The sequence below is a fragment of the Paenibacillus farraposensis genome (genome assembly GCF_020736845.1).
Lineage (GTDB): Bacteria > Bacillota > Bacilli > Paenibacillales > Paenibacillaceae > Paenibacillus > Paenibacillus farraposensis.
In genome coordinates this window covers 237,184-294,854 of the sequence record NZ_JAFFQR010000105.1, presented here as the reverse complement: position 1 = coordinate 294,854, position 57,671 = coordinate 237,184, and the positions used below count along the sequence as shown (strand labels likewise).

The following is a 57,671-nucleotide window of genomic DNA, read 5'->3' as shown; positions in this document are numbered from 1 at the left end:
TAGGACGTTCCTGGTCGAACTCATCCTGAATTTCACCCACGATTTCTTCCATAATGTCTTCCAGCGTTACCATCCCTGATGTCCCGCCATATTCATCAATCAGGATCGCAATTTGCGTCTTGCTACGCTGCATGCGCTTGAGCAGATCACTAATTTGAGTTGATTCAGGAACAGCCAGAATTGGGCGAATCATCGTACGGGTATCCAGTGTGTTCGCCCGCAGAAGGTCCTTAATATGAATAAAGCCAATGATATGGTCCTTATCTTCGGCGCAGATCGGATAACGGGTTCTCATGCTTTCCGTTGCAATTGCGAGATTTTCTTCTCTGGACTCATTGCTGTACAAACAGATCATCTCGGTTCGCGGAATCATAATTTCCCTGGCGGTCGTGTCGGCAAAATCAAATATATTATCAACAAGCGCCAATTCCGTATTATCAATTAGTCCGCTCTTATTACTTTCTTTCATCAGAATGCGTATTTCATCTCCCGTATGCGCGGAATCATCATGTTCGGATACCGGCTCCATACGGAACAAACGCAACAGGCTGTTCGCCATACCATTAAGTACCCAGATGAACGGGTACATTAGCTTGTAAAACCAAGTCATCAGCATGGCCGAATACAGCGTTATGGTTTCAGATTTACGAATAGCTATCGTTTTAGGGGCCAATTCACCCAGCACAATATGCAAAATCGTAATGACAATAAATGCAATAACCACGGCAGCTCCATGCACATATACTGCTCCCAGGCCGACGGCGGTAAATACGGGTTCGATCAAGTGCGCGATGGCCGGCTCACCGATCCATCCCAGTCCCAGCGATGCCAGCGTAATGCCCAACTGGCAGGCTGACAGGTATGCGTCCAAATTGTGTAACATTTTCGCGGCGTATACGGCCTTTTTGTTGCCCGCCTCCACCAGTGTTTCAATACGGCTGCCTCTAATCTTGACCATGGCAAATTCCGCAGATACAAAAAAACCATTTAATAATACTAATGCAAAAACAATAATTAAGTTAAATATACTCGGTAAAGGGTCACTCAATATGCTCCCCATCAGCCGTCATTACGGCAGACAGGCGCACCTCCTTCGGATATTTTCATCATAGACAGAACGATAACACATCATAACCAGCGTCAACTTCCCAACATATTCACCTCTTCCGGCTTCCATTAGCCTTATTCCGCATGATTGATTAAATCATTCATCAGCTTATATTTAATTATATAACTATACTCTATACAGTCAAACCGCAAGCCATGTCAGAAAAAACAGCTCACCCTATCATGTAAGTCAAAAAACTTCATTTTTCGCCTCTTACCACAAGGAAAGCAACTATATTTGAGAAAGACAATAAATAAAATACATCCCCCGCCGCGGCAGAGGATGTATTCTCATATATATGAAGGCATCAGCGAACCGGGGAGGTACCCGGACTCCCCATGACGCCGGGATATTGATATACCAAAGGCTCATTAAAAGTAGCATAATCCAGGTTTACCATAAGTAAGATGATTCGCTTGCCTGTAGCTGGCTCACTAATAATAATATGGTCACGACCAGCCGCTTCCAGAACGCCCTTAAATATTTTGGCGTTCCATTCCCGGTTATTTTCGTAGGTCATATAAAAAGTTCCTGTTTTACCCAGGTTCAAGCGTAAAATATTTTCAATGTATGATTGCTCATATACCGGAGCCTGAACCTGTACCACCGTTCCCGTAGGTGTCATGGCGCTGCCGCTGGTGACTTGTGGCGGAAAGCCAGTCATAGGCTGCATGGATTGCATGGGTTGCATCGGGTACATGGGTTGCATGGCTCCCGTCGGTGACATCCCCCTTGGCCATTCGGGATACCCGTTACCGGAACAATAAGATGCAGGACGATAGGTTTGCTGTGTAATCATGTAAATTCCTCCTAAAATAGTTTTAGATCATTAAGCAATTGGAAGACGCTTAAAAAACATTAGGACAATCCTGTACGGAAGGCATAAAAAAGCAGTGCGCTTTGTAGCGCCCGGAATTGACCTGGTTATACCAGGTATCCGGACACTCTCCGGAAGGTCTGAAAAACCATAATGCATTCGATGCGGGACGTATTTTCTCACCATTAATTACACGTCTGGCAAGTCGAACATCCCGATCACGAGCTCTCTGATAAAAATACCCCTTCTGAACGGCTTCAAATCCGCCGGGGCTTTGAAACACCATATCATTCATAAGACGTACCCCCCGGAAGTCCAGACAATTGCCTAGAATCCGGTTCACACCAACATTGCCGACCATGAGCATTCCCAGCTCTCCTTCTCCTTCGGCTTCCGCCCGCATTAGTCTGGCGAGCGTCCTTACATCCCCTGAGTTGACATTGATTACTGCCACCGCGTCCCCTCCTCGCTCTTCATCACATACCGTATCGTATGGTACAAATGCCCAATAGGTGACAGCTTTGAAAAAAAAATAGCCCCTCATTCGGGGCTCTTAGCGCTCCACTTCGGTGCCTCCCATAAATTTACTGGCAGATAAAACAAGCATTAATCGCTGCTCATTCTGATTTTCATTTACTCCAGCTGCTCAACAAAATCCTGTTTAATGGAATGAGGATGGATATCCAGCAAAAAGGAGCCAAATTGATGAAGATAATGGAGTAAAAACTCCATTTCCGCTGGTTCTATCCAATCGGAGATGAAGATTTGTCCATCACTTTCGTGCAATGGCATATTGGGATAATGGCATCTTTCGTAGACAGCTTTGCCTCCGCTGGAAATTTCAGCTTTGTAGTCGATCTGCGGATAAACAAGAAATTGAACGAATCTACCATTCTCTTATTCAGGATCCCGGGACGGTACCAAAATGTGCTGTTCAAGAAACATCCGCAGCCCCCTGCCTTGTTGCATCGCAGAAGGCTGCAAATCATCATAAGGGGAAGAGACTCTGATCACAGTTTAACTTGTTCCAAGCTATAGCGATTAAGCCGTTCAAACCCGATATACCGTGTACCCTGAAAGGTAAGCCGTCCTTCATCCCCCTCCGCACATTGACCGTATTCTTCCCCGGTTACCTTAAACTCCATCCGGTCGCCACTCTCCACCTCGAAGGTTACATAATAGAAAGTGTAGGGACGAGTCCCTTGCTCCTCCTGCCGCCTTTGCTGGAGATGTGTCCTTCTGGCCGTAATCCGGGAACTGACCGTCAATACAGGCTGCTTTTTATTTCGGCTCCACTCCATGACTTCCTTGCCCGCAGACAACACGACAATGCCCAGCACAACCGCGAAAAATACGGGCAGTACCGTACCCAGCCAATCGAACATCCATAATGACTCAAATCCCATGCTCGCGCACTCCTCTCCGCCAGGCATTCCACAGGGAAATCGCCGGGCATCTCACCTGACCCAAGCTTTCTGTAACAGTATATGTAGCTGCCTGCCCAAATTTGATCATTACCCTTAAGAACGCCAAGAGCCTCCACGGAATGATCCGGGAGGCTCAAGATATGGCGATATCAGAATGGTACATTGATTTAAGCATGTACAAGCTGGAGATAACGTTGCGTCTCATCGAGAACGTCACAATCCTCAGTTTCTGCGTAGCGCTCTGCGCACAGCTTGCAGTCCTCTTCAGTCGTGCAGCCGTAGGCATCCTGGCAAGTGTAACAAAATTGAAGGTAGTATTGGGTTAACATATGATCTTGATTCGCTCTCATGATTATCACTCCTATTGTTGTTTATAGGTTCAGTATATCAGCGCGTCATTCACTAGATTGTGATTATTTTCACATAATGTCGTAAAAAATTTAAATTTTTTAAAATAGAACGCCCCGCGCTAATTTTCTCATGTCTGCATGCCTCTTTATAAGCTGCAAGATGAGGAAAAAAGCCCGGGGCCATTACCTTTCAAAAGCTATAAAATTCTCCAGTTTACACCGCCGTCTGTCGTTTTCAATAATAGCGATTTCTTATCATCCAAACGTTCGAGAAGCAGCCAGCCTACAGAAGATGAAGCAAAACGAAGCTTGACCGCCCGAGGGTAATCTTTTAGCTTCGAAGCCAGCACTCTGTTGCCCGAGAGGCTTGTCCACGTCTTTCCCCCATCCAGTGTGCGGCTCATTCCATTTTGGTTTATAATCCAGCCTTCCTTTTCATTAAGAAAAGTACGCCCAGGGAGAATTGACTTACTGCTGCTGCTCAGACCCAAAGACATACTATTCCATCGTGTGCCTGCATCAGCAGTAAACAGCCCGTTATACTGTGTGCCGTGATCCCCATAACAGAGAACCGGAACCCAATACGAGGAACTGTTGCCCTTAAGGGACTGCTGGGCTTCTGCTTTGGCCTGCGGGCAGCCCTGCATTCGATTGGCTACCGGGGTCCAGATTTTCCCTTGATTCGAACTCCTATACAGCTTTACACTGCTATCGAGATTGATCGCTACAAAGCCTTGATTACTGTAGGAAAAACCCATTCCTGCCAGACTGCCCTGATCGGGCAACCCCGAGCCTGATTCTTGAGATACCATGCTCGAACTCTGTGCAACCTTTTTCCAGGTGGCTCCCCCATTAGTGGTGTGATATAACAGTTTTTGTTGATCCTGCTCATTCAGGTCTACATAGGCCATGATCCAGCCCGTCATCGGATTCACATATTGAATCGAACTCACGTGTTCCCCATTTGGAAGCGCTGACACATCCCAGCTCTGCCCTCCATCAGCCGTTCGAAGTATAACCGTCGCCGTTTTCTCCAAGTTTTGCCGAACAACCCAACCATGATGGGAATCAGAAAAGCTGATATCCTTTCCATATTCGAGCTTGTCTTGAAATTGGACGTTTTCGGAAGGAGAGATATTATTCCAGGTCTCTCCGCCATCATGCGTATAATAGAGCCGAAACTCATTTCGGGTCACTCCCCAAACGAAGCCTTCATTGCTATTGATCAAATGAAAATCCGCGATTCGTGTCTGAACTATATATTTGGCGTTTGGATCACCCAGCTTTGGAGCTACCGGTGGATTAATTGTAATAGTTTGTCCCTGATCGTCGGGTTCTTCAACCAGGGGTTTCGTTACAGCTGGTGGAGCTTCGGATGAACAGGCTGTCAACAGGCAGCCTGTTAATAGCATTACTCCCCCCAGGAGCGCACGCCAGCGCCGTCTCATATAAAATCCTCCCTCGATGGCATGCGGTATCCCGTGCCAAAAGCTTATCTGAAACAAAATTATAACATAAACGCCCTAATGTGACACTTTTCGCGCTTGTGACAAAAAAACCGGTTCTGCACCAAAGTGCAGAATGCCGGCTTGTTTCATACAAATTGAATTAAGATTTACGATTCAACAAACTTTGGTGGTATCCATAAAAGAAATAAATCAACAACCCAAGCAGAAGCCACAATATGAATCCGATCCAGGTGCTGATATGGAGCTGAAGCATCAGACCGATACACACGAGCGCACTTAAAATGGGAATCACCGGAACCCATGGTACGACAAATCCCCTTTTCAAATCCGGTCGTTTTTTTCGGAGTACGATCACTCCCACCGATACCACCGCAAAAGCGAACAGAGTCCCAATACTCGTCAGATTGGTCAGTGCATGTAACGGAAACAATCCACTAGCCAAGGCGATGATACTTCCGACCAACCAGGTGCTTCGGATCGGTGTTTGAGTTTTGGAATTTACTGTAGACAAAAATACCGGTAAAAGCCCGTCGCGGGATATTGAGAAAATTAATCGTGTTTGACCATACAACAGCACCAGTAAAACGGTAGTCATCCCCGCAATCGCACCGACTGAAATTAATCCGGCGACAAAATTCTGATGAATATAGCGTAGGGCAAACGCAACAGGGTCGCTTACCCCCAGCTGTGTATAAGGCACCATTCCTGTTAGTACGATAGAAACCGCTATATAGAGTACCGTACAAATCGCCAACGAAGAAATGATGCCGATTGGCATGGTCCGTTGTGGATTGCGTACCTCTTCAGCCGCAGTTGAGATTGCATCGAATCCCAGATAAGCGAAAAATACGATCGCTGCTGCACTAAAAACACCGGAAAATCCAAAAGGCAAAAATGGCGTCCAGTTGACCGGCTTAACATAAAAGATGCCGATTGCAATAAATAGCAACACAATCCCGACTTTGACACAAACCATCAAAAAATTAAACCGAACGGTTTCCCGCGCCCCAAGACCCAGTAATAGCGTGATAAGCATAATAATGCACACGGCAGGCAGATCAATAATGGTTCCCTTAGCCGAATCGTAGGCTGCGGTTAGTGCAAGCGGCAAATGGATGTCGAACCCTGCCAGCAAGCCTTGAAAGTAAGCAGACCAGCCACTGCTCACTGAGGCGGCCGCCACACCATATTCCAGAATTAAGTCCCAGCCCAGCACCCAGGCCAGAACTTCTCCAAAAACAAAATAACTGTATGCATAAGCGCTACCCGCTGCGGGAACGGTAGATGAGAGCTCTGCATAGCACAAGGCAGCCAGTACACAGGCAATCCCTGCGATTACAAAAGAAAGCATTAATCCGGGACCGGCATTTTCTGCTGCCGCTTTGCCAGTAATGACAAAAATCCCCGTACCGATAATACAGCCTACACCCAGCATAGTAAGATCAAAAGCGTTCATTGTTCTCTTCAAGCTTCCTGTAGAGCCATTTTCCTCATGTGAAAGTAGCTCTGTTTTTTTGCGAAATAAGTCCATTTACATAATCCTCTTTCCATAATTTCATACGTAAATCGTTGCTGCAACGCTTTAGTGCATGTTATCGTTCGATTAATTATTAGCGAGTCCTCCTGTAAAGTCAAGGGGAAATGTCATATTTTCTTTGCAATCAAGCGCACATATACGGTAAACTAAGTTGGAAAGATAAAATTTGAATAAATTCTCAAAATAAAAAAGCATACAACCTAGAAGGAGATGCGGATTTTATGAGCTTAAAACCTTACAAACGAAGCAGAGTGGCCATTGTCGGCATGGGAGCGGTCGGCACTACGACCGGTTATACCCTGCTGCTGCGCCAACGCATGTCAGAACTTGTCTTTATTGATATCAACCCCAAAAAGGCGAAGGGGGAAATGCTCGATATGAATCATGGGCTCCCTTTTCTCGGTGGTGTCAAAGTGTGGGCCGGGGATTATGAAGATTGCCGTGATGCAGATATCATTATCGTTACGGCGGGTGCTTCGCAAAAACCGGGAGAGACACGTATAGATCTGCTCAAGCGTAATGCTGAAATTTTTGAAGGCATTATTGATAATATTGTAAAGGTAAACACACACGGCATTTTGGTGATTGCTACCAATCCGGTCGATATTCTTTCCTACATATCCTGGAAACGCAGCGGCTGGCCTTCAAGCAGGGTAATCGGCTCAGGTACGCTATTGGACAGCGCGCGCTTCCGTTATTTGATCGGTAAGCAAAAAGGCATTGACCCGCGCAGTATCCATGCTCATATTATCGGTGAACATGGTGACTCCGAGCTGCCTGTATGGAGTACCGCCAACGTTGCAGGAACTCCGCTAGATCTGGACGAAAACACGAAAAATGAAATTTTCGAAAGCACAAAAAATGCAGCCTATGAAATTATAGATGCCAAAGGCGCAACTTCTTACGCCATTGGACTGGCTCTGGACCGGATCGTAGCTGCTATTCTCGGAGACGAAGGGTCTGTACTTAATGTGTCCACCTTACTGGAAGATTATAACGGAGTATCTGACGTATATTTGGGTGTGCCAAGTATCGTGGATCACAACGGGGTACGCGAAATTTTGGACCTTCCACTCAATGACGAGGAGCGGACAAGACTATTGCAATCTGCTGACAAGCTTAAAGAGCAAATCAGTAAACTACAGTTATAGTTCAAATAAAAGGGAAATAAAAACTGGCCTCCCGGCGGAAACACCAGCTGGGAGGCCAGTTCTTCAACATTTATTTATGAATTCAACTTGTCTAAAGACACTAGACTCTGTTCATGAATTACCAGGGCGGCGTATCTTCACTCGCAGCTTCAGCATCTTGCTGGTGTTTCTCTTGCAGCCGCTCCGCCACCGTTGCAAACGATTCCGGTTGAAGCAGCTCAATCGGCGAAAAGCCCTTTTCAAATGTAAAAGCGTCGCCTTCAATGATAAGCGCATATCTATCATGCAGCTTTGTGATATGCAGCTTGGCCCCGAAGTCGGACAGCAGCCCGCGTATAGCCGCATCATCCAGCTTGAAGCGAACTTCAATTTCCGGCTTTAGCTCTACAATCTGCTGCGCAGCCTCTACGACCTGGAGAGGCTCCCATTTTTCTTGCAAATCCCGTTTTTCACTAGCCGCCCAAAGCTCCAATTCGCGCTCTTCTTGCTGTCTTTCCTCATTGGCAGCATCGGGCCACTTGGATTCTACATAATTTTGCACAAAGCCAAGGACATGCTCATTAACGATCTCCGGCATGGATTGCTCATAGGTTACAAATTTCAGAAAATCCTCAAAATACCGGGCGTGTGAGGACTGGTGAATTTTAAGCTCCCATTCATCATGCATCCCCTCCTCCAGCATGTAAGGATACATAATGGATTTCATATTACGCGCGGAAATGGCCATTTCAACTTCGCTGACCAGACTGCTTTCCGATATCCGGGCAATTTTGGGTTCAAAATCGCATTTGAGCACAAAAATAAACGGGTCATCCGAGTGTGTATTTAAGGTAGCCTGTACAATGATCAACGCCCCACCGCGTACTGCGCTTGTATCCAGATACATACGCACCAGATCGTCGCATGCATTTTTAAAATCTTCCTTATCCTCTGCCGCTCGCAGCCGGGCAAACATATTGAAATTCGGATTGCTGCTTAGATCATGCTCAGGTTCAACGATAAAACGGCCGATTTTGGTCGGAGCCTGCTCAGTGCTTGGATTTTTCTCGACCTTCCGTTTGCTGATTCGGGTAAATTCCCCGTCCAGAAATTTTTTAACATCACTTTCGTCATAATCATAGTCATCCATCGTAGCATAATGCTTGTAGGACTTGCCGCCTTGTCCTTCTTTTCCGTCTACCTGAATCACAAAAAAAGATAAAAAATCCACTTGAAAGTTCATTTACGTTCTTTACGCTCCTTTTCAGGCATGTACGCGTAATTATATCATTACAGATTTAAAAGGTACATCCGAGTTCAAATTTACACCGTTAAGCTGCATATTTAAGTTTACATAATAAATATTATGAAAACTTAAATATTAATTTGATACGAATATCATTTTAACGTAATTTTTCCATTCATTTAATTTCACCTTAGCCTCTTAAAGTGCCGTTCATCAAATCAATTTTTGTAAAGCCAGCTCTTCCCGATTATAAAAAAACAATTGACTTAACGATGACGTTTCATTATATTATCTATTATTAGATAGACAAAATTAAGTTTTGTTTATTTAATATAACGAACTACTTTCAAGGATATGATCCTGAGAGAGGAGAAAAGGAGAGTTATCTGTTGTTTAAAAATCCATATATAAGGGCCATCATCGCCTCCAATGCGCTGCTCAATTTAGGCATTTGGGTGCGAAATTTTGCCATCCTGTTGTATGTGACCGACCTGACTCATAATGATCCCATGTATGTATCGCTCATTTCGGTAGCAGAATATGCACCCATTTTTCTGTTTGCCATCATTGGGGGCACATTTGCGGATCGCTGGCGACCCAAACGAACCATGATCAGCTGTGATCTGTTATCGGCTGCTTCCATTTTCATCGTGTTATTGGCGTTGTGGTACGGCTCATGGCAAGTATTATTACTGTCTACTTTTTTCTCTGCAATTCTATCTCAGTTTTCTCAACCATCTGCGATGAAATTGCTTAAACTGCATGTGGAACCAGAGCAGCTTCAGGGAGTCATGGCCCTTTTTCAGTCGCTCATGTCTTTATTTATGGTTATAGGCCCTGTTATCGGTACATTTATTTATCAACACTTTGGAATTTCTGTTTCATTGTCTATAACAGGAATAGTGTTTCTTATCTCAGCGCTTGTACTGACTCGAATTCCACAAGATGAACAAGAGCTTGAGATAGTTGATTATCCAACTCATTTCATTCAAGAACTTAAAGAAGGAATACGTTATGTATGGAATAACCGTACACTTCGCACGCTTGGGGGAACATTTACCGTCATTGGGCTGGCCGTCGGACTTATTCAGCCTTTAATGATTTTTGTCGTCTTAGAGAACCTTGGACAGAAAAAGGAATTTCTGCAATGGCCGTTAATGGCGGGCGGAGTGGCTATGCTGATAGGGGGCAGCATGATTATGGGTGTTACCAAAAAAGTGCAGCCTCAAATGCTGCTGGTGACTGGACTTTTGGCCAGTGCACTGTCAGCCTTTGGCGTCGGATGGTCGCACAATATTGTGCTGACAATGGCATTACAAGTATTCAGCGGCTTATTTTATCCTTGCATTCATATTGGTATCACTACCATGATGATGAAAAATGCAGAAGCTGCTTTTATCGGCCGCGTCGGTGGTGCCCTCTCTCCCCTGTTCTCCGGGATGATGGTCGTCGGTATGAGTATCGGCGGAACATTCAAACGCGAATTCTCCCTGGACACCGTTTATACCATGAGCGCCGGCTTGTTTTTAGTCGGAGTGATACTATTATTACCATTGCTTCGTGAAAGACAGTCTGTACAAGCTGTCATAGCCGATGAATAACAGCACAAGAACCGCCCCCTAGAGATATGATTTGCCATCCTCCCGGGGGTGGTTTTCTTAATGATTGTATCTGAGAAATCCTATGCTCTCCCAGAGTGAAAAATTTAAGTTAACATAATATATATTACGTATAATTATGTGTTGCTTATTTTCCATGCTGTCTGCATATTTTTTCTCGCTTTAGGTTTTGCTCATTGTTAACCTTGACTTTAGAGCCTGTCTAATCGTATAGTGTGGGTATATCTTCAATCAAGGGAGAGATTTTGATGTCGGTGAGTGTTCTTAACTAAGCAATTGCATATTCAGGGAAGACCATCAGGCACTTGTACCTTTCGGGAGCAGGTTTGTTTGTTGCTGTGCTTTTACCCTGATATTAGTTAAGAACAGCGGATATCATGAATCGCCTTCGGGATTATTTTCATCTAGACCTTATTCCGTGCTGTGTTCAGCGCGGTTTTTTTGTTTTCAGATTTGTAAAATTCCTTTTTATACCTCTTCCATTCACCATGCTGAATAACTTTCACATGAACTGATGCGTGCATGATGGAAAACCTTAAAATTGGAACTGCAAAAGCTGAATAACAGGTCTATTGGACGATAACTCCCCTCTTTCCTTGCGGGCGGAGAATGAACGATTTGTTCATTCTCCGCCTTTTTTTCTTTTGCAGCAAGAATCCAAAAATTTTGAGCCACAATTAAAGGAGAGATTTTAATGAACAAAGCTACAATGCAGCGCTTGGAATACGACCGGATCAGAACCAGCGTATCCCAATGTGCCTTTTCTTACCTCGGTAAGCGTCATGCCGCTTCCATGACTCCTATGACAGACATTCGTACCATTCGGATTCGCTTGAATGAAACGAACGAAGCTTTACAGTTAATACGCCACGGAGCAAGCGTTCCGATCCCCTCCCTGGAAGGAATGGAGCACATTCTTCATTTGCTGGGGACCGGATATTTGTTCAGCGAACGCGATTTTGCACACTTGGCCCAGTTTATAAGAAGCTGCAGCCAGTTCATAAAATACATGAACTCCAAAGCAGATGTCGCTCCAACTGTAAGTGCATATGCTTCTTCCATGTACGTTATGGAGCCTCTACTTTCTGAAATCGAAAAATGTATTTATGCAGGACGAGTGGCGGATAACGCTAGTAAAGAGCTGGCTAAAATTCGCAAAAAAATAGCAGTCACTGAAGAACGCATAAAGCGGAAGCTCGATGCTCTCACCAGCCGCCATCGATCCATCATGCAGGAAAATATGATCAGTCAGCGCGGAGGACGCTATGTGCTTCCCATCAAAAAAGAATTTCGCAAGCAGGTGAAAGGCAGCGTATTGGATGAATCAGGAAGCGGACAAACGGTTTACGTTGAGCCTGCCGAAATTGTCAGTCTGCAATTTGATCAGAGTGCCAACATGGCAGAAGAATCAAAAGAAGAAATGAAAGTGCTAGGAGAACTGACAGCACTTGCTGAATCATACAACCGGGAGCTCAATATTAACACGGAGACGGTGGGTGTGCTTGATTTTTTATTAGCCAAAGCCAAATATGCCATGACTCTGGATGCTGTTCCTGTCGAGCTTAACCTGGACGGGATTATAGAGATCCGGGGCGCGCGCCACCCGTTAATGGCGCATACCATGGTTCCACTTGATTTTGTAATCGGCAAAGGCTATTCCTCGCTCATTATTACCGGACCAAATACAGGCGGAAAAACAATGGCCCTCAAAAGTGTTGGCCTTTTAACTTTAATGGTGCAATCCGGACTGCTGGTCCCTGTGTTGGAGGGCAGCCGCATGGCTGTATTCGAAAATATCGAGGTGGACATCGGTGACGGACAAAGCATAGAACATGCATTGAGTACCTTTTCAGCGCATGTGCGCAACATGATCAGCATTTTGGAAGCAGCGGGCAGTTCCACCTTAATTCTGATTGACGAAATGGCCTCCGGCACAGATCCGGGAGAAGGTGTGGGTCTGTCTATCGCCCTGCTGGAAGAGTTCCACCGCCGCAAGGCAACGGTAGTGGCTACAACACACTTCAGTGAAATCAAGCATTTTGCCGAACATACACCCGGATTTCAAAATGCCCGCATGGAGTTCGACACTGAAACGCTACAGCCCTTGTACCGCCTTCGAATCGGTGAGGCCGGGGAAAGCTACGCATACGCTATTGCCTTAAAGCTGGGGATGTGGAATCGTATTATTGAGCGTTCTCAGGCCATTTCCGCTGGCCGGACGTCTCTGAACACACAGGAATCGTTCGTTATTCCTCCCGGCCTTGATGATGAGAAAACGGTTCTAGACCCTTCGGTCACCAAACAGAAGGAACCAAAATGCCCTGCCCTAAGCAGACCACTTGCGCTTGGCGATAGTGTTTTTGTAGGCTACCTTAATCGAACTGGAATCGTATGTAAAACGGAGGATGAACGAGGGAATGTAGGGATTCTGATCAAAGGCCAAAAGCTGACCATTAACAAAAAGAGGCTCGTCCTTCACATTGCCGCAACTGAATTGTATCCTGATGACTATGATCTGGACATTGTTTTAGAAACCAAGGAAAACCGCAAAAAACGGAAGATTCTAGGCCGTAAACATGTCCCGGGTTTGATCATTGAAACGCCCCCGGAAGATTAATGCAAATACAGTCGTATAGTCTGACTAAACAGAAGCTGTCCTAGACGGGATGCATAATTAAAAATCTGCAAGCTGGATGCTGTAAAAAGCAGCCCGCTTGCAGATTCTACATTTTATATTTAAGATTCATTATCTAAGTTTATAATAAAACTTAGGTTAACATAATAATTATTATGTTTCATTTCATTCCTTTATTTTACATATCCATATGATGTGACTTTTGGTAATTATAAATAAGACATTTTTTGTCTATAATTAATTCATGAAAAATTCTATTGTCTTCTGCCAAGAATCGAATTGACCGTAAGAATTCCCTTTTAATGTACCGCCGCAGGTAAACATGCCTAATCCCATTTTTATGTTCAATGTTTCGCTCAAGGGGATAATATACGGTATTGGTAGTGAGTGACCTAAATCCTTGTAATCCAAGAGTTCATATCTGTACTTATAATTGGTCTTTTTGAGAATACTCATTATTTCTATGCATGCATCGTAAGTATTCCAAACATTATCTTGGTGACCCGCAATCAGCAATAGATTTGCATGGGCATTCTCTATTCTAATTCGAGCATCTTCTCTATTTCTTGCCCTTTCCACGCTCTCATTATATGTGGTAGCCAATCCAAAAGATATATTCTTTTCTGCACAATTGCGCTGATGCTCATAAAAAATGTTATTATCAACGGGTATAAATGGCAATGATTTTCCTCCATTCGACCATGATGAAACGTTTCTGCCAGCCATAAGGCCGTCTAAGGCTTGGAAACAATATGCATGGGGCGCAGAAACTGCCACTTTAGAGATGACGTTGTATCTCGAAGCCAGCAGTAACGCCAATTCTCCTCCTTTCGATGTGCCGTGTACATAGATTTTACTCCCCTGGGTTAATGGATTGTTCTTAACCCAATCAAACACCTTTTCGAAATATTCAAGAGGAATTTCTTCAAGCTTTTTAGGCAATCCTTCTTCATTAAAATATCCAACGGTTAAAACGTTAAAGCCTCTGGACGCCAGTGGTCCTGCCATTAGCGAAAGAGCGCTTAGTTGTCCATCAGATCCGCCCAACATGATAATCGTCTGGTGCTTAGCGTTTGCTGTGTAAAACAGTTCGCCCTTAAATTCATCCGTAATCAGTTGCCTCTTCAATTCGGGCAGCTTGAACATACGCTCTATTCTTACACATTCTCGTTCTTGTTCAGATTCACATACGATATCGATAAATATATTCTCGTCGATGGATATATTATGAGCGATGTTGCCTCCCTCACTATGAATTTTCCGCAGTGATGCAATAAGCCCCATAGGATCGATATAGTCATATGTTCCGGAATCAGGTTTCTGCTTCGATAAATCAACATGACCGTTTGAATCTGCTGTAAACCAAGCGAATGATTCATACTTTTCACTTACAGCCCATGGAAAATGCATGGATGCGATAATTTTCAGCTTTGCTCTTGGCTCCAACTCTGTGACAGTAATATCAATTTTTTCGTCAACAAGCGCAACAATGGGTTTAATATGTAATTTCATTTGGTGAAACCTCCTTAAAATAATCGCACTTATAAATGCTTTCTGCGTGCTATAAAATGATCTAACGCACGGATTTGCACCTCTTGAAAACCTTGAAGATCGTCAAATTTATAATTGACATCTTCTTCAAATCCAGGCTGATTTTCATTGTCTTTACTATGGAGTTTTTTTAATAAAGTCCATAATATTTCCAATTCTTCCGTTGTGAATTCTTGAAAAGTATCTGCCATCAGTCTTACTGCCTTCTCGCCACATTCCACCATCACCTTTCTACCAGATTCGGTGATCGCAACGTTAATCGCCCGTTTATCCCGTTTGTTTGGCATCGATACGAGATATCCTTTACTCTCCAGGTTGGCAATCAGCTTTTGGGCACTTTGTTTGCTAGTTTCCATTTTCCTGGAAATGTTAATAAGCGTTGTTTCATCCTCTGACAAATGGGCTATGGCCAGCATGATCATGTACTGTCGTGATGTTAGTTTCTCAAAATAGGTGTCGCCTTGCATTTGCAACTTATTTGTCACGGTAAAAAAATTTGCGTAAGTCTGCTGCATGAAATACAGCTCTCTAAGCGCTTGAGAATAGTCCATAAAATGCTCCTTTGATTATTGTCACCATGTTGACAATAACCACGATAACAGTACTCTGCATTATTGTCAACATGATGATAATAATGTCGATTAGAATTTTTAGATATTTAATGAAAATCTCTGCTAAAAAGTACCAAAAACGACCATTTTTGATATGAAATCCCCCTCACAAAAGTTACGATATTTATTCATATTCCTGTTACAAAACCTATATCAAAATCAAAATATCATTACTGACTAAAGTTATGAGACACTTAAAGTATATTTGAAGACAATGGAGTGGCAAGATACTCTATTGAAAATCGGTTGCCAAATAATATATGAAGACGTTGCCAGTGGATCAAAATCATCCAGAATTGGACTGGATGAAGCAATTGCCTATATGCGAGAGGGAGAAATCACTAGTTTGTCTAGAAGCTGGATCGACTTAGGAGATCACTTAAACATTTAATTGAAGCGGTCACTTCACTCCATAAAAAAGGGATTGGTTTTAAATCATTACAGGAAAGCATAGATACGACAACTTCCGGAGGAAAGTTAATATTTCATGTTTTTGGTGCACTGGCTGAATTTGAAAGAGAAATTATTTGTGAGAGAACAAATACTGGATTAAATGCCGCAAGAGCAAGAGGTCAAAAGGTGGTCGCCCTAAAATAATGGATGATAAAAAAGTAGCTATGGCTATTTCCTTACTTAATGATTCAAAGCATTCAGTTGACGATGTTGCAAAACGCTAAAGATATCCAGACCGACAATATATCGTTATTTGAAAAAACAACAATAAAATCACGTAAAGAGAGTAGGTTAGTTTGGCCTCTATAGAACGTACAGCATATCCGAGATTCAAAAGAAATCTACTTTGAAAGAATTACGTAATGTCTACACCGTTACTCCAGAAGAAAATCAATTTGCTCATCGTGTGGCCAAAGGAGTAGTTCCCGTACTCAGCCTCATACTCATGTTAAAGTCCTTTCAATGGTTGGGGTACTTTCCAAACGCAATCGGAGGGTAAAGCGTTCGCTTAGATTCGGAGACGTATAAAGAGCGACACTGAATTAAATGCTTTTTTCAACAAAGTAAAAAACTATCGACGCCTGGCCACCCGCTATGAAAAAACAGCGAACATGTTCATGGCTTTTTTGGTGCTGCTTTCCATTCGCTTATGGCTCAAAGAATATGAAGAAGAGATACCAGTATAAAAATCGGGTCCCATCTGGAAATTGAATCCAGTATGTGGCCCGATTTTACATGTATCTCGGCTGTACCCCTATTCGTTTATGATTGTTTCTCATGATTATATCATCGGCACCTGAATATCCAGTCTGTCCATCGCTTTTTCCTTTTCCCGATCCGTGACATGCGTATACACAGTAGTCGTCTGGATAGATGAATGTCCCAACAGCTCCTGCACCGTACGCAGATCGGCCCCTTTTCGCAAAAGCATCGTTGCAAACGTATGCCGCAGCTTATGGCTGGAGTATGCCACTCGGCCTGCCGCACCCTTATTCTGCTGGAAACGCTCAAATGTTTCTGTTGCAATCTGCTGAATAGAGCGCACCGCCAGCCGGCGGCCTTTTTGCGATACAAACATCGCATCCTCCTTGCCTATCCACGGCGTTAATCGCTCCTCCAAGGCGCGGTCTATAATATCACATGCGGCTTCCGGTACTGGAAGCGTACGCCATTTGCGTCCTTTACCAAACACATCCAAGGTGCGCCGTTCCCGGCTATAATCCGCGATATTCAAAGCATGGACCTCCCCTACTCGCAAGCCCATATAAACCATAAGCAGAAAAATAGCCGTATTGCGATTGGCATATTTTCCTTCCACCGCAAGCAAAAATGGCCGGATATCATTTTCATCCAGATAGACAGGCATTCGATTTTTTACGGTCTTTGCTTTCTTGATTCCAGACGCCGGGTTTGTGCTGCTCAATTCAAATTCCTGCAGTGCTTTGAAAAAGCTGTTCACCGCCGCATGTTTCCGATTCCGGGTACGCTCGCCAGCCCCACTTTCCCGAGCTTGAGACAGGTACGACATCACATGAATTTTTTTGACCTGATGAAGTGGTTTTTCCCGCAGCGTGCGTAAAAACTGCTTTACATCTCCCAAATAGTTTTTTTGTGTATGTATGGTATAGCCCGCATCCTTCATCCAGATTAAAAAAGCTTCGATCTCCTCAGTGTATATTTCATCCGTTTCATCCATCGTGTCTGGATTCCTATGGCGTTGCTCCTTGCTCACCCTGATTCCCTCCTCTTTACTTCATATCCTGAAATATGATGCAAAACGCCAGTTTTCGCCCCCTTTTTATAGACAATCCAATCGACAAAGACTATGCAAAAGGGATTATGAAAGTCGTTTTAAACCTAAATTGCGTATAATTTATATTATACGCAGTTATTTGGGGCGCTTTTTAAGTATAAATAAAGCCCGCCAGCCTTGTCCAGCTTCTAATCCTAATTCGTTTCTGAAAAACAAAAAAGAACCGCAACAATGCGGTATTTTGCTCATGACCCTGGTCCGTCAGCAGGCAGGTAGATCAGCGCTTTGGATGATGCGATCTTTGCCCCCTTTCTCTTTGCATAGCCAAACGATCATATTATTGAATAACCGTTTTGGGGCCTTCGAATTTGTGTAAAGGGAATATCGCACTGAGGCTTTTTAACATGTAGTCAAGGAGGCAATTGTCAAAATCATAGTTTATACGACACCAAATGGTGTCCTATATTTAAATGGTCATTAATTGGTGTCCAATTGGGAGTCAGTTATTTACAAAGATTGGAACCTGAATAAGTTTCACTTGAAACAATAATGGGGAGGAGGAAATTGGGAGGCTACGCCAGCAATGGGGATGTTCGGGACGATAAAAACAACCTGCGAAATATGCGGCGGCAAACGCTTCAAAGAAGAGGTGCTGACCTACAAACTAGGCGATAAATCGATCGCTGATGTTCTGGAGATGACCGTTGAACAAGCTCTCTCTTTCTTTGATATCAAAGAGGTTGTGCGCAAGCTGCAGGCCATGAGTGACGTTGGGCTGGATTATCTGACACTCGGTCAGCCGCTCAGCACACGATCGAGCGGTGAGTGCCAACGCATCAAGCTGGCCAGCGAACTGCATGAAAATGGAAGCATCTATGTCATGAACGAGCCGACGACCGGACTGTACATGTCGGATATCTCCCATCTGCTGGCTATCATGAATCGCCTTGTAGATACCGGAAATACGGTCATTGTGATCGAACATAACCTAGATGTCATCAGAAACGCCGACTGGATCATAGATATGGGTCCCGAAGGCGGTAGCAATGGCGGTAAAGTCATATTCGAAGGCATTCCAAAACAGCTTTTAAGCGCAACACATTCACTTACAAGCAAGTATTTAAGCAGGTAATTGTTCAACCCTTTTTTTGGACCGCAAAAGACCAGCTCACTCATTCAGAGTGGCTGGCTTTTTTGCGAACATTGAACTAAAGCAGAGCTTGCAGTTTACGGTTCAATTCCCCACTGTTTACTGCCAGATAAATAAGCGGTTATTTTGGTTGAATCCTTCATATTGTTTGAGGCACCGTCAAAGGAATAATCATCGAATTGCGAGTAATTGGTCCAATCCACCTTGGATATCCGGGTTTGCAACTCAACACTTTGACCAGGCTCTAAATAACCTGCTGTAGATCTAAAGCCGATTTCCGCGTAAATATCCGCCCCCGCTTTGGGATGAGACAATTTTTTAAAGCTGGCGAATACATTGGATGCACCGTAGTTAGACCAATCTGTGAAGAAATTCAGGTCTTTCTCCCCGTTCACGGTAAAGTAATAGCGCAGCGTCACATCCACTAATGAAACGCGAGAATTGCCTGTGTTAAAGATTTTAATTCTAGGATTGATTGTATTTGTTGTGTCCATTAAATTTCCATTGTATGCCTGTATCTTCAGAACTCCCTGCTCTGTTCCAGGCTCAGTCCCTGGGTCCTTTCCTGGGTCAGTACCTGGGTCTTTCCCTGGATCAGTTCCAGGATCCGTTCCCGGGTCACTAGGTGTGTTGCCCTTCACTGTAACGACAAATTGAGCATCGCCACCTACATTGAAATGGAACGTCAAGGATGTGTTTCCTTTAGGGAGCGTGGACAAATACTTGCTGGTAAGGGTTACCTTGTCACCGTCAAGTTTATAATCCTCACCTTTCTTTAATACCGTGCTGCCCTGCTGGATTTCATCCAACGTATTGCCATTTAGTGTAAGTTTAACAGAAATATCATTATAGCTGCCGTCCGGCCCATAGGTTGCAGCCGTAGGAGTAATCGTGGACTGAGCCGGAGCTTCTTCACCGCCCAAACGGTCTGCCACGAGTATTCCGCGTCCATTGGTTCCCAGATACGCACGTCCATAGACCCGAGGGTCGCCGATAATCGTCGTCACGCGTGCATACTGGTGTTCGTCATCATTAATGCGCACCCAGTTCGCGCCGCTATCATCTGAGCGGTAAAATCCACGTACACCATCGATTTTACCGACGATGAATACGGCCGCATTTGTGCGATTCGGAGCCGCTTTGCCGAAGCCGACAAAGTCTGCTTGCTCGACATTATCCAGCTTGGTGAAGGTAGCGCCGGAATCCTTGGAATGCCACAGGCCGTACGACCCTACATCCTCGGAGCCTCCAGCTAACCATACGTCTCCTTCCACACCGCGGACAGCACCAATATCCGCATTGCCTTGGGTTGGCAATCCATTTGCCGCAGATGCCTTAAAGGAAGCCCCTCCATCGGTGCTCGCATATACTTTTCCAGCCGCAAATGCGTAGTATTTGTTCGGGTTCACCCGGTCAGAGACGATCTTGGCATTTGCCGGAACACCTGTGCTCGCTGTCCACGAATTACCGGTTGTCTTGGAGTAATATACCCCTTTGTCCGATGTGCTCCAGAGTAAGCCATTGCCATCAGCAGCTACAGCAATGCTGCCTCCTCCTGCTGTGCCGGAAGGCTCGCTGTTGGCTTTATACCAGTTCGCTCCACCATCATGAGAGAATCCGATGGATTTGGCATTTGGATCTTTTTTGTAATCCGCCTTGCCAACCCGTGCCATAAAGCCGGGATTCGCTTCTGAATAATCTATGCTTTCGCTGCTTGCAAAGGTTGGATTATCCAGCATTTTAGCCGGGACCTTGAATAAGTCGTCATGTCTAAAACCGGAGACATCACCGACTGCGCTCACCAAAGGTGCACCGCTTGGAGGACTCACCAAATCCAGAATGGCCGTTTCCTCTATACCCTTGGCTGCCACCGAAATGTCTATCTTCCCACCTTTATCCCAGTTGGTCAGATTTTTGGTGCCATAAATTGTAGCCCCCGTACCATACATCATACGATCTGAGTTGAATGGGTCAATCTCAAGATCCCCAATCATCCAGCCAAGCTTCGGAGATACCTCAGGCGGAGCAGGAATCGTATTAAAGGTCAGCCAAGGCGCGGCTGTAATATCCTGATTGTATCTCATCTTGCGATTTGGATAATATTCGAATTCCCAAATAGGGCTCCAGGTTGCCCCGCTGTCGTTGCTGCGATAAATTTGTGCATCCGGCCACCAGGAATTCAGCGTAGACACCATCAGAGTACCCGGCTTCTGCGCATCCACCGCCAATCCGCCATATCCAAAATAATTGTCTGAACTGCTACTGGCGACAGGACTTATGTTGGTCCATTGACCGCTGGCCGCATTCAATTTCCACACTTCACCTTTTGTCCCATCATATGGACCTGCTCCATCGCTATACGTGATGTACAGATTTCCGTCCGAGGACAGTACGCCATGGTGCGGCAAATAACCTGTTGGTTGTCCCGCTACAGCAGACCAGGTCTTCCCGCCGTCCGTACTGCGGTACACACTTTCTTTTTTATCGGCGACGCCTACATAAATCGTCTGAGTCGCTTTGTCGGAAGAACCTGTTTTTTTATCAAACGTAATCCAGGCCAAACCTATGTTATCACTTGTATACTCATTTGAAGGGTCTTGCACATAGTTGCCGGGATTCGGGAAGCTGTTCACCTTGCTCCAGGTCACCCCGTAATCATCACTTCTCCACAAACCGTTGCCGCTGCGTGCCCCGAAGAACAAGATATTGTTCTTATTCGGGTCAATCATCAGCCGTTCACCCATCGAACGTCCTGGCATGTTCCCTCCTACTTTAAAAGGAAGCTTAGTTGTCTTCCACGTATTACCCCGATCGGTCGAACGCATAATTTGCCCATTTTCCTTGTCCCAGGAATTGGTATACGTACCTGTGGCAATATATACGCGATTGGGATCGACGGGGTCGGTAGCCAGCGCGTCTACCCCATTTTTGTTCCAGTCATCCCAGCCGACGAAATCCGTCAGCGGAATCCAACTCTCTTTGGCGGCATCCCAGCGGTAAGCCCCACCGATATCTGTGCGGGCATATATCAGATCCTTTTCCTTTTCATTAAAAATAATACCGGGCACAAACCCTCCGCCTCCGCCTGTAACTACACTCTTCCAGCTGTACTCATCACTTGGTGCCGCATGCACCTGCGCTGCCATCCCAGGCCAGGAAGCCCCTGCGATCATAAGCGCCAGACACGCAACGCCTAATTTGTTTTTTGCCTTTTTCAATGAATGCCATCCTCCCTTTTTGTTTAAACATACGTCATACCTGCTGTCAAAAACTTGCCAATTCGGTCCTCCGTTTCATCTCGTTACAGCCTCAACGCAAACTGACTTTTTCTGGCTCCACCTCCAATCATGCAATAAAATAGTAAAAAGAAATCACCACAAGAAGCCTTTCCTTTCCAAATAAGGGCTTACATTGTGCATCTCATTTAATGCATTCGTCATTTTTCTCCAATTTCCTTGTGTAAAAATTCAAGAATATGTAATATTACCTATCAAATTTATACGCTTGACTGCTGTTAAATCGCTCCATTTCCCGCTTATTCCATCTTTTTTTCTCTATTTACAATTTTTCATATGTTGAAATAATTATTTGAGTTTCATGCTTTTTCATATGTCAAACTCCCTCGATACATGCCAAAAAACCGCATATAGCGCGGTTTAAACGATTCTCAGCCGCAGTCCGTGCCCCGGCAGAATTTGATTAATTCCATATTATTACAACAGACAGCCGATGAATATCCGAATAGGCTAATTACGCCTAATCCCCTGTTATCACTAGCATTAGGCAGCATATCTAAGAACCCATGGGGTGAGTAGCCGTTGGCACGACAAGCGTGATGAGAAAAAGCATTTTGCTGTTTTACTCCGTTTTCCCTAGATCATCCAGCACGGTATACTTAAAGAAGCCAAAAGGCTACACCTTATATCCAGTCTTTAATCATTTCAAAATTGTAGGGTTATCCATAACAGAGGGAGTGTTCATGTATTTATGAGTACGGAAATGCTGGAACGTCGAAGTGAAATTCTGAAACGAAACATCCATCAACTGCTAGTTCAGGAAAATCAACATGGTATGACACGCCAGGAGAATTATACGTTGCACAAAATGATCAGAGAGCTCCATCAAACCGCTCATGCTTTGAATACCTCCCGTTGAGATGAAATGCCGCTCAATCACAAAATAAAAATAATCTCCAGCCCCACTTCCTTCCTTAGTGGAGTTGAAGGTTATTTGTCGTGTCAGCCCTTGGAACGGCTCAGCAGATACAGGAAGTATGGTGCACCAATAATGACCACGAGTTACCTAACCCGGATGCTGTCTGGTCTCCCAGGCTTAGCACATTCATTACATTAATCTTGTAGTATACGAAGGGAAGTAATATGATTAGCCAAGGCAACAGCGCCATGACGAATTTCCAATTCGATCCCCATATGCTTCCAGCCAGCCAATTTGCTACAAACGTGTAGCTTTCAGGGGTCAGCTTAAGAGTTATGATGATCATTGTCGCACTGATGCCTGCCGCTATACCAATACCACTCAGCAATAGTCTTGTCTTGTCGGTGAAATCCCTTCGCCCTTTTGTACGAAAGCGCATAGATTAGAATAGCGGCTGCTCCTGATCCTATCAGCGCAAAGCCCGGGCAGCAAAAATAATGAATTCGCAGTTTGCATGGATGGGAACAGCAATACAAACAGCATTTAGCCCGGCCCCCGCATTAATCCCCAGCATACCAGAAGGCCAAATTTTGCTCGACATTAAATACAAGCTGATCGTATCGCCCAAGGAAGACAGCAATGCCGTCACAGCTGCACCCGCCAATACAAGCCGCACTGGTGTAATGCCAGACTTGGACAAGGAGCTTGTACCATATACCATCACTACAGCCAAGGCCGCACTGACAAAGGAGTACAGCATCAATTGTAAAAAGGAAGAGCCGGGATAAAGAGCAAAGCAAACCGCCATGGCCAGGCTGGCTCCCGAATTCAGGCCAAGCAAACCCGAGTCAGCCAGTGGATTTCGGGTCATTCCCTGTATAATTGCTCCTGCGGCAGCAAAACAAACACCGATTAATACACCATCCAAAATCCGGGGCAAGCGGATTTCCCAAATGATTTGATGGTTTTATATCACAGGATGATTCTGATAATTTCATGAGTATGTCCACCCTAACTGTTGAATAATGTGCAGGTTATTGCCAAATCCAGTATTGACGAGAAAGTATGATCATAAAAATTATAATAATGAGAATTATTATCACACAATCTTTACTATTGCAAATTAATGAAGCAACGGCTTCAATGTTAATTTCAATATAAAAATGAAAAAGGACTGATGCACCTTCCTGCATCAGTCCTGCTTTTAACTATAGCGGGCAACCCTGCGCCCTTTTATTTCGATTGCTCTTTCGTTTGGTCCACTAACTTCAGCTTGGCGGGAATTGATTTTTTCACCGTTTTCCCCTGGAGCACATCTTTGGCTGCCTGAACAGCCAATTGTCCTATCAGCTCGGGCTGTTGAGCCACCGTGGCTGTCAGTTTGCCCTCCTTAATCGATTGAAGCGCATCCTCGTTGCCGTCAAAGCCGATAACTGGAATATTCTTGCCTGAACTTTCGATTGCCTGGATAGCCCCCAGTGCCATTTCATCATTGTGGGCAAATACTGCCTGAACATCCGGATTGCCTTGCAGCAGATTTTCCATTACATTCAAACCTTTGGTTCGGTCAAAGTCGGCCGCTTGCTTGGCAATCACTTTCAGTTCCTTATCGGCCACTTCATGAAAGCCTTTTCCCCGTTCGCGGGTAGCAGATGCACCCGGCACACCTTCCAGCTCGATCACCTTGGCTCCTTTGCCGGCGTGTTCCACCAAGTATCTGGCTGCCATCCGTCCGCCCTCCACGTTGTCAGAAGCGACCAGCGTTTTTACATCCCCTTTGTCAGCCGAACGATCCAGCGTAATGACCGGGATGTTCGAAGTATTTGCGGATTCTATCGTCGTGGAAATCGCAGACGAATCCGTCGGGTTGATCAGGAGGGCATTCACACCCTGCTGCATCAAATCTTCTACATCGTTGCTTTGTTTTGCCGAATCATTTTGTGCATCGGCGACAATGACTTGAATTCCTTGTTTTTTGGCCTCTGCAACGACTCCATCCTTGAGAGATACGAAAAATGGATTATTCATCGTAGAAATCGACAAGCCGATTTTAATGTCCTTCAAGTTCGCAGCCTCTTTAGGCTTCGCCCATTCCGGCGGTTCCAGGGAGCAGCCTGTCATGAGCAGGAGCAACAAAGTCGTCATGATTAATGTAAGCTTTTTCATATATATGGTCTCCTTCTGTGCAGATTAGGTGGTTTATGCGGATTTCTTACGGTCAATCAATACTGCAATGGCGATTACGATCCCTTTTACCACCATTTGAGAAAAAGAGTTAACACCCAGCAAATTTAGGCCATTGTTTAACGTACCGATAATAAGTACGCCAATCAATGTACCTACGATCCGCCCGCGTCCTCCTGACAGGCTTGTTCCACCCAATACGACGGCTGCAATGGCATCCAGTTCATAAGAGGTGCCTGCTGTCGGTTGCGCAGAGTCCAAACGTGAAGTCAAGATCGCACCCGCCAATGCGGACAGCAATCCAGCGAGAGAATAAATCCAAATTTTTACGCGCGGCACTTTAATACCGGATACGATAGAAGCTTTCTCATTCCCCCCGATGGCATACGTTTTGCGTCCGAACGGCGTTTTATGCAAAATGATCCACAGGACAGCAAAGGTAATGAGCATCGTAATCGCCGGAACCGGAATACCGAACTGATAGCCACGGCCAAACAATTGAAATACCAGATTATCTCCGAGTCCTGTAATAGGGTTGCCGTTGGTGTAAACGAGTGTCAATCCTCTAAAAATGGTCATAGTAGCAAGTGTGGCAATGAACGGAGCCATTTTGCCTTTGGTGATCATCAAGCCGTTGACCATCCCCATCACACCACCGAGCGCACAGCCAATAATAATCGCCAGTATTGGATCAAACCCGGCCAGCATCATGTTTGCAACAAACGCACTGGATAAAGCTAATATCGATCCGACCGACAAATCAATGCCACCTGTAAGAATAACAAAGGTCATACCAAACGCAATCAGTGCATTAATGGATACCTGGCGCAGCAAATTCAGAATATTAAGCGGTTCTAAAAAGCTGGGATTCAAGACGGAGACGATGATCACCAAAATAATGAGTCCCAGCAACGGACCAAGCTTCTGTGTGATTTGTGACATTGAAAAGCCTTTGCCACCTTTTGCTTCATTCATAGTTGTCATATTACTGTCCTCCTGTAGCTAGCGTCATTATGTTTTCTTGTGTGGCTTCTTCTCTGCTCAGCTCTCCGCTGATCTTTCCCTCATGCACCACGAAGATACGGTCGCTCATGCCGAGTACCTCGGGAAGTTCCGAGGATACCATGATAATTGCGACTCCGCGTTCGGTCAGCTCGTTCATCAACTGGTAAATTTCGCGTTTAGCCCCCACATCGACGCCTCTCGTTGGTTCGTCCAGGATGAGAACATTCGGTCCAATGCCCACCCATTTGGCAATGACTACCTTTTGCTGATTTCCACCTGACAGGCTGCGAACAGGCGTTTCCCCCGATTGGGTTTTAATTTGTAAGCGCTTGATTAATGCATTGACAAAATCCAGCTCTTTTTTGCCTGAGATCAATCCTTTTGATGTAAAGCTGAACAAATTCGGTAGCACCATGTTTTCCCGGATCGAAAAATCCAGCACCAGGCCCTCATCTTTACGGTCTTCAGTAATAAACCCAATTCCCAGCTTTACTGCATCATCCGGTTTGCGAATAGACACCTTTTTTCCACGAAGAAGTATTTCACCGCTGTCTAAAGCATCCAGTCCAAAAAGCGCCCGCATAATCTCGGTTCGTCCCGAGCCCATCAAGCCTGAGAATCCCACAATTTCCCCGGATCGTACCGTAAAATTCACATTTTCAAACAGACCTTTATGAGAGGCGTTTTTGACCTCCAATACCACTTCTCCCAAAGCAGACGTTCTTTCCGGATAGCGTTCAGTCAGCTCTCTTCCGACCATTTTACGTACAACCTCATCAAAATTGGTATCCGGGATCGCTTGCGTATCCACTGTTTTACCGTCACGCATCACGGTAATCCGGTCACAAATCGCAAATATTTCCTCCATCCGGTGCGAGATATACACAATCGAAACTCCGTCCTTTTTCAAGGAAGCAATCACCTCGAACAGCTTTTGAATTTCCCGTTCGGTTAAAGCGGCTGTCGGCTCATCCATGACAATTACTTTTGCATCTGTCATCAATGCTTTGGCGATTTCAATCATCTGCTGCTGGCCTACGGAGCAATCACCTGCCTCACCATTCAAAGGAAGTTTAACTGCAAGCTTATCGAATTGTTCATTTGCTAACGCTTTCATTTTGGAACTGTCCAGGAATCCCCATTTGGATGTCATTTCCTTACCGATAAACAGATTTTCCAGCACTGTCATCTCCGGCCACACATTCAGCTCCTGATGTATAAAAGCAATTCCCTTTTGCTCCGCCTCTTTGGGGCTGTTAAAATACGTTTCCTGTCCGTCGATGATGATCGTTCCCTCATCTCTCCGATGCAGCCCGATTAAAATATTCATCAATGTTGATTTGCCTGCACCATTTTCACCCATGAGGGCATGTACTTCTCCTTCACGGAGATCAAAATCCACTCCACTCAGCACCTGGTTGGTTCCAAAGGCTTTGTAAATTCCCTTCATTTGTATCTGCATGCTGCTCCCTCCTTTTTATTCAAAAATAACTTGTCCAAAATGGACTGATCGAAAGTAGAATTCCAAAGTAAAATGAAGTCAAAAGCAGACTCCAGCCTGCAAAATGCAATTGGCAAACGGCTTTGCTTCTCCTGTTCGGATAACAGCCTTGGCATGCCGGGTCAGCTTCTTGAATTGCTCATGCGAGCAAAACTCAATAACGGCTGATTGCTCTCCTGAAAACGTGCGGGTCATATACTGCCATGCCTGTTCATTTTCTTGTTTGATTTCTTCAGCCAACGTTACCTTTTCGATCACCATATCTGCAGCAATTACATCCACGACGTCCTGAAAAGAGGGAACGCCCAGCTTAAGTGCCAAATCAATTTTAGGAACGCCTTCAGGAACAGGCAGACCGACATCGGCCACTACAATATAATCCGTGTGGCCAAGATCCGACAGTATTTTAGATATATAACTGTTCAGGATTCCGTGTTTTTTCATATTATAATTGCTCCTCCACTTCACGACGGGTCGGCATGCCACCCTGGGCTCCAAATTTGGTAACAGACAATGAGGCAGCCCGGTTAGCGAATTTCACACTGTCTGCCAGGGACTTACCTTCAGCCAATGCCACCGCAAATGCAGCGTTAAATGTATCCCCTGCCCCTGTGGTATCAACGGCCTCTACTTTATAAGTAGGAACCACAACTTCCTGTTCTCCGTCGAAGAACCGTACACCATTGCTGCCCTCAGTAACAAACAGCTTGTTCGGATATTTGCGCAAGGCCTCTTGAAGGCTCATGTCCTTAAACATGATGGCGGCTTCATGCTCATTCGGCGTGATGTATGTCGCATTCTCAATCACGCTCGCTTCCACTTCACGTGCCGGAGCAGGATTAAGCAAGAACGGTATGTGGTACTTTGCACACATTTCGCTTACATAAATGACTGTTTCCGCCGGTATTTCCTGTTGAACCAGCACCATATCCGAGCTGCGGATGACATCGAGCGCCTCTTCCACATAAGCGGGTGTCACTTCATTATTAGCTGCCTTAACCACGACGATACTGTTATCGCCCTCAGCCAGCACAATATGCGCTGTACCGCTCTCCATATGTGTAACCGGTTTCACATGGCTGATATGGACATGATTTTCTTCGAAATTCCGTAAAATCTGTTGTCCAAAATGATCATCTCCTACACGCCCAATCATCGTTACATCCGCTCCGAGACGGGCCGCGGCGACTGCCTGGTTGGCGCCTTTGCCCCCTGGCACCGTTTTAAAGCTTTCACCCAGTACGGTTTCCCCTGCACCAGGGCGCTTGGATGAAGTAACTACAAGATCCATTGAACTGCTTCCGATAATCGAAATTTTAGCCATGAAAATCCACCTTTCTCGTCGTCTCCCGTTCAATAAATTTGACGGGCAACTGTATGCTTGAATGAAGCTGGCGCATGCTAGACTTTGCTGCTTGCGACTGCTCGATCAGTTGAATTAGCAGACCTGCCGCTTCCCAGCCCATTTCATAAGCAGGCTGGCGAATCGTTGACAACGGCGGGAATAACAAGCTGCTTAATGGTATATCGTCAAACCCGATAATCTGAACATCTTCCGGGATTTTCTTTCCTAATCGATGTGCCTCATGCATTACCGCGGTTGCTACAATATCGTTACTGGCGATAACTCCATCCGTATCGGGATGCTTGCTGAACAGCTCTTTGGCCCACGACTCCGCCTCCTTGAAAGAAAAGGAAGTGGTCGCGACGACATGATAGGTAATGTTCAATCGCTGCAGCTCTTCAACCGCCCCGCGAAAACGGTCCTGTGCCGGACGAATATGTGCGGGTCCCTGCAAGACTGTAATTTGTCTGCTGCCACGGGCAATCATTTCCTGAGCAGCCAATCGCCCGCCATGGGTCCCATCTGCATATACGGAAAGGCTGTCACTGGAAGTCCGGTCAAGGAAAACGACAGGAATTTTCAGATTAGCGTAGCAGTCGGTGTCAGGATTATTCGTAGATGAGATAACACCAACGACATTATTTTGTATAAACGTGTCCATGTAATCCAGCTCTTTTTGGCGATCTTCATCACTGTTGCCAAAAATAATCCGAAAGTCATTTTCCTGCATTCGATCCTCTACCCCGCGGGCTAGCAAGGGAAAGTACGGATTCGTAATATCCGGCAGAAGCAGACCGATTAATCTGGATTTCTTTTTATACAAAGAGCGAGCAACTTCATTAGGTTTATAATTCAGCTGCTTAACAGCCTCTTCAACCTTCCGGCGTGTGTCCTCATGCACATATCCGGTTTCATTAATAACTCTGGATACCGTCGCTACAGAAACACCTGCATAGCTTGCCACTTGTTTAATTGTCGTCATAATGTTATTTCAACTCCAATGTGTAACCGATTACAGATATAAAATATCACAGCATTTCTTTTTTGACAAGCATTAAAAATTTGCACCTTAACTGCTTTGGCCTTATAATCCATATTGTAACCAGTGAAGTTCCAACTTTTGATGCGCGTTCTGAACGTGAGCAGGCCCTTTCCGGTTACGCATAAAAAATGTACACATGGAGGCTTTTCCTTATGAATATCGAAGTTTGGTCTGACTATATGTGCCCGTTCTGTTATATTGGCAAACGCCGTTTGGAACAAGTATTGCAGCAATTCCCGCATCGTGATGAAGTAAAACTAACGTTTAAAAGCTTTGAGCTGAACCCGGATGCTGTAAAGGATAGTGGTAAAACCATTAATGAAGAGCTGTCAGCGAAATATGGCGTCAGTCTGCAAGAGGCACAGGCGATGAATGACCGTATGAATGAAAATGCACGCTCTGCAGGCTTGGAGTATAACATTCATGCCATGGTGCCGACCAATTCGCTTGATGCTCACCGACTGACGCTTTGGGCCCAATCTCAAGGAAAAATGCTGGAACTAAGCGAGCGGATATTTCAAGCTGTTTTCATAGAAGGCAAGCATACGGGCGATCATGAAGTGCTGGCGGCATTGGCGGCTGAGGTTGGCTTGGATCAGGAAGAAGCTGCTGCTATATTGGCGAGTGACCGTTTTATGGACGAAGTTAGAGCCGATGAAGCCGAAGGCGCGGAGCTGGGTGTTCGGGGCGTACCGTTCTTTGTATTTGACCGAAAATTTGCGGTATCAGGCGCTCAGCCGGATGCTGTGTTTCATGATGCTCTACAAAAAGCATGGAACGAACGCTCCCCGTTTACAATGGTAAGCGCAAGTCCTGCCGATAATGATGCAACTGGTGCGTGTACCGACGACGGTTGTAAAATTCCGCGACGGGAAAAGTAATAAATTAATAAATTGAAAATTGATTAACTCATCTGAGCGCCATTTTACCCAGAATGGCTCTCCAAACAAACGTGCCAGTGGTCGATTAAGTCGATACTGGCACGCTTTTTTATGTTTTATAACGATTTGATCATTCCACCATCGACAAGAATGGTACTACCTGCAAGATAGGATGAAGCATCAGATGCCAGAAAAGCAACGACTTTGCCAAACTCCTCGGGCTCTCCGTATCGTCCTAATGGAATGCCCTCTTCTGCTTGCCTGCGAACCTGGTCCGCCGTTTGCCGGGTTTTCTCTGCCGATGCTCGTCAGGCTGCGAACACGATCCGTTGCAATCCTCCCTGGTGCCACAGTATATACCAGAATGTTGTAAGGGGCTAATACCATAGACAAAGTCTTTGCCAGTCCAGCCACCCCGGTTCGCAGTGTATTCGAGATAATCAGGCCAGGAATCGGCTGCTTGACTGAAGAAGAGGCAATATTTAAAATTCTGCCGCTTTGTTGTTTTTTCATATACGGCAGCGCTTCGCGAAACGGTCAATCCTAAATCCATCTATGCCAGTCCCTTTTCTCTGTATTCTTCTTTTATTGTACACATGGCCGGTGCCTAATGCGAATAACTCAGCAAAAAAGGATCTTGACTATTTAGTCAAAATCCTTTCTGATTTACAAAATTCTGTTGGCCTACAGCACGTTACGTTGTAGGCTGCTCGTAAACAACAACGGATTGGCTCTCAGGTTCCCATTTAACATTTGCTCCTAAGGCCTCAACGATTACCCTTACGGGTACCATCGTCGTCCCATCGACTATAGATGCTGGCTGCTCAATCGAATACGGCTGGCCGTTAATGTATGCTGTGGGATTGTTAACAAATAATTTAACGGATACACCGTTACGTGTGACAGTAACAGCTTTTTCTTTCGGGTTCCAGAAAACCTTCGCATCCAGAGCTTCGGAAGCTGTTCTAAATGGTACAAAAGTGGTACCTTTAAGGTTCATCGGCTTGGCATCGTATTCCTCACCGTTCACGAACAGCTTCATCCCTGGCTGCCGTCCGGCCTTTTTGGAGAACTCACCCAGTTTTTTGTAGCTGTCCAGATCAGATACATCAGCCAATACCACCTCCTGCTGCATGTAAACGGCATCGGTTACATTTCCGTTTTGTTCCAGTAGCTCAGCTGCCTGAACCAGTGCTTTTCTGGAATCCCGGATCGATTCAAGTTCAGCAATCTGCTCCGGGGTCAGCCGATCCGGGTATTTCGTAAGCAGGTGATTCGCAATAACAGCTCCTGCCGGCTTATCCTTCGTATGTTCCACTGCTTTAAGCAGACCCTTGTATCCGCGGTGTCCCTCGTGACCATTAGGGTCTTTGGACTCCCCATATGTATCATCCGTTACTGTTACTGCAGCAGATGCAGTTTCACCAATGACAGCGGGTTTGTCTTTTTTGCGGATTTCATCCTTTTTGTCGGATGCGCGATCCTTTTGGTTTTCGGACGAATCATCGCCTTTATCATGCAGCTTGCTTGCCTCTTCCCTGTTCTTTTCATTCTCGGCTTTTAAAGATGCCCTTGCTTCCTGTTTGCTCTCTTGATCATTTCCGCGTCCCTGCTTGGCTGCAACAGTTCCTGCTGTCAATCCCAAGACCAGTACACCCGCTAGTAAAGCTGTCCATGTGTTTCTCATGATGTGATTCCTCCTTCGTAGTTAAAGACAGGCTCATATGTCCTACAAATATTAACGGTTTATGTAAGCTAAGTATTAACCCCTTTTTAGCTGGTGGGCATGAAATATTAGCCCACTTGAAAATAAATATCAAATCTTAATGATAAATTTTATTATACGTTGACCTCTATTCCACAGTATAATAAAAGCTACACGTGCATTTTTAGGAATCAGCCTTTATATCCGCACAATAGAAAGAAGATGAAACAGATATGTTCGGCACCATTCTTTTGGAAGTCGTTTTACCTATTTTTGTACTCATAGGCTTGGGATGTATCATGCAGTATTATTTCCGGCTCGATTTGTACACTTTAGCCAAAATCAATTTTTACTATATCACTCCTGCGGTTGTGTTTACAGGTCTGTATAACTCGGAAATATCCTTAATACTTATGGGTGAAGTTTCGCTTTTTTATGCCCTATACATAGCCATTCTGTACATAATCAGCACAAGTGTCGCCCGCTTTCTGAAATACAGTCCCGGCATGCGTGGAGCCTTTACAAACAGCGTCATGCTGGATAATTCAGGGAATTATGGCCTGCCTATCAATCAATTGGTATTCAAAGGTGATCCGCTGGCCATTTCTGTTCAAGCTCTGATTATGACCTTTCAAAGCTTTGTTACGTTTACATACGGCACTTTTGTTGTACAAAATGGCAAGGCCAATACCCGAAAGATTTTAATGAATTTCTTGAAAATGCCTGTTCCGTATGCGCTTTCGCTTGGCTTACTGCTGAATATTTTACATAGTCCATTGCCGCATTTGCTAACAGAGCCTTTGAATTATATCAGCCAGTCGATGGTTGCTGTTGCCCTGCTTACTTTGGGGGCACAAATTGTGCAGTACCCCTTCCGATTGCGCCGCACAGCCGTGTATATCAGCATGGTGCTGCGCCTGATCGCAGGTCCGATCGTCGGTTTTCTGCTTGTGTCACTGCTTGGTCTGAAAGGACTTCCGGCTCAGGCGCTGCTCATTGCATCTGGTATGCCTACTGGTGTTAATACAAGTATTTTAGCGGAAGAATATAAAAATGAACCGGACTTTGCCGCGCAAACAGTCCTGCTTTCTACGATTGTGAATGTCATTACCATGACGCTGCTCATTTCAGCTTCCAGGTATATGGTTTGACAAAATGGGCCAACTCAAAAATAGGATTGAACATACTTTTGTCTGATGGCAGAAGTATTTTTTTTCAAAAAAACAGAACGTATGTTCGGTTCATTTTTCTTTATCTTGTAAGAAGTGGTTAGTATTTTATAAGGAGGGATAGTAGGCGAGAAAGTTTTTTATCTATTGTGAATTTTTCATGTATTGAAAAATTGACTTGTATTTCCTCGTACCGGATGTATCTGTTCCCTGTATTCCCCATTCGTATAGTTATCAATCACCTTGCGCCAGAAGGCTTGAGCCGGCCTATTCGTACTCATTTGTGTCACTTTCCACCGCCCGGCAAAACGTCTAAACAGCTCATGAGCTGCCCAGGTTCCAACCCCATTATGCCGATAAGGACGAAGCACAAAAAACTCGGCCATATAGTAGTCGGCTTCCCGGTTGCTGGACATTCGATCAACCAGCGCGAAGCCTACGGGAATATCCTGTCTCCATATTAAAAAAGGGAGTTTCTGTTCACCGCTTGTCCAGTATTGATACAAATCCGGGTAATCCGGGAAGGTACCATTCGCAGTAACATCAATGCGCAGATAGGCTGTAAAATCATATAAATAAAATTGCATTAGCTGCATAATAATGTCCTTTTGCGACTCTGGTACACTTTTAATGGATAGCTTATATTCCGATTTGATATGAAACCCCATGCTCTCACCCCTTCTTGGCGATTTAGTGCGTTCTTTACTTCGATTGCATACCATCTTTTGCTGTTCAAAATATGTTAAAATACATATATACTATGACCGGACGAGGTGGAACCCAATGAATATACAAAAATCAATCGACCGGCGCAGACTGGATGAAAAGATGCCGGATCTACCATGGTATGTGCAGCAATTTATTGAATACAAGCTGCCTGACCTTTCCCCTTCCACATTGCTGGAGTATGTACGGGATTATGAGGCTTTTTTTTCCTGGCTTCGCTCAGAAAGCTTGTCTGGCGGTGAAACGAACGCCCAGGTTACGCTGGAGGAATTAGAGACACTTCATATGGATAGCATTACAGGCTATCGTTTGTTCCTGTCTACTAAACGGGAAGGCTCCAACTCCCGCATTACAATTTCACGCAAGCTATCGTCTCTCCGTTCCCTCTTTCATTACCTAAGCCAGATTGCTGAGGATGAACACTTTTATCCGCTGCTCAAACGCAACGTTATGGCCAAAGTTGAAATCAAACGCGTACATAAACCCAAAGATACGGCCGCCAAGCTGAAGGGCAAAATATTGGAAGAGGAAGAGCTGCTTGAATTTGTTGGCTATATTTATGAAGGCTACGGACAAGATTTGGCCGACAACAAGCAGGCGCTATACTCCTATGAGCTGAACAAGGAACGGGACGCTTGCATCGCCAGTCTCATTCTGAACTCTGGTCTGCGCGTATCCGAAATCGTCAATTTGAATATAGATGATCTGGATTTAAACAATAAATCGTTATACGTGTACCGCAAGGGCAATAACGATGAAACCTTTAAAACACCTGTGTATTTCCGCGAGCAATCCAGAGATGATCTCGCCCAGTATTTGTCCCTGAGGCATACCCGTTACCGTACTCCAAAAAAAGAAAAAGCTCTCTTTGTCACACGTCCCAATGGCAGTACGGAGGGCAAACGGATGACCAAAAGAGCTATTCAGGCGATGATTATCAAATACGCCAAACGATTCGGCAAGCCCTACCTGACCGTTCACAAGCTTCGCCATTCCTTTGCTACTGACTATTATCTGCAAAATGATATCTACAAAACAAAAGAGCAGCTTGGGCACGCTTCGACTGAGACAACCGAAGTCTATGCCCATTTGACTGATAAAACCATGTCTCAAGCGATTGAGCGACGCCTGGAGCCTCAAGCGGAATCTTCGGGCTAATGCCTCAATCCTGGTTATTCGGCATATAACCCCTTTGCTGCTGAAGCAACCCGATCAGCCAGCGACCTGCCTGGTCGCTGGAATCGGCAGAGAAAATCTGCATCATTTTGTCAACATAGTGAGCTTGAGCCCATTCCATTTGATGATTCCACACCGCGACTCCCTGAACATTAGACAGCGTAGCGGCAAGATGGGCATCTGTTTGTTCACGTATCATTACCAGTTTAGGGTAATGCTCCTGCTTAAAGCCTTCGAGCAATATACAGTCATATGCCTGGAAGTACCCGATCAGTTGGGCGACAGGTCGGCTCTGCTCTTCTAAAATGGCTGTTCTTCCCGCAGAAACGATCGCTACGCCTTCAGCGCCCGCTTGCCGATGCTTGTATGTATCTGTCCCCTCATGATCCATCTCAAACTCATGTCCATCATGCTTAACGACCGCCACGCGCAGCCCAGACTCGCGTAAATAACGAATCAAACCTCCGAGAAAGGTCGTTTTCCCCGTATTTTTGTAACCGACGACTTGGCATACAAACGGCTGCCGGGTATTCACTTCACCTGTCCGCCTTGGAGCACCAATACACGCACTTCTTCGCCCGCGCATAACCCTTCTGTTGTTGGAGGAACCACGATCAGACAGTCACTGTCCTTAATCGTCACCATCGCACTGGATTCATCCACTCGCGCAGGAATTGCATATACTTGTCCGTCGCGTATTTCCAAAGAGCTGCGCACAAAACGTGTAAAGCTGTTTACCTTTGTATAATCTGCTCCCAGCCGTACTGTCCAGGTTTGTAAATACGGTTGCTGCGAAGATAGCATCATTTGAATCGTAGGCCGCACAAACAGCTCACAGCCTACAAAGCATGCGCCGGGATTGCCCGAAAGTGCAAATAACAGCTTGCCGTCTATGACAGCGGCTGTTGTCACGCTTCCTGGACGCATCGTGACCTTGTTGAACAGCATATTTACGCCCTCCTGACGTACAAGGTCACCCATAATATCATAATCTCCTACTGATACGCCGCCACTCGTAACGACGATATCATAGGATACTATTGCTTCACGTACAGAAGTTCGGGCAAGGTCCAGATCATCGTGAATGGCTTGCAGGATGAAGGGTTCTCCACCTGCTTCCCTGATTTGGGAAGCCAGCATATATGTATTGCTGTTTCGAATTTTCCCCGGTTGTAACGGTTCATCCACTGTAAGCAATTCCGAGCCTGTGGAGAAAATGGCCACCCGGGGCTTCTTGTAGACAGGTACCCGATGTACACCAAAGGTCGCCAAAATCGAAATTTGTCCCGCTCCCAGGCAGGTTCCTTTGCTGAGCAGGAGCTGACCTTGCTGAATCTCATGGCCGATCAGTGTCACATTTTTGCCAATCTCCATACGCTTCTTCAAGCCGACGTATGTCTGACCATCTTCCTCACGCAGCTGTGTTGCCTCTAGCATAACAACGGTGTCGGCTCCTTCGGGCAATTGCGCTCCCGTCATAATACGGGCCGCCAATCCCGTCTCTATCCGCTTGTCCGATACGGAGCCACATGGAATTTCGTCCACTACGCGCAACCAGATCTCCTGCCCGGATGAGCAGACTTCGGTGTCCGAACCAAGAATCGCATAACCATCCATACCAGAGCGGCGAAAACGCGGATACGGATGCGGTGCTGTCAAGTCCATTGCCAAATAGCGTCCATGCGCCTGCTCCAGGCTTACCTCCTCTTGGATTCCCTGTTGGACATAGCTGGCTATTCTGTTCTGTGCTTCCTTCACCTGAACCGCTTTACGCTGAAATTTTCCTGAGTTAAATGCTGTCTGGTTCATATCCTCACTCCGTTCTTCTAAGTTCCTCTTTCTGTTATAACCCTAAAACCGTTTTCTGGCAAATCATCCTCGAAAACATGGACAAAAAAACGCCCGGGATTGGATTCCCGAGCGGTTTAGGCGAACTTTGATTTGTGCGTCATCGTCGGCTTCGCCGGCTGATTGTGCCTCGGCCACTACGTGTCTTGGGCCCGCTGTAAGAATTGCGGGGCGAGCCAAATATGGAGCCGCCACTGCCCTGATCACGCGAAATGGAACCTCTGCTTGGTGAACTGCTCCCTCTGTCGAACAAACCTCCGCCTGATCCGACACTGGAACCCGTCCCCTTTCCTCTGCGAGTAACCACGCCTTTACGCTCCACGGTAATTGGGGGAATAGCTTTCTTTTCCTGTACCGTAGGGGCGTGGAATTGCCCTTGAGAAGGCCGGTATACATCTCTGCTCGTATAGCCCCGATAAGAGCCTGAGCCGCGCAGCGAGTTAAATAGCGCGTCCAGTACAGTTGCCGTTAAATAACCTTTGAGAAAGCTGGAGCTATAATTTTGCTCGACATACTTTTTGCTGTCGACTTCAATTAGTGTATCTTCTTTTTTGGCCGGGTCTTGCTGCAGATGGTACCATTCATCGCTGTATACTAGGAACATGCGCTCATTGCTCTGTGGCGACATCTGTTCCGGTGTACGCTGTTCCTTTAATTCCTGCGCTACTTCTGGAACCGTTTTTCCAGCGGCCCGGTACACGTACGAGGTCGAGTTTCCGCTACCACTCACCGATTCCAACGGGTACGTATCTTTCACATTTGGCGCGCCGCAGCCGCTTAACACGGATACGAACAAGCTCAGCGCCACAATGATCTTTAATGCATACTGCCAGGTGCGTTTGCTCATGTGTAACCCTCTCCTAGCTTGCCCGAATAACCTTAACGTCTCCGGTAATCACTTCTTCACCTTCATATAGCATAAAACGGCCGTCCTGCCACTCCACCCGCAACAGATGATAATCATCCGACTGGTATTGCCAAACATGCTGTTCTCCACCCTGACGGAAAGGAGCACGTCCCATAACAGTAACGTGTCCAAAATATTGCTCCTCCAAATGATACGTTGTATCATCCAGTTCTAGAATCGTCGGTACTTCCTCCGGGTTGTCTAACCTTCCATCAATAGCCTGGTACAATCCGAATTGGAGTGTTTCCCGTTCCTCGATGTGAAGGTAGCTGACCTGATTGCCATCCTGAAGCGTTAAAACAACGGCATTCCGGGCACGGTTATGTACTCGGCCTACCACTTCATAGGTGACAAGCGACACTTCGCAAATATCACCCGGATTTAAGTGCAGCATACTTTTCTCCACCTTAGGCGGCTCTGGCTTGGCAAATAGATTTGAAACTCGTTTCCACACACTCATGATCATTTTCCTGCCTTTCTTAGCCTAGAAGCAGGCTGTAATAATAAAAGCGCCTACCAGATGCAGCGTCCCTGCGAACAGACCGAAACCAATTTTACCTTCCTGTGTGCCTTTATCCAGATCAAACTGGGCCCAGTACCGTAGTAGCAACCGCACGATCATTTCCAAAATAAACAGGATGACAAAGGCAATTACAGAATACACAAGCGCCTCCACCAAATTGTTAGCTGTAGCAATGGAACCTGACAAAATATAGCCCTGTGCAATCAGCTTCATAATTATCCGTAACGTCACGGCCATATTTCCGGCCTTCACTTCAGCAAAATCCTTATACTTCGTAAATAAAGAATCAATATACATCAACACGAACAACAACACGGCACCCGCGCCAGTCCAAACAAGCATTGCCTTCATCGTTTCTAAAAAATGCATTCTATACCATCCTCCATATCTGCTTGACCTTGATTTACACCTTCAGGGCAGGGAAAAGCGAAGGAGAACCCGTTTCTCCTTCGCTTCCTTAACCATTACGCTAATGGCAATGATTACATGTCTTATTTATTTTCGTATTGCTTCAACAAAGCAGCCAGCTCATCGTCCACGGCGCTTTTCTTATCCAACTCCTTGAACTCCTCATCCAGCGATTTTTCCTTGGAGTTCATCTCGTTGCTCGCTTCAGCCCGCGCTTCTGCTTGCAGCATTTTTTCCTCCATACGCTTCAGTCCGGCAGTTGCCGTATCCGAGCTAAAACCACTCATTGCTTTGTTAATTTCAGTTTGCGCTTTGGCTGCATTATAGCGTGCAACCAGTGTCTCGCGCTTGTTCTTCATTTCTGTCAGCTGTTTACGCATTTCTTCCAGCTTGCCGCGCAGGTTGTCGGCAGCCGCTTTATTCTGATCGTAACCAGCCTTGAACTCGTTCATTTTTTGCTCGGCAGCTTTCTTTTCTTCCAATGCGCGACGTGCCAGATCAACATTTTGGGCTTTTGCTGCCGTGTGAGCCTGCTCTTCGCGTTTTTGCACCAATGCAGCCTGTTCTTCATATTGCTGCTTGAATCTCTTTTCAATGGCAATTTGGGCCGCTACCGCTTTCTCGGCATCCTCCAGATCCTCTTGCATATCACGAATGTATTGATCCGTCATTTTAACCGGATCCTCGGCCTTGTCGATAATCGCGTTAATGTTGGACATCGTAAGATCTCTTAATCGTTTGAAAATAGACATGTGAAGTTCCTCCTAGAGTTGAATGCTTAAATTTTAAGCTCTGTACACATGTTTACGCAAGTTTTGCAATGAGGGTTTCAAAAATTCTAAAAGCCGCGTAAGTATGGCACTGGAATATCCGCCTGTACTTTCAATTCCCGCGATGCATGCAGCGCCCAATAGGGGTCACGCAGCATAGCACGGCCTATCGCTACCAAATCGGCTTCTTTCTGGCGAATAACTCGATTGGCGTCCTCGAAGTCATCCAGCAAGCCAACCGCAATTACGGGCACATTCAGCTTTTCCCGGATATGATGAGCCAAATCCACCTGGTAGCCGGCACGCGCAGACGGACCTCCGTTAGAGCCTATCGGTCCTTCACCACCGGAAGAAATATGGAAAAGATCCACACCCGCATCACGATAGCGTTCCCCTATACGTGATATGTAATCCACATCATAGCCATCTTCAACGTACTCTTTGGCCGATAATCGCATAATCACGGGCATATCAGCAGGAAGCACTTCTTTAACGGCACGGATGACCTCAACGCCGAACAAAGACAAATCCTGTCCATACTCATCTTCTCTGAAATTAGTTAAAGGCGAATGAAATTGATGGATCAGATAACCATGAGCGCCATGAATCTCTACTGTGTCAAAACCGGCTTCCACGGCGCGCCGCGCTCCTTCTTGGTAAGCCTGAACCAATTCTCTGGCTTCAGCTGTTGTCAAGGCATGCGGCTTTTTAAAGCGTTCGCTAAAGGGAATCGGGGATGGTGCCACAGGCTGCTCAGCATCTTCAGCCTTGCGACCGGCATGACCTAATTGTATTCCAATTTTGGCACCGTATTTGTGGACTGCCTCCACGATTTTACGATATGCGGGAATATGGTCATCACTCCAAATACCCAAATCACGATCCGTAATGCGTCCTTCCGGGTGAACCGCTGTCATTTCCACAATAATGAGCCCAGTACCGCCTATTGCCCGGCTGACATAATGGACATCATGCCAATCTGTTGGCTTTCCATCCTTGGCCTCCACGCTGTATTGGCACATTGGGGGCATGACAATCCGATTTCTTAAAGCCAGGCCCTTTAATTGATAAGGAGTAAACAAGTCGGTCACTTTTATCCATCCTTCCTTCAATTCCATGTCTGTACAATTCATGAACTGCATCCCTATTATACACCAGCAGCCACAGTATACCGAATTCCGTTATTGGGCGAAAACCTCGAAAATGCCCTTATTTTCGGTCAGACAATAGAGAAATGTACGTTTAGCTTTATTATGTTCACTTCCCTCCGTTTCACCGCGTGCTGTCTTTATCGTGTAAGGGCCCAATCTGGTCACGGCATAATTTTAATGGGACAGGTGCATAATAGCTGAAAGCACCACTAGGTATCACGTACTACTGGACGGAAAGGGGGAATACATATGCCGTACAGAGGAGTGCTACCAAGTATGGCACTGTTGTTAGCATTTTCGGGTTTTCCTGTTCATACAGGTGTGCCTCCCGACATGGGAATGCCCTATCACAAGGAGGCGGCTGTGGCATCTTCTGTACATCAAGAAAAAGACAGGACCGCTCCTACATTATCAATGCTGCGAAAAAAGCATGCGGACATTTTCAAAATGTGCGGCCCGCATACCCGCCAAATTGCCTTAACCTTTGATGATGTACCTGATTCCAGGTACACGCCTCAGGTTTTGGATATACTACGTGCGAATGGGATCAAAGCCACCTTTTTTATCGTCGGTCGTCGCGCGGAAAAGCACCCGGGAATCATTCGCCGGATTGTCCGTGAGGGGCACGCGATCGGGAACCATTCCTATACCCATCCGGATTTCAGGAAGGCTACGCCAGAACGCTTTCGCAGACAGATTACAAAAACCGAACGCATTTTACAGACGAGCGCCGGCTTCCGTCCCAAACTGATTCGCCCACCTTATGGCGAAATCACGGAGCCTCAGATTCAGTGGGCACGTCGACACGGCTATATGATTGTCAATTGGAACGTCGACTCCCTCGACTGGAAGGGACTAAGTAAAACGCAAATCCAGCGCAATGTGATCCCTGCTACCGGGCCTGGGTCCATTATTTTGATGCATGCAGGCGGAGGTCAAAGTTCCAACCTGCGCGGCACAGTTCAGGCCCTTCCGGGTTTAATTCGATCCTTGAAAGCCAGGGGCTACCAATTCGTGACAGTCCCCCGGCTACTGCATACATCGGAACGAAGATAAGGTGATATTGAAGACCCGGCGCCAAACGTCAATCGAAAAAAGCTGTCTTTCCAGCAGATACATTCTGCTCGTCAAAGACAGCTTTTTTAGCGTCGAACCAAATTAAAATAGGTCCGGTTTTATTAAGTTGCACAATATAGTCATCAAGTTTACATAATATATATTATGTTATTTTATACTTATACCTGTATATGGCTATTAATCAAGCACGTACAATTTCACATTTTGAAAGCCAAATTCATTCACAAATGATTTGCTGCCAGGAATGAAAATATCAATCCGCTTGCCTATAATAGCACTGCCTTGATCGCGGGCGACGGCTACAAAAGAATGAACCGGCAGGCCAGGGTGCGAATATCCTGTCACCAGCACCTTCGTTCCCATTGGAATAATGTTCGGGTCTACCGCAATCGTACCTAGCTTAAGCGGATTGCCGTAGTAGTCCACCGCGCCCCACTTTCCATTTTCATCCATTGCGGCAGAATACGCTGAAGCTTTAACGTTAACTATTTTGCTGTAGTTGAATGTTTTGCCCCATGCTTCAATTGTTTGCTCCTCATTCGCCGATGCTTTCTCAGTCAGAAGCTGTGGCTCTGAATCGGAAGCAGCCTTCACACTTTTATCGCCAGGCACCTTGATTTGTAGACCTGCATATATGTTCTTGGGAGCAATATCCGGGTTCGCCTTTGTCAATTCATCTACTGATACTCCATAACGTTGAGCAAGCAAGGAGAAGGTATCCCCTTCCTGGGCAGTATGCAGTGAAGCGGCATCTGCTACTCCGCCTGTCTGTGCCAGTCCTGTAATTGCTGCGGCAAGCACCGCAAATTTCATAGTTTGTCCAAAACGCTTAAAATGTTTCAAAAGATATGTACCTCCTTTGTTATGCCTGCGAGGTTAGCTGTCGGATTCGGGCTCAGGAGAAGCCCTATGCTTGTGCAATTCACCCCTAGGCATCTTCCGTCATTCGTCCTTATGACAAATCGGAAAGACTGCCGTTGTTACATCCCCCGCACTTCCCATGGTTATAATCCAAGCCTTTGGCGTCTGTCATCGCCTCATGCTGTCCCGGCAAGTTTTGGCTTACTGCATAATATCACAAATTTGTAACCTCATCTGCATGAAAATGTTGGAAACCTCGAATATTATACTATATTTATTACAATTTTGTCACCATGAAATCGGTATCTGTTACGAAAACACGCGAAAATGATGACAAAATAATAAGCCCTCCCGGCTAATATCAACCGTGGCAGGGCTTACTACTTTATAGCCTACAAAAAGATGATTTACAATACTTTGGCAAGAAAATCGCGGGTACGGTCATGGCTTGGTGTACCAAAGACCTGTTCAGGTGTACCCTGCTCGATGATCAGTCCGTTATCCATAAAAATAATCCGATCCCCTACCTCGCGCGCAAAACCCATTTCATGCGTCACAATGACCATCGTCATGCCGCCTTCAGCGAGCTTCTTCATCACGTCCAGCACCTCTCCGACCATCTCAGGGTCCAAAGCAGAGGTCGGCTCATCGAACAGCATGACATGCGGCTGCATCGCCAAAGCACGCGCAATCGCAATCCGCTGCTTCTGCCCGCCGGATAGCTGGTTCGGGTAGGCATTCTTCTTATCTTCGAGCCCCACGGTACGCAAGAGCTCCAATGCAATTTTCTCTGCTTCCTTGCTGGATTGGCCTTTTACTTGTGTTGGTGCAAGTGTCAGGTTTTGCAGCACGGTTTTATGCGGGAACAGGTTAAAATGCTGAAACACCATGCCCATTTTCTCGCGCGTTGCATTAATATTATGACCGCGGGCTGTTATCGACTGACCCTCAAACAATATTTCCCCGTCTGTCGGCTGCTCCAGCAGATTGAGGCAACGCAAAAACGTACTTTTCCCCGAACCACTTGGACCGATGACGACGACAACTTCCCCTTTGGCAATATCAATGTCAATGCCTTTTAAAATTTCATTTTTGCCGAACGATTTACGCAGTTGTTTAACGGTGATCACTGGCTCTCAACTTCCTTTCCCATAAACCCAGCAGCTTGGACAAGCTGAATGTCATTACAAAATAAAAAGCGCCTGCGATTAAGAACGGGCTTAATCCTTCGTAGGTAATGTTCTTAATAACCTGAGCCTGATACATAATATCCACCATTCCGATGGTAGAAATGATGGAGGATTCCTTAATAATCGTAACAAATTCATTACCGATCGCAGGCAGAATAGACTTAAAGGCCTGCGGTAAGATGACATGGCGCATGGCTTTGCCTCGTCCCATCCCCAAAGAGCGGGCAGCCTCCATCTGTCCACGGTCTACCCCCTGGATACCTGCGCGGAAAATTTCGGCCAGATATGCCGAACTGTTCAAAGACAGTGTAAGTATACCGGACTGAAGTGGCGTAAAATTGACACCCAGCGTCAAAGCAATCCCGTAGTGAATGATCATAAGCTGTACCAGCATCGGAGTACCCCGCAGTATCTCTACGTAAGCAGTACCCAGCCATTCAATAATACGTACACCGCACATACGCAGCAAGGATATAATCAGACCAATGATAAATCCAAACAATACCCCGAGCGCAGACAGCAACAGCGTGTAGCCGATGCCTGTGACGTAAAAGCTGCGGTATTTCAAAAATATATCCACAATGGAATTGGAGGAAACCTGACGATCGGCATTCAGTGCGCTCGCTGCCGTCGAAAATTTCTCAATGGATCCGTCTGCTTTCAGACGGGCCAGTGTTTTATTTACAGAGGCAAGCAGTTCAGTATTTCCCTTGCGAATACCTACAGCTGTCTCTGCTCCCTTATCATCTGGGACTGCCTTGGCCAGCGTTACAGTACCGTCCAGTGTGTATCCTTTGGCAACGGTATCCTCAATGACAACTGCGTTGATACGATTGGTCCGAAGCTGGAGTACCAGATCGGATATTTTATCCAGCGAGGTTACAGTGGCATTAGGCACTTTTTGTGCAATTTCTTCCTGGATCGTGCCTTTTTGCGCGCCGAGCTTTTCGCCTTTCAGTGAAGCCATCGTCGGATATTTGTCTTTATCCTCGGGCCGTACCATAATGACCTGTTTGGAGTGGTAGTATATGTCTGAAAAATCAATGCTTTTTCTACGTTCATCCGTTGGCGTCATACCGGACAACACCAGGTCTACGCGTCCACTTTGCAGGGCAGGCAGCAAGGAGTCAAAGCTCATGTCATCGGGAACCATCTCCGCACCCAGATCCTTGGCAATTTCCTTGGCGATTTCAACATCGAACCCAACAATGGTATCCTTGTCGTTAATGTCTTTATGAAACTCATACGGCGGAAAATCGGCACTCATGCCGACTACCAGTTTTTTCTGCGGCTTGGCTTCCGTTCCGTATGCCGTGAGCATGGGAAGGCCAGCCAGCAGCAGGATAACCGCCGTCAAAACCAGGGCGGTAAAACGATATAGCTTTTTCAATCTTTTTTTCTCCCCTTAAATTCTTTATAATAAATAAGATTGTGCCATTATAAATGAATATGCATGATTATGCAATGAATGTTATAGTACAATTTCATCATACCTTACGCAGTACCTACATTATAGGCTATACCTGAGGCGGGTTTCACATGGATTTTAAACAGAAAATTTAACAAGCCATTGAGGAGCATGCCCAGCGCTTTAAGGACATTTCGTTATATATCGGTGCCAATCCTGAACTTGGAAATGAGGAATTTCTGGCTTCTGCCCGTTTAAAAGAAGAGCTCGCCTTTCACGGATTTGAGGTTCAGGCGCCTGTCTTGGGCATCGAAACAGCCTTTATTGCAAGCTACAAAGGAGTCAAGCCCGGACCGGTGGTCGCTTTTCTGGCGGAGTATGACGCCCTGAAAGGTCTTGGGCACGCCTGCGGACACCATCTGATCTGTGTGATGAGCACCGGAGCAACCGTAGGCCTCAAGTCAGTTATTGATGAGATCGGAGGGAAATTCGGGTATATGGCACACCTGCCGAAGAAACCAGGGGGCAAAGGTTCCTATGGCAGTTGCCGGTTTGTTTGATGATTGTGACATAGCGCTTATGACGCACCCGTTGGACCATTATGAAAAATCCGGCAAATCGCTGGCCATGGATGCGGTACAATTGAATTCTTCGGGAAGTCTGCTCACGCGGCCGTCAGCCCGCATGAAGGTGTTAATGCACTGGATGCAGTGATCCAAACGTTCAGGCGGAATCAATGCGTATCGCCAACAGGTGAAAAATACAGTGCGTATTCACGGCATTATCAATCAGGGCGGACAGGCAGCGAACATTATTCCTGATTATGCCTCTGCCCAATTTTATGTACGGGCCGCAACACGTTATGAGCTAAACCCACTGACGCGGCGCGTGAATCAAATTGCTGAAGGAGCGGCTTTGCAAGCCGGATGTCGCCTGGAAACCTCCAATTATGAAACTTCTTATGACGAAATGGTGACGACCGCGTGCTTCCGATATTTTTACTGCAAATTGGATGCAGGCCGGTATTGCGCAGGCGGACATATTGGAGGTTGAAGATCACGGCTCCATGGATATCGGTAATGTGTCACTCCATTGTCCTGCGATCCCCCCCTACATTCAAGTTATTGACGAGAAGCACGCCTTGCATACACCTGAATTCCGGGATATGGCGATGCAGGACCGGGCGATGGAAGGAATGCTGCTGGCACAGATTAAAGAAGAATTCGCTCTGCTGAAAAACAGAGCTTAAAAAGCTTTATTCCGTCTTCTTTCCAAAAAGCAGCAGCCATTATGGATCACATTAATAACCTTGGAACGTTCGTTATCGTTATCATCATCGTCCTTGTCATTTTTTTGTTTTTTTATCGGGCAATATTTCGGAAAAAACGGGCGTTTGCCTTGCACATGCATCTGGCTGCTGAAGGCAATGCGGCATTCGCCAGCTCATCCGGATGCAGCTCATGCAAGTGGTTGCTCGAACTGGGATACATCCGATTCATATTATCAGTCTTCTTGCGACAGTTCTTATGATGGAGACTCTTCTTACGATGATTCAGGTGATTCAGACAGCCCATCCTCCTGCAGCAGCAGTTTTTCATGTAGCAACAGCTCATACAGCAGCAATTCCTCGTTGCGGCAGCAACTGTGGTAGCGGGGGCGACTGAATCACAAAACAAAAGGACATTTCCTTGCCAGCGCTTAGCTAGAGGAATGCCCTTTTTTCCATTCAGCATCCATTGGTTTTTGTCAGTGAACGGTAAATATTCATATACGCCTGAGCTGACACATCCCAGCTATAGTCTCCTGCAAAAGCCGTTTGTGCAAGCTTGGACCAATGCTCAGGCTGGCGGTAAAAATCAACGGCACGACGAATCGTATGCAGCATGTCATGCGCGTTATAATTCGTAAAGCTAAAGCCGTTTCCTTTACCCGTGGCCTCGTTGTAAGCATGCACGGTATCATTCAACCCACCTGTTTCCCGTACAATGGGAATACATCCATAACGAAGTGCCAGCAGCTGACTGATTCCGCAAGGCTCAAACCTCGACGGCATCAAATACATATCGCTTGCAGCATATATTTTTCGTGATAAAGGCTCGTTGAAGGTGAGCTGCGCCGACATGTTCAGGGGATAACGTCCCGCCGCTTCCCGGAACCAGTGCTCAAAAGCCTCGTCTCCTGTACCCAGCAAGACAAACTGGATATCATCATAATATAAGATCTCGTCAAGCACCCTCGTTACCAGATCCAGTCCCTTCATATCGACAAGCCGGGTTACCATGGCCATTAAAGGCACATCCGGACGAACCGGCAGCCCCAGCTCTTTCTGCAGGCCTATTTTGTTTTCCTTCTTCTTTGTCAGACTGGTACGGTACTTCGTATAAATATGATTGTCCGCAGCGGGATTATAGCTTTTGGTATCAATGCCATTGACAATGCCTGTCAAGCGTCCCTGTCCTCCCAGCTTGCGAAGTAGTCCCTCCAGTCCGTATCCGTAAAATTCCGTCTGAATCTCCTCGGCATAGGTTGGGCTCACGGTTGTAATATGATCCGAGTAAGTCAGTCCCCCTTTCATAAAATTCAATCTGCCATAATACTCCACACCCTCGGGGGTAAAATAGCTCCCATTCAGGTTCAGCAACTCCGTTAACACCTCATATGGAAAATCACCCTGATACAGCAAATTGTGAATGGTGAACACGGTGCGGATGTCGCTGTAAAAGGGCAAATGGCGATAATCGGAATGCAAAAGAAGCGGAACCATGGCCGTATGCCAGTCATGACAATGCAGAATATCCGGCCGGAAATCCAGCTCAGGAAGTAGGTCCAAAATGGCCCGGTTAAAAAAGGAGAAGCGTTCGCCATCATCCAGATAGCCATAAATTCCGTCACGACCGAAGTAATATTCGTTATCTATCAAATACACCCTGATTCTGTCCAATGTCAGTTCCTCTACTCCACAATACTGATCGCGCCAGCCTACGGCCACACGTTTTACCGTTACAGGACGCACAGCATTCTTGTACGTATCCGAAATCCCCTTGTATTTAGGCAATATGATTCGGACGTCACACCCTGCCTGACGAAGCGCCTTCGGCAGTGCGCCAATCACATCAGCCAATCCACCTGTTTTGATCAATGGATGGGCCTCTGCGGCCGCAAACAAAATGTTCATATGTGTGTCCTCCCTATGTAGTTAATCTGCTTTTTTTGGACCTCCGGGGCGCCTTCTTGAGTATAACGATGCTCAGGGGCGGAATGGTCACCTCCAGGCTGTAAGGCTGTCCGTGGCAAGGAGTTTTTGCGGTCCGCAGCAATCCGGAGTTTAACTGACCACTCCCCCCAAAGTCTCTATGGTCACTGTTGAGCACCTCCATATAACTTCCGGCCTTTTGCAGTCCAATTCGATAATGTTCTCTTTGTACAGGCTGAAAGTTAATCAGAATAACCAGCGTATCTCCCGGCTTTTTCCCTTTACGCAGATACGTAATTACGCTCTGTCCGCGATCCTCCGCTTCAATCCACTGATAGCCGTCCCACGAATGATCGAGCTCCCATAATGCCTTTTCCTGAATATACAAATGATTCAGCACTTTTGTATAGGAATGCAGCGACCGGTGACTATCATAATCCAGCAAAAACCAGTCGAGCTGATCCTGATCCTTCCATTCAATAAATTGACCAAATTCACCGCCCATAAACAAGAGCTTTTTACCCGGCGAGGTGATTTGGTACCCAAGAAGCGCTCGCAGCCCGGAAAATTTTTGCTCATAGGTGCCTGGCATTTTATTAAGCAGTGACTTTTTACCATGTACGACCTCATCATGCGACAACGGCAGTGTAAAATTTTCGCTGTATGCATAAGCTATGGGAAACGTCAGCAGATTATGGCGCTCTGGCCGATGGCAGAAATCGGTCTGAACATAATCCAGCGTATCGTTCATCCAGCCCATGTTCCATTTGTAATTAAAGCCGAGTCCCCCATCGCTTACCGGTGAGGTCACCTTCGGCCAGGCACTGGATTCTTCCGCCATCATGAGCGCATAGGGATAATAATGGAATACGGTCTGATTCAGCTGTTGGAGGAAGGCGATGGCCTCTTCATTTTCAATACCTCCATTGGAGTTTAGATGGTATTGTCCATCCTGCTTTTCGAAATCAAGCCGCAGCATGCTCGTCACTGCATCCACGCGCAGACCGTCAATATGGTACACATCCATCCAGAACAACGCACTCGAGATTAAAAAAGAACGTACCTCCGGCTTGCTGTAATCAAATGTAAGTGTGCCCCAGCCAGGCTTTTCAGCAATTAACGGGTCCGTATATTCAAACAGTGGTGATCCGTCAAATAGCCTGAGTCCATGCGCATCCTTGGCAAAATGAGCGGGAACCCAATCCATAAGTACGCCAATTCCTGCCTGATGACAACGGTCCACCAAGTACATAAAATCATGTGGTTCACCGTAACGGCTCGTCAGCGCAAAGTAACCTGTCAGCTGATAACCCCAAGAGAGGTCATAGGGATGCTCGCTCAGCGGCATCAGCTCAATATGTGTATACCCCATTTCGGTTACATAAGGCACGAGAAGCTCAGCCATTTCCCTGTATGTATAAAACGTGCCGTCTTCTTTTTGCCTCCAGGTTCCCAGATGAAGCTCGTATATATGAAGAGGCTTTCCGTAAGGCGCTCTGCGTTTTCGGCGCCAAGCTGCGTCTTTCCAGGCATACCCGTCCAACGAAGCGACTACAGAAGCCGTTGCCGGTCTGACTTCAGCACGAACCGCGTACGGGTCTGCTTTCAGAAAACGTTCACCGTTGGCCCCCGTAATTTCATATTTGTAAAAAGTTCCTTGGGATATCTTCGGAAAAAAACGACTCCAAAAACCGGATTTGGGAATCCTATATAAAGAATCTTGTTCCCCATTCCAGTTGTTACAATCTGTAGCAAGCCCGACATGGAGAGCATGAGGAGCCCAGACCGTAAAACGGACGCCCTGTTCTCCGTTCTCCACAGTAAGGTGGGAACCCAAAGATCGGTAGCTGTAATAAAGCGTTCCTTCATGAAACAAATAAATTTCTTCCGGTGATACAGCCTGTTGCGGAAGAGCTTGCTCAGTCATCACGTCACCACCCTTATATGTTTGTATCATACGAAATGTATGATTCGGAAATGCATTCGCTTTTCGGTCAAAGGTAACCTGAGTTATTACCCCATTCTAGCCACAATGAACAGAAAAATGACTATGAAAAAAATAAACTTGGTTTTTGGGGGATCTGATGCACCTGATGGTTTCAAGAGCACCCCATACCGTTTATGTATGTACTACAACAGACGACTAAATCGGGAGGGAAACGAAATGTTTAATAAAGAATGCATTGCCATGCTGCTGGCAGGCGGAGAGGGACGCCGTCTTGCTCCCCTTACATCAACGATTGCCAAACCCGCCGTACCTTTTGGCGGTCATTACCGGATCATCGATTTTCCTCTCAGCAATTGCGTAAATTCAGACATTGACACTGTGGGTGTGCTGACGCAATATGAAGCTGAATCCTTACATGAGCATATTGGAGACGGGACACCCTGGGGGCTGACCAAAACGGATGACAAAGGAATCACGCTGCTTCCGTCATACAATACAAGCAACGCTGAATATTTGGGGACGGCAGACGCTATTCATAAAAATATCGAATATATCGACAGTCAAAATCCGGAGCATGTACTTATTTTATCAGGTGACCATATTTACTTCATGAATTATCGTGAAATGCTGGGCTACCATAAGGGTAAAGGCGCAGCGGCTACCATTTCTGTGATGGAGGTTCCCTGGGATGAGGCTCACCGCTTTGGTGTGATGAGTACAGATACCGATTTGCGAGTTACAGAATTTGCCGAGAAGCCGGAAAAACCGGAAAGTAATTTGGCTTCGATGGGAATTTATCTTTTCAAATGGGATTACTTGAAAGGCTATCTGCTGCAGGACGCACTGGATACCCAATCCAGTCATGATTTTGGTAAAGACATCATTCCCAAAATGCTGGCGGATCAAGAATCATTGTATGTGTATGAATTTCAGGGCTATTGGAAGGACGTAGGCACCGTTAAAAGCCTGTGGGATTCCCACATGGATCTGCTGCAAGAGAATTGCGCTATCGATCTTCAACGTACGGATTGGCCTATGTATACGCGGGAACGCCGCTCAAGGCTAAGCGCACATAAGACCCATAATCGCAAGGCGCAGCCGCTCGGCAGCCTGCTGCATGATTCTTGCCAGATTGAAGGCCAAATCGAACGCTCTGTTGTTTTTTGTGGTGCAGAGATAGGTAAAGGCTCATCCATCAAGGAAAGTATCGTCATGCCTGACACACGCATCGGGCGCAACGTGTATATTGAGCATGCGATTATCGGCGAAGGTGCTGTAATTCGTGATGGTGCCGTCATCAAAGGCAGTCCGAGCGAAATTACAGTCATCGGGCCTAATGAGACGGTATTCGGCAAAATGGCGGTACGCCCGCAAACCGCCCGCATGCTGAAAGAAGCTTACGAGCGTAATACTCGCTTGCGTGCGGAAGGCTTTACTTCATAACACTACCCCAAAAGTAAAAAAACAGCCAGCCCTCATCATTATGAAGGACTGGCTGTTTTTATTAAAGCGGTAATCTGCCTAGTTATACATCCTGGCTCTCCGTAAGCTGCGGTGGTTCATTGGACTGGTCCGCCTGCAGGGCAGGCAGTGAAACGGTAATCGTCGTTCCTGCCCCCAATTTACTTGTGATAAGCATCTGTCCATGGTGAAGTTCAACAAACTGCTGTGAAATCGCCAGCCCCAATCCAGTCCCCCCATTTTGATGGTCCACCTGGAAAAAGCGGTCTCTCACTCTGGACAGATTTTCCTCACTAATTCCAATCCCTGTATCCTGGACGGATATTTCAATGTTATCCCCAACCCGTTGCAGGGAGAGAAAAATAATAGTGCTTTCATGCGAAAATTTGATGGCATTATCGACAATGTTCAAGAACACCTGTTTCAGACGATTACCATCGCCGTGGACGAGATATGGCGTCTCCTCCGAATCCAGTTGGAGCTTAATCTGCTTCATTTCTGCCTTGGCCCATACGTTCAGCATAATTTCCTGCAGCAGCTCCCGCAGATCCAACGTTCCCATGACGAGCTTCATGGCGTTTTGCTCCAGCTTGGAAAAATCAAGAATTTCCTCGACCAAACCGATCAACCGATCCGTCTCCTTAGAAATAATCTGCATCCCAATCTTCGTCTCTTCCGGGTCATATCCGCCGGAATTCAACGTTTCACTCCAACCTTTGATGGAAGTAAGCGGGGTGCGCAGTTCATGGGAAATGGATGAAATAAAATCATCCTTGATTTGATTCGTTCTGACAATTTCCTGCGCCATATAGTTCAGGGTCGAAGCCAGCTCGCCCAGCTCATAGCGATAATCGCCCTTGATGCGTGCGTCAAACCGTCCCTGCGCCATCTGAGCAGATACATCACGGATATTGTTAATGGGTTTGACAATGGAATTGGCAAGACCTGTACTTACTACAAACACGATAATCAGTACAGCGGCCATAATTCCCACGGAAAACACCGAAATGGTGAACAGCTTGTCGTTGACCAATTCCAGCGAAGTCGTATATCGGATAATGTATACCTGATCTCCGACAATATTGTCCAGCTTTTTGGATACCGCCATCACCTGCTGCCCCGTACCCGGCTGTTTTCCGATCCATTTGCCTGTATCTCCGGCTATCGCTTGTGTCACATCACTCGTCTGCACACTTCGGTCTGCAGCAAAATTCGTCGAGTTATCAATAACATTCCCCTGTTCATCAAGCAGTTGCAGTTCCGTATCACTCAGGGAGAATGTATTCAGCAAATACGATTGCAGTGATTGTTCCGGTTCCTTGAATTTGGATGCAAATTCACTTACCGATTGGATGCGGTTTTCAATGTGTTTGTAGATGGAATCGTAATAATACGACCGGATGAGAATCATAAAAATGACTTCTACTAACAGAAGCGCCAGAAACACTACAAAAAAATAGTGAAGCACAATCTGCCTGCGAATCCCCTTTTTGATCATTGAGACTGACCTTTCCATTTATATCCATGTCCCCACACTGTTTGTAAAAAAGCAGGCTCGGAAGGATTGTTTTCAATTTTTTGACGAAGACGCCGGATGTTCACATCCACAATTTTCGGATCGCCCATATATTCCTTGCCCCATACATGGTCAAGCAAAACATCCCGGCTGAGCGGCGTGTTTTCTTTTTCCAGAAAAAATTGAATCAGCGAAAACTCTGTCGGTGTCAGCTCGATCAGCTGCCCGTTTTTTTTAAATTGCTTGGAGATTAAATCCAGTGAAAACGGGCCGGACTGGAAGGACACCTTGGCTGCCGTTTCACGGTGTACATTCACCCTGCGCAGCAGCGACTGAATACGTGCAATCAGCTCCGTCGGACTAAAAGGCTTGCTCACATGATCATCGGCCCCCACAGACAAGGCGTACACTTTATCCTGTTCCTGTACCTTGGCTGTAAGAAAAATAATGCCGATGCGCTCATTTGTTTCCCGAATTCTCCGGCAGACCTCGAAGCCATCCATCCCGGGCACCATCACATCAAGCAGTGCGATATCAATATCCCGCACCGTGTTCAAAATATTCAGTGCCTCATGCCCTTCCGATGCCTCCAGCACTTCAAAACCGTTTCGTTTTAAATTAATGACGATAAAACTGCGGATGGATTCCTCGTCTTCCATAATTAATACTTTACTCACGCTACTCTACCTGCCCTTCCCCCATCATGTTTTTAATCGGTTTATGTGGTTCCAGCTCACTGGATCGCTTAATGCCAATCACTTGTGCATTTGTTCGCCATAGCTGGCTATAACCTTCGTTGTTTCGTTCCCATTGTGACAGCGAGAAATATTTGATTTCCGCGACCGTTTTATCCGTATCAACCAGATTGAACCGCAAATAGCTGTCCTTCCTTGAAACTTTCGGATCAATCGTGACCTTTCCGTGCAGCTCTTTCGGCAGCCTGAAATAAACCTGTTCATTCGAATCTCGATACTGCTGCTGCTTGAAAATCGTTCCTTTCGCCCCATCCCACTGATAGAACGATACAAAATACGGAACCTCATCCAGCGGCTTGTTGCTCCAGCCTTTAGGCTTTTCTAAATTGCCAAATTCCAGAATGCCGTCACCATCCACATCACCACTGGTAATGGTCGCATCCTTAAAGGTAACATCCATAAGATTAAGCTTCTTGAGCTTGCCGTGTTCCATCACAATGACATTGGAAACGGTCGTGGTCTGGGCAATTTTGGTGTCAATAATGATGCCCTGCCTGTTCTCGGCTACCTTGCCAGCAACGACATTATAGATACTTAAGGCCTGACTGTCCAAATCCAGCGATCCGATTTCCTTAAAGGTTCCCCCGCTAAACTGATATGTTTTGACCGTAAAAAATTCATTGCGACGAAGCAAAATAATCGTCAAATCATTCAGATTATCCCCGTTCAAATCCATCTTTTTATGATTAAAATCGTCTACGACAAAGTCCGTATAGCCTGTAGCATATATTTTCTCCAGGGTTCCTCCTGTGTAGGAATACACGATCAGCCCCTTCTGTTCTCCGTTATCACTACTATCTCCGCTCGAAAAACCCGCAACAATATCAAGCGTACCGTCATTCGTCAGGTCCACGAGCTTAAATGATTCCAGGACGGTGCCTTCTCCATCAAACGTCAGCTTTTTTACCCACGTTCCGCCCTGGTCCTCAAACAAGGCACCGTGTATTTTTACGCTCTCATCCGGCGTTTCATAAAAGAGTACAGCTTCGTCCGTTCCATCATTGTTCAAATCCCCCGTCCGGATAGGTGTCGGATCATCCGGGTCATTCGGCCTGAGCGGCTGCACTGCCCCTAGTTGTGTTATCACTGCACCATTCAGCTGCTGCTTCTCGTCAGACATCGTCGGTGTCTGCATCAGCGAAATCGGGTCGCTAATGACAGTACAGCCGCTCAAAACTCCGGCAAGGAGCCATAAGGAGCAGCAGCCAGCCAACATTCTCAACAGCATTATTTTCACTTTTCTTGCCGTCCCCTCACAATTTGTTCTTTTCTGCTTGTGTCAACCGTCTGCCCTGAATATCAAACACCAGCTCGCCATGGTTCAAACCCCATATTCGGGACGCAAAGCGTTCGGCCATTTCCAGCGGCAGTACCGTAAGGACCGTCACCCGCTCATCAGAACACAGCTTGCGGAAAGTTTCCATGACATGTGCCGCTGAAGCCGGATCAAGTCCATTTACCGGCTCATCGGCCAAAATAACCCTGGCTCCATGAACAAGGGCACGTGCTGTCGCTACTCGCTGCCGTTCGCCGCCGCTGAGCTTGTCGCATTTGTCATGCGCCTTATCCAAGAGCCCCAGCTCCTCCAGTACGTCCATCGCTCCCATATAATCATCTGTACGCACCATGCCAGTCACCATTCTCCACAATGGAGTTTGACCGGATCTGCCGATAAGCACATTTTTGAGCGCGGTCCGATTCATATTTAGATGCGGATTTTGCTCCAGGTATGCCCATTCCCGCTTTATTTTCATTTTGCCCGTCCAACCGGATTTCAGCACATTACTGCCGTCGACAATCAAACTGCCCTCTTGCCACGGCTCTTGCAAAGCAAGGCAACGAAGCAGCGTCGTCTTGCCGCCACCGCTTGGTCCTACTATGGCAATGAGTTCGCCCTGATGAATTTCAGCATCAATCCCTCGAAGCAACAGGATCCGTTCAGGCCCCACTTGCTTGGTCAGCTTCTGAATTTTAATCATCTATGTGATTCCCCTTTGTCCGCCATCAGTACTGCCTATAGTTTATAGCAAATATGAAACAAATACTATGCAAACCCAAGTTTAAGCAGCCAATACTCTCTTTTTGGAAAAAAAACCTACCAGGCCGCCTGCTACACCTACGCTCATAAGCACCTTCTTGCGTCCCCATCGGTCACTCAATATGCCTAGCGGCAGCATGCCCACTTATAGCTGCGCCGGAATCTTTGTGCAAGACGCGACGATAATAACTTCAATTAAAATAAAATAATGCACACGCAACGAAGACGACATGAAAGCCCCCCTGATCAAATAAATAAAAAATAAAACATCAAAAATGCATATTATGAAATGATTTGCATTTGATACCATAATCAATAATAATTCTTGTCCATATGCATGCTGGCTGTTTTGAAAAAGCAGCCGGGCACTAACATAGTAAGGCTGCTGCTTGCATATCTTTTTGCACATTTAGGTAAAGAAATAGGTAAAGAAAAAAAATCGTCATCCAGGATGACGATTTTACGGAAAGAGAGCTTGTCTGATATGTAATCTGTCTCTGTATATTAAGGAGACACGTATGTTCAATCCGGACCCGTTCACGTCACAACGCACTAATTTATATTATAGTGGACAATGCCCGGCAGAACAAGCCATAATAAATAAGCGAGCAATTTCAGAATGCTCATGTTTTTTATGGACGGACTTGATTCGTTATGCTCTGGGCTCGAAGACAGAATAGGAGGCATTTGATTCCATGAGTTATCAAATTAAAATAGACACTTCTCCAATTTACGAATTACTCGGCAGCTTCATGGCATATGTAACTAAAAAATGGGTACACGAGATGGACCTGGGCCATGAATGGATCGACAAGGTGGATGCTCGCCTGCAACCCGAGGTTCGTGCCGAGCTTGCTGCAGCCCAGGATTGC

50 protein-coding genes, 5 pseudogenes and 1 riboswitch (2 of these 56 only partly in view) are annotated in these 57,671 nt (G+C 46.0%); of the genes and pseudogenes, 15 read left to right on the top strand and 40 right to left on the bottom strand.

From position 1 onward, the window contains the following. The 8 genes from JO375_RS17880 to JO375_RS17845 all read right to left on the bottom strand — a co-directional run. Window positions 1-1,060 carry the 5' portion of a hemolysin family protein gene (locus JO375_RS17880; protein ID WP_229525728.1) on the bottom strand. Its footprint begins 275 nt before the window's first position, so 1,060 of the gene's 1,335 nt are visible here — the first part of the coding sequence; its start codon is at window positions 1,058-1,060; its stop codon lies off the left edge, out of view. Between the two features lie 355 nt (window positions 1,061-1,415). Further along, the gene (gene gerQ / locus JO375_RS17875; RefSeq protein ID WP_229525727.1) at window positions 1,416-1,907 is read right to left on the bottom strand and encodes a spore coat protein GerQ; all 492 of its coding nucleotides are present in this window, start codon (window positions 1,905-1,907) and stop codon (window positions 1,416-1,418) included. A gap of 49 nt (window positions 1,908-1,956) precedes the next feature. Beyond that, on the bottom strand, window positions 1,957-2,379 hold the full coding sequence (locus JO375_RS17870) for a cell wall hydrolase (protein WP_229525726.1): 423 nt from the start codon (window positions 2,377-2,379) through the stop codon (window positions 1,957-1,959). 179 nt (window positions 2,380-2,558) lie between these two features. After that, window positions 2,559-2,717 carry a hypothetical protein gene (locus JO375_RS17865; RefSeq protein ID WP_229525725.1) on the bottom strand — a complete coding sequence of 53 codons (159 nt, stop codon included), beginning with the start codon at window positions 2,715-2,717 and terminating at the stop codon, window positions 2,559-2,561. A 218-nt stretch (window positions 2,718-2,935) separates the two neighbouring features. Further along, window positions 2,936-3,331 (bottom strand): DUF2500 domain-containing protein, encoded by a 396-nt coding sequence (locus JO375_RS17860; RefSeq protein WP_229525724.1) that lies wholly within the window; start codon window positions 3,329-3,331, stop codon window positions 2,936-2,938. A 188-nt stretch (window positions 3,332-3,519) separates the two neighbouring features. After that, window positions 3,520-3,702: a hypothetical protein gene (locus JO375_RS17855; RefSeq protein ID WP_229525723.1), complete on the bottom strand. Its 183-nt coding sequence runs from the start codon at window positions 3,700-3,702 to the stop codon at window positions 3,520-3,522. A gap of 197 nt (window positions 3,703-3,899) precedes the next feature. Continuing rightward, window positions 3,900-5,150: a WD40/YVTN/BNR-like repeat-containing protein gene (locus JO375_RS17850; protein ID WP_229525722.1), complete on the bottom strand. Its 1,251-nt coding sequence runs from the start codon at window positions 5,148-5,150 to the stop codon at window positions 3,900-3,902. A gap of 160 nt (window positions 5,151-5,310) precedes the next feature. Beyond that, window positions 5,311-6,702 (bottom strand): amino acid permease, encoded by a 1,392-nt coding sequence (locus tag JO375_RS17845; protein ID WP_229525721.1) that lies wholly within the window; start codon window positions 6,700-6,702, stop codon window positions 5,311-5,313. 227 nt (window positions 6,703-6,929) lie between these two features. On the opposite strand from JO375_RS17845, the gene JO375_RS17840 reads away from it, so the two are divergent. Further along, complete coding sequence (locus JO375_RS17840) at window positions 6,930-7,859, top strand: L-lactate dehydrogenase (protein ID WP_229525720.1); 930 nt, start codon at window positions 6,930-6,932, stop codon at window positions 7,857-7,859. A 118-nt stretch (window positions 7,860-7,977) separates the two neighbouring features. Here the strand turns inward: JO375_RS17840 and JO375_RS17835 are convergent, their stop codons facing one another. Then, a complete protein-coding gene (locus JO375_RS17835) occupies window positions 7,978-9,081 on the bottom strand; it encodes a DUF3900 domain-containing protein (RefSeq protein ID WP_229525719.1) in 1,104 nt (367 codons plus the stop codon). A 392-nt stretch (window positions 9,082-9,473) separates the two neighbouring features. Here JO375_RS17835 and JO375_RS17830 point away from each other — a divergent pair, with 392 nt between their 5' ends. Then, complete coding sequence (locus JO375_RS17830) at window positions 9,474-10,685, top strand: MFS transporter (RefSeq protein WP_229525718.1); 1,212 nt, start codon at window positions 9,474-9,476, stop codon at window positions 10,683-10,685. A 712-nt stretch (window positions 10,686-11,397) separates the two neighbouring features. Continuing rightward, a complete protein-coding gene (locus JO375_RS17825; protein ID WP_229525717.1) occupies window positions 11,398-13,320 on the top strand; it encodes an endonuclease MutS2 in 1,923 nt (640 codons plus the stop codon). A 255-nt stretch (window positions 13,321-13,575) separates the two neighbouring features. On the opposite strand, the gene JO375_RS17820 is transcribed toward JO375_RS17825, so the two are convergent. Next, window positions 13,576-14,850 carry an acyl-CoA thioesterase/bile acid-CoA:amino acid N-acyltransferase family protein gene (locus JO375_RS17820; protein ID WP_229525716.1) on the bottom strand — a complete coding sequence of 425 codons (1,275 nt, stop codon included), beginning with the start codon at window positions 14,848-14,850 and terminating at the stop codon, window positions 13,576-13,578. A gap of 29 nt (window positions 14,851-14,879) precedes the next feature. After that, a complete protein-coding gene (locus JO375_RS17815) occupies window positions 14,880-15,440 on the bottom strand; it encodes a MarR family winged helix-turn-helix transcriptional regulator (RefSeq protein WP_229525715.1) in 561 nt (186 codons plus the stop codon). A gap of 417 nt (window positions 15,441-15,857) precedes the next feature. Between JO375_RS17815 and JO375_RS17810 the strand changes: the two genes are divergently transcribed. Continuing rightward, window positions 15,858-16,097 carry a recombinase family protein gene (locus JO375_RS17810; protein ID WP_322098755.1) on the top strand — a complete coding sequence of 80 codons (240 nt, stop codon included), beginning with the start codon at window positions 15,858-15,860 and terminating at the stop codon, window positions 16,095-16,097. Window positions 16,098-16,249: 152 nt separating this feature from the next. Further along, window positions 16,250-16,434: pseudogene (locus JO375_RS25120) on the top strand (DUF4158 domain-containing protein); the annotation flags it as partial. 300 nt (window positions 16,435-16,734) lie between these two features. On the opposite strand, the gene JO375_RS17805 reads toward JO375_RS25120, so the two are convergent. After that, a complete protein-coding gene (locus JO375_RS17805; protein WP_229525714.1) occupies window positions 16,735-17,685 on the bottom strand; it encodes a tyrosine-type recombinase/integrase in 951 nt (316 codons plus the stop codon). Window positions 17,686-18,304: 619 nt separating this feature from the next. Between JO375_RS17805 and JO375_RS17800 the strand changes: the two are divergent. Further along, window positions 18,305-18,838: pseudogene (locus JO375_RS17800) on the top strand (excinuclease ABC subunit UvrA); the annotation flags it as partial. A gap of 95 nt (window positions 18,839-18,933) precedes the next feature. Here the strand turns inward: JO375_RS17800 and JO375_RS17795 are convergent. Beyond that, a complete protein-coding gene (locus JO375_RS17795; protein WP_229525713.1) occupies window positions 18,934-22,074 on the bottom strand; it encodes a X2-like carbohydrate binding domain-containing protein in 3,141 nt (1,046 codons plus the stop codon). Window positions 22,075-22,843: 769 nt separating this feature from the next. Here JO375_RS17795 and JO375_RS17790 point away from each other — a divergent pair. Then, window positions 22,844-23,011: a hypothetical protein gene (locus tag JO375_RS17790; RefSeq protein WP_229525712.1), complete on the top strand. Its 168-nt coding sequence runs from the start codon at window positions 22,844-22,846 to the stop codon at window positions 23,009-23,011. 100 nt (window positions 23,012-23,111) lie between these two features. Here the strand turns inward: JO375_RS17790 and JO375_RS17785 are convergent, their stop codons facing one another. The 8 genes and pseudogenes from JO375_RS17785 to JO375_RS17750 form a co-directional block, all read right to left on the bottom strand. Continuing rightward, the gene (locus tag JO375_RS17785; RefSeq protein WP_377530910.1) at window positions 23,112-23,450 is read right to left on the bottom strand and encodes an iron chelate uptake ABC transporter family permease subunit; all 339 of its coding nucleotides are present in this window, start codon (window positions 23,448-23,450) and stop codon (window positions 23,112-23,114) included. Window positions 23,451-23,577: 127 nt separating this feature from the next. Beyond that, window positions 23,578-23,978, bottom strand: a pseudogene (locus JO375_RS24830) (FecCD family ABC transporter permease); the annotation flags it as partial. Between the two features lie 266 nt (window positions 23,979-24,244). Next, window positions 24,245-25,177 (bottom strand): ribose ABC transporter substrate-binding protein RbsB, encoded by a 933-nt coding sequence (gene rbsB, locus JO375_RS17775; RefSeq protein ID WP_229525711.1) that lies wholly within the window; start codon window positions 25,175-25,177, stop codon window positions 24,245-24,247. Between the two features lie 33 nt (window positions 25,178-25,210). After that, window positions 25,211-26,179 carry an ABC transporter permease subunit gene (gene rbsC / locus JO375_RS17770; protein WP_229525710.1) on the bottom strand — a complete coding sequence of 323 codons (969 nt, stop codon included), beginning with the start codon at window positions 26,177-26,179 and terminating at the stop codon, window positions 25,211-25,213. Window position 26,180: 1 nt separating this feature from the next. After that, window positions 26,181-27,662, bottom strand: a complete 1,482-nt coding sequence (locus JO375_RS17765) for a sugar ABC transporter ATP-binding protein (protein WP_229525709.1) — start codon at window positions 27,660-27,662, stop codon at window positions 26,181-26,183. 78 nt (window positions 27,663-27,740) lie between these two features. Next, a complete protein-coding gene (gene rbsD / locus JO375_RS17760; RefSeq protein ID WP_229525708.1) occupies window positions 27,741-28,145 on the bottom strand; it encodes a D-ribose pyranase in 405 nt (134 codons plus the stop codon). Between the two features lies 1 nt (window position 28,146). Beyond that, the gene (rbsK, locus tag JO375_RS17755; RefSeq protein ID WP_229525707.1) at window positions 28,147-29,025 is read right to left on the bottom strand and encodes a ribokinase; all 879 of its coding nucleotides are present in this window, start codon (window positions 29,023-29,025) and stop codon (window positions 28,147-28,149) included. Further along, window positions 29,018-30,028 carry a LacI family DNA-binding transcriptional regulator gene (locus JO375_RS17750; RefSeq protein WP_229525706.1) on the bottom strand — a complete coding sequence of 337 codons (1,011 nt, stop codon included), beginning with the start codon at window positions 30,026-30,028 and terminating at the stop codon, window positions 29,018-29,020. The genes rbsK and JO375_RS17750 overlap by 8 nt, the downstream gene beginning before the upstream one ends. Window positions 30,029-30,240: 212 nt before the next feature. Between JO375_RS17750 and JO375_RS17745 the strand changes: the two genes are divergently transcribed. Next, window positions 30,241-30,969: a DsbA family oxidoreductase gene (locus tag JO375_RS17745; protein ID WP_229525705.1), complete on the top strand. Its 729-nt coding sequence runs from the start codon at window positions 30,241-30,243 to the stop codon at window positions 30,967-30,969. Between the two features lie 116 nt (window positions 30,970-31,085). Here JO375_RS17745 and JO375_RS17740 read toward each other — a convergent pair. Next, window positions 31,086-31,500: pseudogene (locus JO375_RS17740) on the bottom strand (SDR family oxidoreductase); the annotation flags it as partial. Window positions 31,501-31,663: 163 nt separating this feature from the next. Next, the gene (locus tag JO375_RS17735) at window positions 31,664-32,656 is read right to left on the bottom strand and encodes a copper amine oxidase N-terminal domain-containing protein (RefSeq protein WP_229525704.1); all 993 of its coding nucleotides are present in this window, start codon (window positions 32,654-32,656) and stop codon (window positions 31,664-31,666) included. Between the two features lie 251 nt (window positions 32,657-32,907). Between JO375_RS17735 and JO375_RS17730 the strand changes: the two genes are divergently transcribed. Continuing rightward, window positions 32,908-33,825 carry an AEC family transporter gene (locus JO375_RS17730; RefSeq protein WP_229525703.1) on the top strand — a complete coding sequence of 306 codons (918 nt, stop codon included), beginning with the start codon at window positions 32,908-32,910 and terminating at the stop codon, window positions 33,823-33,825. 176 nt (window positions 33,826-34,001) lie between these two features. Here JO375_RS17730 and JO375_RS17725 read toward each other — a convergent pair whose 3' ends face one another. Next, window positions 34,002-34,511: a GNAT family N-acetyltransferase gene (locus tag JO375_RS17725; RefSeq protein WP_229525702.1), complete on the bottom strand. Its 510-nt coding sequence runs from the start codon at window positions 34,509-34,511 to the stop codon at window positions 34,002-34,004. 115 nt (window positions 34,512-34,626) lie between these two features. Between JO375_RS17725 and xerS the strand changes: the two genes are divergently transcribed. Next, a complete protein-coding gene (gene xerS, locus JO375_RS17720; RefSeq protein ID WP_229525701.1) occupies window positions 34,627-35,727 on the top strand; it encodes a tyrosine recombinase XerS in 1,101 nt (366 codons plus the stop codon). Window positions 35,728-35,731: 4 nt separating this feature from the next. On the opposite strand, the gene mobB is transcribed toward xerS, so the two are convergent. From mobB to JO375_RS17685, 7 genes are all read right to left on the bottom strand, one after another. Then, window positions 35,732-36,280 carry a molybdopterin-guanine dinucleotide biosynthesis protein B gene (gene mobB / locus JO375_RS17715; RefSeq protein ID WP_229525700.1) on the bottom strand — a complete coding sequence of 183 codons (549 nt, stop codon included), beginning with the start codon at window positions 36,278-36,280 and terminating at the stop codon, window positions 35,732-35,734. Then, window positions 36,277-37,554, bottom strand: a complete 1,278-nt coding sequence (locus JO375_RS17710; protein WP_229525699.1) for a molybdopterin molybdotransferase MoeA — start codon at window positions 37,552-37,554, stop codon at window positions 36,277-36,279. Before JO375_RS17710 ends, mobB begins: the two co-directional genes overlap by 4 nt. 139 nt (window positions 37,555-37,693) lie before the next feature. Further along, a complete protein-coding gene (locus JO375_RS17705) occupies window positions 37,694-38,440 on the bottom strand; it encodes a DUF4247 domain-containing protein (RefSeq protein ID WP_229525698.1) in 747 nt (248 codons plus the stop codon). Between the two features lie 13 nt (window positions 38,441-38,453). Further along, a complete protein-coding gene (locus JO375_RS17700; RefSeq protein ID WP_229525697.1) occupies window positions 38,454-38,960 on the bottom strand; it encodes a DUF4178 domain-containing protein in 507 nt (168 codons plus the stop codon). Between the two features lie 24 nt (window positions 38,961-38,984). Beyond that, the gene (locus JO375_RS17695; RefSeq protein WP_229525696.1) at window positions 38,985-39,392 is read right to left on the bottom strand and encodes a DUF350 domain-containing protein; all 408 of its coding nucleotides are present in this window, start codon (window positions 39,390-39,392) and stop codon (window positions 38,985-38,987) included. Window positions 39,393-39,514: 122 nt separating this feature from the next. Further along, window positions 39,515-40,183: a PspA/IM30 family protein gene (locus tag JO375_RS17690; protein WP_229525695.1), complete on the bottom strand. Its 669-nt coding sequence runs from the start codon at window positions 40,181-40,183 to the stop codon at window positions 39,515-39,517. Between the two features lie 86 nt (window positions 40,184-40,269). After that, window positions 40,270-41,292, bottom strand: a complete 1,023-nt coding sequence (locus JO375_RS17685; protein WP_229525829.1) for an NADH:flavin oxidoreductase/NADH oxidase — start codon at window positions 41,290-41,292, stop codon at window positions 40,270-40,272. Window positions 41,293-41,601: 309 nt separating this feature from the next. On the opposite strand from JO375_RS17685, the gene JO375_RS17680 reads away from it, so the two are divergent. Beyond that, window positions 41,602-42,408 (top strand): polysaccharide deacetylase family protein, encoded by an 807-nt coding sequence (locus tag JO375_RS17680; protein WP_229525694.1) that lies wholly within the window; start codon window positions 41,602-41,604, stop codon window positions 42,406-42,408. A 198-nt stretch (window positions 42,409-42,606) separates the two neighbouring features. Here JO375_RS17680 and JO375_RS17675 read toward each other — a convergent pair whose 3' ends face one another. The 3 genes from JO375_RS17675 to JO375_RS17665 form a co-directional block, all read right to left on the bottom strand. Continuing rightward, window positions 42,607-43,272 (bottom strand): 3D domain-containing protein, encoded by a 666-nt coding sequence (locus JO375_RS17675; protein WP_229525693.1) that lies wholly within the window; start codon window positions 43,270-43,272, stop codon window positions 42,607-42,609. A gap of 7 nt (window positions 43,273-43,279) precedes the next feature. Further along, window positions 43,280-43,457: riboswitch (cyclic di-AMP (ydaO/yuaA leader) on the bottom strand. Between the two features lie 240 nt (window positions 43,458-43,697). Next, a complete protein-coding gene (locus tag JO375_RS17670; RefSeq protein WP_229525692.1) occupies window positions 43,698-44,420 on the bottom strand; it encodes an amino acid ABC transporter ATP-binding protein in 723 nt (240 codons plus the stop codon). Next, complete coding sequence (locus JO375_RS17665; RefSeq protein WP_229525691.1) at window positions 44,407-45,870, bottom strand: ABC transporter substrate-binding protein/permease; 1,464 nt, start codon at window positions 45,868-45,870, stop codon at window positions 44,407-44,409. The genes JO375_RS17670 and JO375_RS17665 overlap by 14 nt, the downstream gene beginning before the upstream one ends. A gap of 179 nt (window positions 45,871-46,049) precedes the next feature. On the opposite strand from JO375_RS17665, the pseudogene JO375_RS17660 reads away from it, so the two are divergent. Then, a pseudogene (locus tag JO375_RS17660) lies at window positions 46,050-47,137 on the top strand (M20 family metallopeptidase). Window positions 47,138-47,348: 211 nt separating this feature from the next. Next, window positions 47,349-47,552: a hypothetical protein gene (locus tag JO375_RS17655; RefSeq protein ID WP_229525690.1), complete on the top strand. Its 204-nt coding sequence runs from the start codon at window positions 47,349-47,351 to the stop codon at window positions 47,550-47,552. Window positions 47,553-47,614: 62 nt separating this feature from the next. Here the strand turns inward: JO375_RS17655 and glgA are convergent, their stop codons facing one another. Both glgA and glgB read right to left on the bottom strand, forming a co-directional pair. After that, window positions 47,615-49,063 (bottom strand): glycogen synthase GlgA, encoded by a 1,449-nt coding sequence (gene glgA / locus JO375_RS17650; protein ID WP_229525689.1) that lies wholly within the window; start codon window positions 49,061-49,063, stop codon window positions 47,615-47,617. Between the two features lie 13 nt (window positions 49,064-49,076). Beyond that, window positions 49,077-51,008: a 1,4-alpha-glucan branching protein GlgB gene (glgB, locus tag JO375_RS17645; protein WP_229525688.1), complete on the bottom strand. Its 1,932-nt coding sequence runs from the start codon at window positions 51,006-51,008 to the stop codon at window positions 49,077-49,079. Window positions 51,009-51,245: 237 nt separating this feature from the next. Here glgB and JO375_RS17640 point away from each other — a divergent pair, with 237 nt between their 5' ends. Then, window positions 51,246-52,472, top strand: a complete 1,227-nt coding sequence (locus JO375_RS17640) for a glucose-1-phosphate adenylyltransferase (RefSeq protein ID WP_229525687.1) — start codon at window positions 51,246-51,248, stop codon at window positions 52,470-52,472. 82 nt (window positions 52,473-52,554) lie between these two features. Here the strand turns inward: JO375_RS17640 and JO375_RS17635 are convergent, their stop codons facing one another. From JO375_RS17635 to JO375_RS17620, 4 genes are read right to left on the bottom strand one after another with little or no spacing between them, the layout of a single operon-like run. After that, window positions 52,555-53,988, bottom strand: coding sequence for a sensor histidine kinase (locus tag JO375_RS17635; protein ID WP_229525828.1), 1,434 nt, complete (start codon window positions 53,986-53,988; stop codon window positions 52,555-52,557). Beyond that, window positions 53,985-54,683, bottom strand: a complete 699-nt coding sequence (locus JO375_RS17630; protein WP_229525686.1) for a response regulator transcription factor — start codon at window positions 54,681-54,683, stop codon at window positions 53,985-53,987. Before JO375_RS17630 ends, JO375_RS17635 begins: the two co-directional genes overlap by 4 nt. 1 nt (window position 54,684) lies before the next feature. After that, window positions 54,685-55,989 carry a hypothetical protein gene (locus JO375_RS17625; RefSeq protein WP_229525685.1) on the bottom strand — a complete coding sequence of 435 codons (1,305 nt, stop codon included), beginning with the start codon at window positions 55,987-55,989 and terminating at the stop codon, window positions 54,685-54,687. A gap of 25 nt (window positions 55,990-56,014) precedes the next feature. Next, window positions 56,015-56,740 carry a phosphonate ABC transporter ATP-binding protein gene (locus JO375_RS17620; protein WP_229525684.1) on the bottom strand — a complete coding sequence of 242 codons (726 nt, stop codon included), beginning with the start codon at window positions 56,738-56,740 and terminating at the stop codon, window positions 56,015-56,017. 754 nt (window positions 56,741-57,494) lie between these two features. Between JO375_RS17620 and JO375_RS17615 the strand changes: the two genes are divergently transcribed. After that, window positions 57,495-57,671, top strand: the 5' portion of a protein-coding gene (locus tag JO375_RS17615; RefSeq protein WP_229525683.1) for an ArsR family transcriptional regulator. Its footprint extends 741 nt past the window's final position; the window shows 177 of its 918 coding nt (coding positions 1-177); its start codon is at window positions 57,495-57,497; the stop codon falls past the right edge of the window.

Excerpts from the sequence above, each read along its gene's own strand:
- JO375_RS17825 (WP_229525717.1), top strand. The coding sequence starts at position 11,398 with ATGAACAAAGCTACAATGCAGCGCTTGGAATACGACCGGATCAGAACC.
- rbsK (WP_229525707.1), bottom strand. The coding sequence starts at position 29,025 with ATGGCTAAAATTTCGATTATCGGAAGCAGTTCAATGGATCTTGTAGTT.
- JO375_RS17655 (WP_229525690.1), top strand. The coding sequence starts at position 47,349 with ATGCAAGTGGTTGCTCGAACTGGGATACATCCGATTCATATTATCAGT.
- JO375_RS17705 (WP_229525698.1), bottom strand. The coding sequence starts at position 38,440 with ATGAGCAAACGCACCTGGCAGTATGCATTAAAGATCATTGTGGCGCTG.
- JO375_RS17850 (WP_229525722.1), bottom strand. The coding sequence starts at position 5,150 with ATGAGACGGCGCTGGCGTGCGCTCCTGGGGGGAGTAATGCTATTAACA.
- JO375_RS17710 (WP_229525699.1), bottom strand. The coding sequence starts at position 37,554 with ATGAACCAGACAGCATTTAACTCAGGAAAATTTCAGCGTAAAGCGGTT.
- JO375_RS17865 (WP_229525725.1), bottom strand. The coding sequence starts at position 2,717 with ATGCCATTGCACGAAAGTGATGGACAAATCTTCATCTCCGATTGGATA.
- JO375_RS17680 (WP_229525694.1), top strand. The coding sequence starts at position 41,602 with ATGCCGTACAGAGGAGTGCTACCAAGTATGGCACTGTTGTTAGCATTT.
- JO375_RS17785 (WP_377530910.1), bottom strand. The coding sequence starts at position 23,450 with ATGCGCTTTCGTACAAAAGGGCGAAGGGATTTCACCGACAAGACAAGA.
- JO375_RS17635 (WP_229525828.1), bottom strand. The coding sequence starts at position 53,988 with ATGATCAAAAAGGGGATTCGCAGGCAGATTGTGCTTCACTATTTTTTT.
- rbsB (WP_229525711.1), bottom strand. The coding sequence starts at position 25,177 with ATGAAAAAGCTTACATTAATCATGACGACTTTGTTGCTCCTGCTCATG.
- JO375_RS17735 (WP_229525704.1), bottom strand. The coding sequence starts at position 32,656 with ATGAGAAACACATGGACAGCTTTACTAGCGGGTGTACTGGTCTTGGGA.
- JO375_RS17790 (WP_229525712.1), top strand. The coding sequence starts at position 22,844 with ATGAGTACGGAAATGCTGGAACGTCGAAGTGAAATTCTGAAACGAAAC.
- JO375_RS17725 (WP_229525702.1), bottom strand. The coding sequence starts at position 34,511 with ATGGGGTTTCATATCAAATCGGAATATAAGCTATCCATTAAAAGTGTA.
- glgB (WP_229525688.1), bottom strand. The coding sequence starts at position 51,008 with ATGACTGAGCAAGCTCTTCCGCAACAGGCTGTATCACCGGAAGAAATT.
- JO375_RS17620 (WP_229525684.1), bottom strand. The coding sequence starts at position 56,740 with ATGATTAAAATTCAGAAGCTGACCAAGCAAGTGGGGCCTGAACGGATC.
- JO375_RS17855 (WP_229525723.1), bottom strand. The coding sequence starts at position 3,702 with ATGAGAGCGAATCAAGATCATATGTTAACCCAATACTACCTTCAATTT.
- JO375_RS17820 (WP_229525716.1), bottom strand. The coding sequence starts at position 14,850 with ATGAAATTACATATTAAACCCATTGTTGCGCTTGTTGACGAAAAAATT.
- glgA (WP_229525689.1), bottom strand. The coding sequence starts at position 49,063 with ATGAACATTTTGTTTGCGGCCGCAGAGGCCCATCCATTGATCAAAACA.
- JO375_RS17690 (WP_229525695.1), bottom strand. The coding sequence starts at position 40,183 with ATGTCTATTTTCAAACGATTAAGAGATCTTACGATGTCCAACATTAAC.
- gerQ (WP_229525727.1), bottom strand. The coding sequence starts at position 1,907 with ATGATTACACAGCAAACCTATCGTCCTGCATCTTATTGTTCCGGTAAC.
- JO375_RS17860 (WP_229525724.1), bottom strand. The coding sequence starts at position 3,331 with ATGGGATTTGAGTCATTATGGATGTTCGATTGGCTGGGTACGGTACTG.
- rbsD (WP_229525708.1), bottom strand. The coding sequence starts at position 28,145 with ATGAAAAAACACGGAATCCTGAACAGTTATATATCTAAAATACTGTCG.
- JO375_RS17695 (WP_229525696.1), bottom strand. The coding sequence starts at position 39,392 with ATGCATTTTTTAGAAACGATGAAGGCAATGCTTGTTTGGACTGGCGCG.
- JO375_RS17640 (WP_229525687.1), top strand. The coding sequence starts at position 51,246 with ATGTTTAATAAAGAATGCATTGCCATGCTGCTGGCAGGCGGAGAGGGA.
- JO375_RS17840 (WP_229525720.1), top strand. The coding sequence starts at position 6,930 with ATGAGCTTAAAACCTTACAAACGAAGCAGAGTGGCCATTGTCGGCATG.
- JO375_RS17845 (WP_229525721.1), bottom strand. The coding sequence starts at position 6,702 with ATGGACTTATTTCGCAAAAAAACAGAGCTACTTTCACATGAGGAAAAT.
- JO375_RS17815 (WP_229525715.1), bottom strand. The coding sequence starts at position 15,440 with ATGGACTATTCTCAAGCGCTTAGAGAGCTGTATTTCATGCAGCAGACT.
- JO375_RS17700 (WP_229525697.1), bottom strand. The coding sequence starts at position 38,960 with ATGAGTGTGTGGAAACGAGTTTCAAATCTATTTGCCAAGCCAGAGCCG.
- JO375_RS17765 (WP_229525709.1), bottom strand. The coding sequence starts at position 27,662 with ATGCAGATACAAATGAAGGGAATTTACAAAGCCTTTGGAACCAACCAG.
- JO375_RS17730 (WP_229525703.1), top strand. The coding sequence starts at position 32,908 with ATGTTCGGCACCATTCTTTTGGAAGTCGTTTTACCTATTTTTGTACTC.
- rbsC (WP_229525710.1), bottom strand. The coding sequence starts at position 26,179 with ATGACAACTATGAATGAAGCAAAAGGTGGCAAAGGCTTTTCAATGTCA.
- xerS (WP_229525701.1), top strand. The coding sequence starts at position 34,627 with ATGAATATACAAAAATCAATCGACCGGCGCAGACTGGATGAAAAGATG.
- JO375_RS17750 (WP_229525706.1), bottom strand. The coding sequence starts at position 30,028 with ATGACGACAATTAAACAAGTGGCAAGCTATGCAGGTGTTTCTGTAGCG.
- JO375_RS17835 (WP_229525719.1), bottom strand. The coding sequence starts at position 9,081 with ATGAACTTTCAAGTGGATTTTTTATCTTTTTTTGTGATTCAGGTAGAC.
- JO375_RS17625 (WP_229525685.1), bottom strand. The coding sequence starts at position 55,989 with ATGCTGTTGAGAATGTTGGCTGGCTGCTGCTCCTTATGGCTCCTTGCC.
- JO375_RS17745 (WP_229525705.1), top strand. The coding sequence starts at position 30,241 with ATGAATATCGAAGTTTGGTCTGACTATATGTGCCCGTTCTGTTATATT.